The 57,671-nt window shown below is 46.8% G+C and carries 50 protein-coding genes, 6 tRNA genes and 2 riboswitches (1 of these 58 only partly in view); of the genes, 17 read left to right on the plus strand and 39 right to left on the minus strand.

All coding sequences use genetic code 11. The features are described from left to right. Positions 1-70 precede the first annotated feature (70 nt). From BK126_RS07380 to BK126_RS07400, 5 genes are read right to left on the minus strand one after another with little or no spacing between them, the layout of a single operon-like run. Entirely contained in the window at positions 71-3,436 is a 3,366-nt protein-coding gene (locus BK126_RS07380; protein ID WP_076311953.1) for an amylo-alpha-1,6-glucosidase, read from the minus strand. 53 nt (positions 3,437-3,489) lie between these two features. Continuing rightward, complete coding sequence (locus tag BK126_RS07385) at positions 3,490-5,082, minus strand: extracellular solute-binding protein (RefSeq protein ID WP_076311954.1); 1,593 nt, start codon at positions 5,080-5,082, stop codon at positions 3,490-3,492. A 52-nt stretch (positions 5,083-5,134) separates the two neighbouring features. Further along, the gene (locus BK126_RS07390) at positions 5,135-6,037 is read right to left on the minus strand and encodes a carbohydrate ABC transporter permease (protein ID WP_076311955.1); all 903 of its coding nucleotides are present in this window, start codon (positions 6,035-6,037) and stop codon (positions 5,135-5,137) included. Between the two features lie 17 nt (positions 6,038-6,054). Continuing rightward, positions 6,055-7,023: an ABC transporter permease gene (locus BK126_RS07395; protein ID WP_076311956.1), complete on the minus strand. Its 969-nt coding sequence runs from the start codon at positions 7,021-7,023 to the stop codon at positions 6,055-6,057. A 35-nt stretch (positions 7,024-7,058) separates the two neighbouring features. After that, positions 7,059-7,814 carry an alpha/beta hydrolase gene (locus BK126_RS07400; protein ID WP_076311957.1) on the minus strand — a complete coding sequence of 252 codons (756 nt, stop codon included), beginning with the start codon at positions 7,812-7,814 and terminating at the stop codon, positions 7,059-7,061. A 380-nt stretch (positions 7,815-8,194) separates the two neighbouring features. On the opposite strand from BK126_RS07400, the gene BK126_RS07405 reads away from it, so the two are divergent. Beyond that, positions 8,195-9,109, plus strand: a complete 915-nt coding sequence (locus BK126_RS07405) for a serine hydrolase domain-containing protein (protein ID WP_076311958.1) — start codon at positions 8,195-8,197, stop codon at positions 9,107-9,109. Positions 9,110-9,248: 139 nt separating this feature from the next. Here BK126_RS07405 and BK126_RS07410 read toward each other — a convergent pair whose 3' ends face one another. Together BK126_RS07410 and BK126_RS07415 are read right to left on the minus strand one after the other, a co-directional pair. Continuing rightward, positions 9,249-9,902 carry an HAD family hydrolase gene (locus tag BK126_RS07410; RefSeq protein ID WP_179085523.1) on the minus strand — a complete coding sequence of 218 codons (654 nt, stop codon included), beginning with the start codon at positions 9,900-9,902 and terminating at the stop codon, positions 9,249-9,251. Positions 9,903-10,114: 212 nt separating this feature from the next. After that, on the minus strand, positions 10,115-10,528 hold the full coding sequence (locus tag BK126_RS07415) for a hypothetical protein (RefSeq protein ID WP_047912125.1): 414 nt from the start codon (positions 10,526-10,528) through the stop codon (positions 10,115-10,117). A 140-nt stretch (positions 10,529-10,668) separates the two neighbouring features. After that, positions 10,669-10,826: riboswitch (cyclic di-AMP (ydaO/yuaA leader) on the minus strand. A 140-nt stretch (positions 10,827-10,966) separates the two neighbouring features. Then, positions 10,967-11,190: riboswitch (cyclic di-AMP (ydaO/yuaA leader) on the minus strand. A gap of 376 nt (positions 11,191-11,566) precedes the next feature. Between BK126_RS07415 and BK126_RS07420 the strand changes: the two genes are divergently transcribed. After that, a complete protein-coding gene (locus tag BK126_RS07420) occupies positions 11,567-12,046 on the plus strand; it encodes a glutathione peroxidase (protein ID WP_047912298.1) in 480 nt (159 codons plus the stop codon). 84 nt (positions 12,047-12,130) lie between these two features. Here BK126_RS07420 and BK126_RS07425 read toward each other — a convergent pair. After that, positions 12,131-12,213 (minus strand) — tRNA-Leu (locus BK126_RS07425). 318 nt (positions 12,214-12,531) lie between these two features. Here BK126_RS07425 and BK126_RS07430 point away from each other — a divergent pair. Continuing rightward, entirely contained in the window at positions 12,532-13,230 is a 699-nt protein-coding gene (locus BK126_RS07430) for an urease accessory protein UreF (protein ID WP_076311960.1), read from the plus strand. A 273-nt stretch (positions 13,231-13,503) separates the two neighbouring features. After that, positions 13,504-14,133: a nitrogen regulation protein NR(II) gene (locus tag BK126_RS07435; protein WP_076311961.1), complete on the plus strand. Its 630-nt coding sequence runs from the start codon at positions 13,504-13,506 to the stop codon at positions 14,131-14,133. 116 nt (positions 14,134-14,249) lie between these two features. On the opposite strand, the gene urtE is transcribed toward BK126_RS07435, so the two are convergent. The 5 genes from urtE to urtA are packed head-to-tail and all read right to left on the minus strand — an operon-like array spanning position 14,250 to position 19,015. Further along, complete coding sequence (gene urtE, locus BK126_RS07440; protein ID WP_076311962.1) at positions 14,250-14,945, minus strand: urea ABC transporter ATP-binding subunit UrtE; 696 nt, start codon at positions 14,943-14,945, stop codon at positions 14,250-14,252. Next, the gene (urtD, locus tag BK126_RS07445; protein WP_076311963.1) at positions 14,932-15,735 is read right to left on the minus strand and encodes an urea ABC transporter ATP-binding protein UrtD; all 804 of its coding nucleotides are present in this window, start codon (positions 15,733-15,735) and stop codon (positions 14,932-14,934) included. The genes urtE and urtD overlap by 14 nt, the downstream gene beginning before the upstream one ends. Next, entirely contained in the window at positions 15,695-16,789 is a 1,095-nt protein-coding gene (urtC, locus tag BK126_RS07450; RefSeq protein WP_076311964.1) for an urea ABC transporter permease subunit UrtC, read from the minus strand. Before urtC ends, urtD begins: the two co-directional genes overlap by 41 nt. Positions 16,790-16,802: 13 nt before the next feature. Beyond that, positions 16,803-17,708, minus strand: a complete 906-nt coding sequence (gene urtB / locus BK126_RS07455) for an urea ABC transporter permease subunit UrtB (RefSeq protein ID WP_076311965.1) — start codon at positions 17,706-17,708, stop codon at positions 16,803-16,805. Positions 17,709-17,749: 41 nt separating this feature from the next. Next, the gene (gene urtA / locus BK126_RS07460; RefSeq protein WP_076311966.1) at positions 17,750-19,015 is read right to left on the minus strand and encodes an urea ABC transporter substrate-binding protein; all 1,266 of its coding nucleotides are present in this window, start codon (positions 19,013-19,015) and stop codon (positions 17,750-17,752) included. A gap of 405 nt (positions 19,016-19,420) precedes the next feature. On the opposite strand from urtA, the gene BK126_RS07465 reads away from it, so the two are divergent. The 6 genes from BK126_RS07465 to BK126_RS07490 are packed head-to-tail and all read left to right on the plus strand — an operon-like array spanning position 19,421 to position 24,236. After that, complete coding sequence (locus tag BK126_RS07465; RefSeq protein ID WP_047912301.1) at positions 19,421-19,723, plus strand: urease subunit gamma; 303 nt, start codon at positions 19,421-19,423, stop codon at positions 19,721-19,723. A gap of 51 nt (positions 19,724-19,774) precedes the next feature. After that, positions 19,775-20,164, plus strand: a complete 390-nt coding sequence (locus BK126_RS07470) for an urease subunit beta (RefSeq protein ID WP_076311967.1) — start codon at positions 19,775-19,777, stop codon at positions 20,162-20,164. Then, positions 20,161-21,879 (plus strand): urease subunit alpha, encoded by a 1,719-nt coding sequence (gene ureC / locus BK126_RS07475; protein WP_076311968.1) that lies wholly within the window; start codon positions 20,161-20,163, stop codon positions 21,877-21,879. The genes BK126_RS07470 and ureC overlap by 4 nt, the downstream gene beginning before the upstream one ends. A gap of 33 nt (positions 21,880-21,912) precedes the next feature. Further along, positions 21,913-22,611 carry an urease accessory protein UreF gene (locus BK126_RS07480; protein ID WP_076311969.1) on the plus strand — a complete coding sequence of 233 codons (699 nt, stop codon included), beginning with the start codon at positions 21,913-21,915 and terminating at the stop codon, positions 22,609-22,611. Positions 22,612-22,657: 46 nt separating this feature from the next. After that, positions 22,658-23,377, plus strand: a complete 720-nt coding sequence (ureG, locus tag BK126_RS07485) for an urease accessory protein UreG (protein ID WP_076311970.1) — start codon at positions 22,658-22,660, stop codon at positions 23,375-23,377. Continuing rightward, the gene (locus BK126_RS07490; protein WP_076311971.1) at positions 23,337-24,236 is read left to right on the plus strand and encodes an urease accessory protein UreD; all 900 of its coding nucleotides are present in this window, start codon (positions 23,337-23,339) and stop codon (positions 24,234-24,236) included. Before ureG ends, BK126_RS07490 begins: the two co-directional genes overlap by 41 nt. A gap of 75 nt (positions 24,237-24,311) precedes the next feature. Here the strand turns inward: BK126_RS07490 and BK126_RS07495 are convergent, their stop codons facing one another. After that, positions 24,312-24,695: a helix-turn-helix domain-containing protein gene (locus BK126_RS07495; RefSeq protein WP_076311972.1), complete on the minus strand. Its 384-nt coding sequence runs from the start codon at positions 24,693-24,695 to the stop codon at positions 24,312-24,314. 265 nt (positions 24,696-24,960) lie between these two features. On the opposite strand from BK126_RS07495, the gene BK126_RS07500 reads away from it, so the two are divergent. Then, positions 24,961-25,803 (plus strand): DegV family protein, encoded by an 843-nt coding sequence (locus BK126_RS07500; protein WP_076311973.1) that lies wholly within the window; start codon positions 24,961-24,963, stop codon positions 25,801-25,803. Positions 25,804-26,007: 204 nt separating this feature from the next. Here BK126_RS07500 and BK126_RS07505 read toward each other — a convergent pair. From BK126_RS07505 to BK126_RS07515, 3 genes are all read right to left on the minus strand, one after another. Then, positions 26,008-26,090: transfer RNA gene (locus BK126_RS07505), tRNA-Leu, on the minus strand. Positions 26,091-26,099: 9 nt separating this feature from the next. Then, positions 26,100-26,175: transfer RNA gene (locus BK126_RS07510), tRNA-Lys, on the minus strand. Between the two features lie 62 nt (positions 26,176-26,237). Beyond that, positions 26,238-26,309 (minus strand) — tRNA-Glu (locus tag BK126_RS07515). 239 nt (positions 26,310-26,548) lie between these two features. Between BK126_RS07515 and BK126_RS07520 the strand changes: the two genes are divergently transcribed. Beyond that, on the plus strand, positions 26,549-27,325 hold the full coding sequence (locus BK126_RS07520; protein WP_076311974.1) for a DeoR/GlpR family DNA-binding transcription regulator: 777 nt from the start codon (positions 26,549-26,551) through the stop codon (positions 27,323-27,325). Further along, positions 27,325-28,203, plus strand: coding sequence for a Cof-type HAD-IIB family hydrolase (locus BK126_RS07525; RefSeq protein ID WP_076312591.1), 879 nt, complete (start codon positions 27,325-27,327; stop codon positions 28,201-28,203). Before BK126_RS07520 ends, BK126_RS07525 begins: the two co-directional genes overlap by 1 nt. A gap of 234 nt (positions 28,204-28,437) precedes the next feature. Here the strand turns inward: BK126_RS07525 and BK126_RS07530 are convergent. The 3 genes from BK126_RS07530 to BK126_RS07540 all read right to left on the minus strand — a co-directional run bounded on the left by BK126_RS07530 (position 28,438) and on the right by BK126_RS07540 (position 29,117). Then, positions 28,438-28,526: transfer RNA gene (locus BK126_RS07530), tRNA-Ser, on the minus strand. 1 nt (position 28,527) lies between these two features. Then, positions 28,528-28,603 (minus strand) — tRNA-Asn (locus BK126_RS07535). Between the two features lie 43 nt (positions 28,604-28,646). Beyond that, on the minus strand, positions 28,647-29,117 hold the full coding sequence (locus BK126_RS07540) for a SprT family protein (RefSeq protein WP_076311975.1): 471 nt from the start codon (positions 29,115-29,117) through the stop codon (positions 28,647-28,649). Positions 29,118-29,236: 119 nt separating this feature from the next. Here BK126_RS07540 and BK126_RS07545 point away from each other — a divergent pair, with 119 nt between their 5' ends. After that, positions 29,237-29,593 carry a hydrolase/acyltransferase gene (locus BK126_RS07545; RefSeq protein ID WP_076311976.1) on the plus strand — a complete coding sequence of 119 codons (357 nt, stop codon included), beginning with the start codon at positions 29,237-29,239 and terminating at the stop codon, positions 29,591-29,593. Between the two features lie 179 nt (positions 29,594-29,772). After that, positions 29,773-29,919, plus strand: coding sequence for a cortex morphogenetic protein CmpA (gene cmpA, locus BK126_RS29045; RefSeq protein ID WP_090726023.1), 147 nt, complete (start codon positions 29,773-29,775; stop codon positions 29,917-29,919). 72 nt (positions 29,920-29,991) lie between these two features. Here the strand turns inward: cmpA and BK126_RS07550 are convergent, their stop codons facing one another. From BK126_RS07550 to BK126_RS07580, 7 genes are all read right to left on the minus strand, one after another. Further along, positions 29,992-32,181 (minus strand): Tex family protein, encoded by a 2,190-nt coding sequence (locus BK126_RS07550; protein WP_076312592.1) that lies wholly within the window; start codon positions 32,179-32,181, stop codon positions 29,992-29,994. Positions 32,182-32,710: 529 nt separating this feature from the next. Beyond that, positions 32,711-34,900, minus strand: coding sequence for an alpha-galactosidase (locus tag BK126_RS07555; RefSeq protein ID WP_076312593.1), 2,190 nt, complete (start codon positions 34,898-34,900; stop codon positions 32,711-32,713). A gap of 260 nt (positions 34,901-35,160) precedes the next feature. Further along, complete coding sequence (locus tag BK126_RS07560) at positions 35,161-35,511, minus strand: type II toxin-antitoxin system PemK/MazF family toxin (RefSeq protein WP_047912142.1); 351 nt, start codon at positions 35,509-35,511, stop codon at positions 35,161-35,163. A 3-nt stretch (positions 35,512-35,514) separates the two neighbouring features. After that, a complete protein-coding gene (locus tag BK126_RS07565) occupies positions 35,515-35,796 on the minus strand; it encodes a CopG family ribbon-helix-helix protein (protein ID WP_047912143.1) in 282 nt (93 codons plus the stop codon). 227 nt (positions 35,797-36,023) lie between these two features. Next, on the minus strand, positions 36,024-37,220 hold the full coding sequence (gene alr, locus BK126_RS07570; protein ID WP_076311977.1) for an alanine racemase: 1,197 nt from the start codon (positions 37,218-37,220) through the stop codon (positions 36,024-36,026). A gap of 339 nt (positions 37,221-37,559) precedes the next feature. After that, the gene (locus BK126_RS07575; protein ID WP_076311978.1) at positions 37,560-38,798 is read right to left on the minus strand and encodes an outer membrane lipoprotein-sorting protein; all 1,239 of its coding nucleotides are present in this window, start codon (positions 38,796-38,798) and stop codon (positions 37,560-37,562) included. 187 nt (positions 38,799-38,985) lie between these two features. Then, positions 38,986-39,549 (minus strand): GbsR/MarR family transcriptional regulator, encoded by a 564-nt coding sequence (locus BK126_RS07580; RefSeq protein ID WP_076311979.1) that lies wholly within the window; start codon positions 39,547-39,549, stop codon positions 38,986-38,988. Between the two features lie 372 nt (positions 39,550-39,921). Here BK126_RS07580 and BK126_RS07585 point away from each other — a divergent pair, with 372 nt between their 5' ends. Beyond that, a complete protein-coding gene (locus BK126_RS07585; protein ID WP_076311980.1) occupies positions 39,922-41,127 on the plus strand; it encodes a quaternary amine ABC transporter ATP-binding protein in 1,206 nt (401 codons plus the stop codon). Continuing rightward, complete coding sequence (locus tag BK126_RS07590; protein WP_076311981.1) at positions 41,120-42,868, plus strand: glycine betaine ABC transporter substrate-binding protein; 1,749 nt, start codon at positions 41,120-41,122, stop codon at positions 42,866-42,868. Before BK126_RS07585 ends, BK126_RS07590 begins: the two co-directional genes overlap by 8 nt. Positions 42,869-43,011: 143 nt before the next feature. Here the strand turns inward: BK126_RS07590 and BK126_RS07595 are convergent, their stop codons facing one another. The 12 genes from BK126_RS07595 to BK126_RS07650 form a co-directional block, all read right to left on the minus strand. After that, positions 43,012-43,299 (minus strand): phage holin family protein, encoded by a 288-nt coding sequence (locus BK126_RS07595; protein WP_076311982.1) that lies wholly within the window; start codon positions 43,297-43,299, stop codon positions 43,012-43,014. A 236-nt stretch (positions 43,300-43,535) separates the two neighbouring features. After that, positions 43,536-44,519 carry a ring-cleaving dioxygenase gene (locus BK126_RS07600; protein WP_076311983.1) on the minus strand — a complete coding sequence of 328 codons (984 nt, stop codon included), beginning with the start codon at positions 44,517-44,519 and terminating at the stop codon, positions 43,536-43,538. 225 nt (positions 44,520-44,744) lie between these two features. Further along, entirely contained in the window at positions 44,745-45,368 is a 624-nt protein-coding gene (gene cdaS / locus BK126_RS07605; RefSeq protein ID WP_076311984.1) for a sporulation-specific diadenylate cyclase CdaS, read from the minus strand. 156 nt (positions 45,369-45,524) lie between these two features. Next, a complete protein-coding gene (locus BK126_RS07610; RefSeq protein WP_076311985.1) occupies positions 45,525-46,082 on the minus strand; it encodes a YdhK family protein in 558 nt (185 codons plus the stop codon). A 204-nt stretch (positions 46,083-46,286) separates the two neighbouring features. Next, the gene (locus BK126_RS07615) at positions 46,287-47,018 is read right to left on the minus strand and encodes a DUF6081 family protein (protein ID WP_076311986.1); all 732 of its coding nucleotides are present in this window, start codon (positions 47,016-47,018) and stop codon (positions 46,287-46,289) included. A gap of 115 nt (positions 47,019-47,133) precedes the next feature. Further along, positions 47,134-48,957, minus strand: a complete 1,824-nt coding sequence (locus BK126_RS07620) for an APC family permease (RefSeq protein WP_076311987.1) — start codon at positions 48,955-48,957, stop codon at positions 47,134-47,136. Between the two features lie 281 nt (positions 48,958-49,238). Then, positions 49,239-50,792 (minus strand): hydantoinase/oxoprolinase N-terminal domain-containing protein, encoded by a 1,554-nt coding sequence (locus BK126_RS07625; RefSeq protein ID WP_076311988.1) that lies wholly within the window; start codon positions 50,790-50,792, stop codon positions 49,239-49,241. Next, entirely contained in the window at positions 50,785-51,888 is a 1,104-nt protein-coding gene (locus BK126_RS07630; protein ID WP_076311989.1) for an S-methyl thiohydantoin desulfurase family protein, read from the minus strand. Before BK126_RS07630 ends, BK126_RS07625 begins: the two co-directional genes overlap by 8 nt. Positions 51,889-51,892: 4 nt before the next feature. Further along, a complete protein-coding gene (locus BK126_RS07635) occupies positions 51,893-53,155 on the minus strand; it encodes a cytosine permease (RefSeq protein ID WP_076311990.1) in 1,263 nt (420 codons plus the stop codon). Positions 53,156-53,296: 141 nt separating this feature from the next. Then, entirely contained in the window at positions 53,297-54,883 is a 1,587-nt protein-coding gene (locus BK126_RS07640; RefSeq protein ID WP_076311991.1) for a PucR family transcriptional regulator, read from the minus strand. Positions 54,884-55,126: 243 nt separating this feature from the next. After that, the gene (locus BK126_RS07645) at positions 55,127-56,365 is read right to left on the minus strand and encodes an MFS transporter (RefSeq protein ID WP_076311992.1); all 1,239 of its coding nucleotides are present in this window, start codon (positions 56,363-56,365) and stop codon (positions 55,127-55,129) included. Positions 56,366-56,387: 22 nt separating this feature from the next. After that, a protein-coding gene (locus BK126_RS07650; RefSeq protein WP_076311993.1) for a glycoside hydrolase family 43 protein crosses the window boundary here: on the minus strand, positions 56,388-57,671 show its 3' portion. 375 nt of this gene lie beyond the right edge of the window; the window shows 1,284 of its 1,659 coding nt (coding positions 376-1,659); its start codon lies off the right edge, out of view — the gene reads right to left on this strand; it ends in the stop codon at positions 56,388-56,390.

Below are 57,671 nucleotides of genomic sequence, written 5' to 3' on the forward strand. Positions count from 1 at the left end.
GTCCTCGCTCCCTCATTTGTAACCAAGCCTTGTTATTTGCTTATAGCTATCTTTGATAAAGATAAGAAATTTACATATAAACATCTATTACATTCAGCTGCTGATTCAGCTCGCTATCCAGCACATGGCGTTCAATGCGAACCCCGCCATCCCGATAGGGATGATCTTCTCGATTCAATTCAGCGTCCCTGCCATTTATAACAATTCGTGCAGATTGATGATCGCCAAGATGATACACAAAAGTTACTCTTTTGCCCGCTATTTCAAAATCAAACTCCATACCATCCAGGTCAGACGGCAGCACGGGGTCAATTATCAGATCCTGCTCGTCCTGGCGTATACCGAGCGCATTTGAAATGAGCTGGTTCATATAAATTCCCGGACCGCTGGAGTATATTCTCCATCCGCCCTTTACTTTGACTTTTCCAGCTCTAAGCTCATCGAAGCGTTCCTGAGCTTCATATCGGTTGCTGAATTTACCATCAGAGCTGCTAAAATAAGCATTGCTTTGCCGCAGCTCCGCATTTGGAACCACTTTGGTGATACCAATCGGATTAATTAAACCAAGACCGCTCCACACCTCATCCTTATAGCCCAGCTTGGCCATCGCCTCAACGTACCTTATATGGGCATGTACATACTGCAGACCGACTTCACGCCCGAAGTTGGACGCCTGCTCAGCCCGTTTGAAATGTGTGCTCACCCCTCCGGCATACACGGCAGGTCTGTTCATCAGTCTTACGCCATCCGGACAAAATAAACGTGTTTTTATCAATTCGTAATGGGACTTGGCCTGCTCCGGACTGAGCAGTTCAGCAATCATGCTTCTCGTCATCGGAAGCAGACGATACTGAATCCCCGTCTCCTCATCGGAAGGATGGAGCATAGGCTTTATATCCTCTAGATTCTCCATATAGATGAAGCCCGGTATGACATTCGTATTTAGCATGTACTTCTGGAAGTCACGCTTAATACCTTCGGATAGGTTCAGAAGCTCTTGTGCAAGGGTACTCTGAACAGACTTCATCGCCTGTGACAGCTGTCGAAGCGTTTGATAAGTAAGAGCTACTGTCCAGCTGCTGACCATGTATTGCTTGAGCTGGGCATTAGCCGGCTGCAGCGTATCATCCCAATCTCCGTCTCCATAGGACGATAGGTACGTATCATGCAGGAAATGACTCTGGATATAACCGATTTCTTTCTGAACATGCTCCAGAATGGTAGAGGTATCTTCAGTAAAATCAAAGCTGTGCTTTAACGTGTACGGAACCCGTTCATCCAGAATACCGTAATCTTGTGTCGCATTTAGATAATCACTGAGCACTTTGAGCGGCCATACGATTATGTCGCCATGACTTTCTTCCTGCTGGATTTGGTTATATTGGTCAAACATGAACCACTGCGGCCAATTACCGTCATCCTCATATTGATGGGCATATACCATTTTAAGAATGTCACGAACTTGTTCATACTTCTGTGTTGCCATGAAATATTCCACAGGACCTTGGCATACGTCCCTCGTCCCCCATGCGGCACCTCCGTATTGCTCAAGTCCGTGCGGAACCGAATAGTGAACCAGCATATTATGCGTATACCACCAGGCAAGTGAATTCACTTTGAATAACGCTTCAGACCGCTCTGAATCAGGGAATTTTAGATGAAACCCATTCATGACACTGCGGAAAAATTCACGATACTTCTCTTTCTCTTCCATAAAATCAGGAGTAATCGAGGGTAGTGACTTGCCGTCCAGCAATCCCTGCATCGTTAAGGTCCAGCTATGACTAGCCGAAATTTGCAGAACAGTGAGAGAAGCATCACCCCGTACGATTCCTTCAGCCAGACAAGTCTCGTCATGAACCTGAAGCTCCGCCCCATCCATCCACATGGTATAAGACAGCTCAGGATACACTTCATGACTTACCGCAGAGGAATCCGCCTTAATTATCAGCTTGCCTTCCTTCTCTGAATAGTGCACAGGCACTTCATACTCATTTACGTTCATCGTCATCTGATTGGATACCAAATACCGATAGCTGTTCCCGCTCTCAGAACGAACCTGAAGCTGAACCTCTGGACGGTCCACTGATGTAAAATTCGTGATAACGAGCATATCATCCTTCAATTTATAATACCATCGAACGTAGTTAAATCCGATTTCAAACAGTGAAGCCATCGTTAATAAACGATACTCGCCGTCTAACTCTATATATATCCGTTGTCCCGATGTCTTCGGAATATTCAATGCGCTGCGTGAATTGCTCATGAGCTTGTTGAAGTTCGTGTTGCCCACAACAACATGGGAATTGAATATTCCATACATATAAGACGTTGTAGTTAACACTTCTGCTCCAAGCTTCACATTGTTCCCGCTCATCAGAATATGACCGTGAGGGCGCTCGACCAGCATTTCCTTGCTTTTTAGCACCACATGCTCGTAGGTATCTGTGAAGAATGCAAGCAATTGCCCATCCTTATACTCTACCTCATGCCGCCCAGCGGCAGGGAACAGCTGATCTACTTCCTCATCAGTCAAGGAGCGTCCGGCGAGTGTCTTACCAATCTGCGGCTTATAGTAAGTGTCTGGCAGTTTATGAGCTGAAGACTTTTCATTCCTTCTTTTATGAGATTTAAAAGTATTCCAGGCATCATCTACCACTTCTTTGTATTCCAGTTCGGTAATGGCTTGTTCGTGATGAGGCCGGAACAGTCCATAAAATACGAATGAAGCTTCGCCCGCAAGCACCGTCTGCTCGGATTGCAGAGCTGTATATGCGAATTCATACTGATATACTTCATTGGCAAGTGTCTTGTTCTGCAGTGCTTCGGGTATATTCGTCTCTTTATAAGTAAGTCCATAGAACTGGAAACCGTCTGTCGAGTAGCCTGCTGCACCCGTCAAGGATCCTTGCTGAAGATATGGGAAAGTTCCGCCTTGCGGCTGATTTTGCCGGGAGCATACGACATACCCCTTCTCGGCATCTTCAAATACGGTATGGTCAATGTATTGAGACAAGTAGGCCTCATTGCTGCGTACAGCTCCCGTATCGGCAATTCCAACGTCCTGGCCGTAGATCACATCCACCTTCTGCTCTTCACCTTGAAGTGTTACTTCCCAGAACCACACACCTTGATCTGTCGGAGCAAAGGTTACTGTATAAGCGATGCTTCGCACAGTTCCTGTCCATTCTAGACAATTCCCTTTTTGATAAACATGGCTATCCGAGTGGATACCCAATAAAGGGTACGCCTCAATACCATTTTCAGAATGAATACGCAGGTAAATATTGTTCAGTGAACCGTCTAAGGGGCTCAGCATCAGCTGATTGATCATCACCTTGCCGCTTACCGCTTGAAATAAATCTCCGCTATCCCAAAAAGTAAAGGACAAATCGCCGGCCTGCACTCTTCTTCTCGCATTTGTCAATGTCGTCATGTGTAAGTGTGTTCCTCCTGTCCACTCTCTCTATATACTGATGTATTTCCACCCTACAGCGCATTCAGCTCATCCAGCACAGGCTGTACAAGCGACATTTTGCTCTCTACCCATGCTCTCCAGTTCGCTTCCAGGTCGCCTTCCTTAAGGATCAGATTCGTATACTCTGTCGCATAGTCGAAGGAGGCTTGATTCTTCGCTTTGGAATCGTACAGCTGCACAGTCCAGTCATACTCCGCGAGTGCGCCGCCTTCTTCACCAAGCTTCGCCTTGTTCTGGTAATGAGTGAGAGCTCTCTCACGGTAATCTTCTTTAATGGCAGGGTTAATCATGCTGAAGTCGTCGCCGAGCAGATACAACCCTTCAAACCGGCTCGGATATTTATCCTCCAGACTTGTTCCATTCTCCAGCAGGCTCTTCAGATTGCCATTCTCGTCATACTCCCAATCCGTTCCTTCAAATCCCATGTTAAGGATCAGCTGTCCTTCCTCACTGGTCGTATAATCGAGCATATCCATAATGCGTTCAAACTTGGCATCATCAATATCCGGAGAGAAGATCAGTGCGGACCAGAAATTGGCCTGCTCCAGATTGCGGTATTTACCGTCATCACCCAGTACGATTGCGGTATGAACAAGCTCATCACTCTCTACGCCCAGGTTCTTTCTCATAGCGGTGTCGACGTCTTGTCTATAAGAAGCTAGACCGCCAAGACTTGTCACAGCAGCGGTTCCGCTTACTCTGAAGTTGTCGCTGCCTTCACTGTTCTTCCACGTATAGAACTCAGGGTTGAGCAAGCCTTCTTTATATGCCTCCTGCATCAGCTTAAGACCTGTAAGCGTCTCTTCATCAGCAGCTCCCCAGTGATACTTCCCATCCTCGCCTTTGTAGAAAGCAGACTCTACTCGTGAATGCGCACTGTTCGGCATGATCATGTTCGTCAGTGCATCATCCGCATTAAAGGACAAGGGCACCAGATTAGAACCTACATTGCCTGGATCCTGCTCTTTCACAAGTCTTGCGTATTCCATAAGCTCACCCGTAGTGTAAGCATCCTTCAGCTCAAACCCTACTGCATCAGCCCAGTCCTTCCGAAGTGCAATAACGCCGATTTGGTTGACCAGCGGATCTGCCGGCTTGTTCTCGTAGTACACGGGTCGTGGCAGCAAATACGTACCGCCAGTCAGCTCCTCCAGCTGCTCACCAAGGCCGGTCAGCTCATAGGCTGCTGCCACGTTGGGCCAGCGCTCTTTCCAATCTTCTGGGAATTCATACAGCAGTCCTTGATCGATATAATTCATCGCATCCCCATGCACGTAGTTCCATGTCGCTACATCTGGCAGGTCACCGGAGTTGATCCATAGACGAAGCTTCTCCCCCCAGGAATCCCACTCAATAAAGTTGTACTCCCAGTCGATGTTGTACTTATCCATCCAAAACTGATGGAATTCATTGTCCAGCTGCCCTTCCTTCAATTGAATTGTACTGGCTACGGAAACCGTCATTTTGTCCACATAGTTTCCATTCTCATCCTTTTCGTTGCCACCGGATGCGCCTCCGTTAGAACAAGCTGTCATGACAAGCAGAACAAGCGACATGACGGTTACCAGTGCAGATTTCAACAATTTCTTCTGATTTGTTTTCATGTTATACCCCCATGTTTGATATAGAAGCTGAATGAAAAATATCAATGTATGATCAGGTCTTGATTGCCCCTGTTAGTACCCCTTTGGCAAAATGCTTCTGAAGCAGCGGGAAGAAGCACATAATCGGAACCATGGTCACAACGACAGCGGCCATCTTCATTCCCGTAGAGAACGAGTTCTTTCCTACCGCCTCCACACTCGATGCATTCGACGCATTGGTCGAGGATTCCACGATAATGGCCCTCAGCACATTTTGCAGCGGCAGCTGATCCTGTCTCCTCAGGAAGATCATGGCGTCATACCAGCTGTTCCAATACGCTACACCATAGAACAAAGTAATCGTTGCTATGATCGGTGCAGCAAGGGGAAGTACAACCGAGAACAAAATTCTCCATTCACCGGCACCATCGAGCCTGGCTGATTCCATCAGTGATTCCGGCAGGCTATGAAAGTAATTCATCATCAGGATCATATTAAAGGCACTGAAGCTGCCTGCAAGAATGACGGACATTAATGTCCCTGTCAGATGCAGTGATTTCATGACAAGATAGAGAGGTACAATGCCTCCATTAAAAATCATCGTAAAAAGAACAAGGAAGAAGATCAGCTTCTTGCCCGGAAATTTATTGCGGCTAAGGCCATAAGCCATGCTTGTCGTTAAAAACAAGCTGAGTGGCAGCCCAATCACAAGCAGCTTGGTTGTATTCCAATATCCGGTCAGGATACTCCCATCAGCAAAGAGTGCTGTATAAGAATCAAATGTGAACTCTTTAGGAAACATGAGCAGCGGATTCTCCGCATACTCCTTCGGCGTTGCGAACGAGATCATAATGACATTCCAAAAAGGAATTAAGATCAGCAGCGCCATCACACTTAGAACGAAAAGGATAAAATAATCGATAAACGTCATTTTATTGCTCAGGAACTTTGGTTTTTTTCTAGCTATCGTGCTCATCAGTTTATTCTCCTCTCCTATCGGAACAACCCGTCTCCACCCAGCTTCTTAGCTACCCGGTCCGCTGCCAGCAAGAGGAACATGTTCACAAGTGAGCGGAACAGGCTGACTGCAGTCGAGAATGAAAAGTCCGTCGAGGACTGGAAGGTGATCCGATAAATATAGACATCAAGGACTTCGGACACATTCTGTGTCGCTGCATTCGCAAGGTTGAAGATCTGATCAAAACCGGAAGACATCAGCCCGCCGACATTCAAGATGAACATGACTGTAATCGTCGGAAGAATATTCGGCAGCGTAATCCGGAACATCTGCTGCAGTCTTGAGGCACCGTCAATCTGAGCTGACTCGTACTGATCCTGATCAATTCCTGATATGGCCGCCAGATAGATGATGGCCCCCCAGCCTGTTGATTTCCAAATATCTGTGAGCAGGAGCATCGGCACGAAGGTATCCTCTGATCCCAGGAAATTAATCGTTGGCAGGCCGACTAATGCAAGCGCACTGTTCACCAGTCCATCGTAAGCGAGGACATTGATGACAATCCCCGAGACGATAATCCAGGACAGGAAGTGCGGAAACGTAAATACGGTCTGGAATAATTTTTTCGTTCTTCGCATCCGAAGCTCATTCAGCATCAGTGCCAGCAATATCGGAAACGGGAACTGGACGACCAGCTTCAAAATGTTGATATATAACGTTCGCCATACCGCATCAATAAAGGCAGGGTCTCTGAACACGTATTCAAAATTCTCGAAGCCGACCCAAGGACTTCCCCATATGCCCAGGTTCGCTTTATATTCCTTGAATGCGAGCGATAACCCGCCCATCGGCAGATAAGCAAACAGGATGAGCCAGATTAACCCTGGTATGAGCAGAGTATAAGTCATACGGTGTTTCCAGATCTCTGAGAACAGTCTTCGGCTTCTGGTTGGATCTGGCTTTACTTTTTTACCAGACCCAGACTCTAGAGCAGCTGGTTTCAATTTGCATCTCCTCACTCTTCATTGATCTAATCTTCTTAAGCTTCTTCAAAAAGAAATTCAAAAGCAGTACTTAAATGCCTTTCCCAGAAAGACCAGTCATGAGCTCCCGGGCTCTCTACATACTTGAATTTATAAGTTGAATGATTCATAGAAGCGGCAAATTCTCGATTCATGTCTATAAACGGATCGTCACTCCCGCAGCAGCAAAGTATGGATGGAAGACGGGTCCCTTCTTCAGCCCTAGCCCGGGCAAGCGCATACAAATCTTCATGCGGCTGTACCTCCAGATTTGTGCCGAATACCCCTTGCATCTCCTTGATCAAGTCAGTGGTCATGTCACTTCTGTGCAGTCTCTGCTGGATATCCGTCACCCCTGAAAATGAAACGACTTTACGGTAACGTTCTGGATAAGTCAGCCCGCATTTAAGTGCTCCGTATCCTCCCATCGACAATCCTGCGACATAAGTCAGTTCGGGATCCTGGTTCATGTGGATGAGATTGGCACAAGTCCTGGGCAGCTCCTCCGTGATGTAATAAAAATAATCGAGTCCATACGCCATATCGGTGTAGTAGCTTCGATTGGCCTCCGGCATGATGACTGTGCATCCATATTTCTGCGCATACGTCTCCATTGTGGTCATACGATGCCAAGTGCTCGCATTATCTCCTGCACCGTGGAGCAAATAAAGCGTACAACTCGGTCGTTCCCCATATTCTGTTGGAGAGATGACATGGATGCTTGTCGTCATACGGAGCGTCGGCGAACCTGTCTCTACTGCTATATAGGCCATAAAAATCTCCTTTCCGATCCACTTTTTCGAATCGTTTCACCATACTATTCTACGGTTATTCCTCTGTTTTTCGATGATAAAGTCATTTGGAATCGCTTTCTTCGAATCGTTTCGATTCCTATCATAAGCTCTTCTCTTGAAGATTGTCAATGCAGTTTACATGGTTTTTTACCGATCTCTAAAAAGCACAGCTGAAGATATTGACTTTCAAATGAGCCTGTAATACCATATTTCACGATATTCAGAGGACTGGAATCAATCTCCTAATCTCCCTTAAGCTGATTTATGAAATTAATTCCCTGTTCTAAACGTTTCGAAGCTATGACTTGTACTGAAACCTGTGTCAGATCCATGCTGGCGAATTAGGAATGGAGGAAACTATGATACGTACATTGAGCGGCTTTGAGAAGAAGATTAGATTACAAGACTTAAATGTCTTTTCGATTCGTGTGCTGCAGGATGGCGGGCTGGTTGGAGAATGGAACCGTGATCAAGACATGCGTCGTCAGCAGCATTCAATCAGCAAATCATTTACATGCATGGCCGCTGGTCTTGCCATCGAGGAAGGAAAGCTCACACTGGATACAAAGCTCGGTGAATTTTTCAACTACAACACCACTTACCGCTCTCAGGATCCGCAGCTTCCTTCTCCGGATGAGCTCACCCTTTATGATTTGTTACGGATGTCTTCGGGACACGACTCTCCACCGCTATGGCTGCCGGAGCGGCAGTCACTGACGGAGAAGGATTGGGCAAAATACTATTTGTCCCTGCCGCTGAACCGCCCTCCCGGCAAACAGTTTACTTACAGCAGCGGCGATACCTTCATGATCTCGGCGTTGATTCAGGCAGCCGTCGGTGAGACGGTCCACCGTTATTTGAACTCCCGCTTGTTTGATCCTCTGGGTATACATCATGTGGAATGGGAAACCTCGCCTCTCGGGGTCACTTTGGGATGTGCAGGCCTCGTGATCAGCACCGAAGAATTAAGCAGATTCGGCCAAATGCTGCTGGATGAGGGGGCTTACGAGGGCAAGCAGCTGGTGCCTGCAGAATGGATTCAATTTGCGACTCGCAAGCATATTGATTCTGTCGGCGAAGGAGACTGGTCGCTCGGCTATGGCTGTCAGTTTTGGATGTGTTCTCACGGAGCATATCGAGGGGATGGTGCACACGGCCAGCTGCTCGTGATCATACCGGACCGGAGAGCCGTGATTGCTGTTAACAGTGAGGAAGATCGTATACAGTCTATCCTTGACGCAGTGTGGGAGGATGTCCTGCCTATTTTAGAATAAGCCGCCTGTCACTCTTGAACCAACTCCCTTAACGCAGGAAAACTGCGCCCCAGCTGTTAGCTTGCGGCTAACCATCGGAGCGCAGTCCCCCTGCACAGCAGCTACTATCTGCTGTATAAGCCTCAGTTTATTATTAGGTTTATAGAAGCAGGGCCGTCAGTGCGTTCAGATTATTCACAGTATAGTCCGGTGTATCCTTATCATTCGTGGAAGGCTGGTAGCGGCCGTAACCCTGCATAATTCGAATCGTAATCATTCCAAGCGATTTGGCTGGGATAATATCATTATCAATACGATCCCCGATCATGATGGATTCCGAGGGCTCAGCTCCGGCTGTTTTCAGTGCATATTGATATAAGCGCACATCTGGTTTAGACAAGCCTTGTTCGGCCGAACATGCAATAACATCTACATAAGAACGAAGTCCATATTTCTCCAGCCGCTCTTCCGTACCCGGACTTTGGTTAGCCACGATACCGATCCTATAGCGTTCGCCCAGCTGCTCAAGAACAGACCGAGCTTCAGCGTAAGGCTCTTCGAGCTCCTTTTGAAACTTAAGCCTAGGCTTGATATACTCTCTGTCCTCCTCGGAAGGCACGAGCTCCGAAATCGCGTACTGCATGGGAGAAGCGATGTAATTGGAATAGCTCTGAATAAATTTGCTGCGTACGTCCTCCATTGTAATGTTATACCCGAGTCCATTTGCTTCTCTCACAAATTGGCCGATAATGTGATCAACGGGAACCCATTCATTTACGAGTGTATCTCCTATATCAAAAAAGAGCCATTTCACATGATCAAACTTCCCCATAATGCCATTCTCTACCTTTCCATCTGTAAATATAGAAAAAGAGACCCATGCTTATATCACGAGTCTCACATGCTATGTTTCCTTTAACTCCAGTATATCAATCCTGCATCTAATTACGCAAACTGTATAGTAAGCACCTACACTAGCCATTAGCCGCAGTCTCCTGCTTCTATCGCTGTGTGCGTGCAGATCAATTAATTAACAGCAGCCCGTTCTCCATTTAACAGAAATCCTACTTCGCCCTTGATTGTAAAAATAACGTGGTCTGCGCCCATACCGCGGTATACTCCGCGAGGATGATTCAGCTGTGTAATAATAGTAATCGGCTTACGTGTCCAGGGTCTGCATATTTGCAAAAACCGGCAGGTCAGATTCAAGCTGTTCTCAAAAATAAAAATACGTCCTACCGCCGCATTAGGCAGCAGCCATTTACTTGTAAACGCCGTATCCATACGTATAATGTGCTCTACTCCAAGCCGTTTGACCTGCTTCTCTTCCTGTGCACTGTTCGTCAGTACAGCAAAAGAAAGCTTCTTGTACATTAATAATCGAATAAAATTTCTGGCCGCTTCATTTGGTGCCGTAACTAAAATAACTTCATCACTCATTACAATCATTTCCTCCCTGTAATAGAAAAAGACAACAAAAAAAGAACACCGACGATCAAAGGCATGCCCGGTGCTCTCCCACCTATATATCAGAACATGGCAAAACATGACCTGCGATATAGGCGCTACTCGGCTTGCTGCCTCTCCCTTTGTTACGCTTACGAGGTTAGCTGTCGGATTCGGACAAGAGAGATTGCCCTATTCACGGCAATAGCCATGAAATTCACCCCATGGATCGATGCATCCACATCTGGGTCCCCCGCTTTTTGGATCAACAAAAATTCAGCGCATAAATAAAACCACAGAGGATTAAACCTCTGTGGCTGATCGCTCACAAGATTTATCATTCCTCTCTCAAACGTTGGCACAGACGATACCTAGAGAATATTCACGTTAAGCGAAGTGAAGGAAAGAATCATGTATTTCTTCCACATCTCTAGTTCAGCTCTGTACAGCTTACGAGGTTAGCTGTCGGATTCGGACGGTGAGAGTCGTCCTATCTGTTCCTGATGATTCCATATGACATTCCACATGAATCTTCGGTTCAGAATTCACCCCATGCATCGTGTATCATTCGGCTCTCACACCGAATCAAGCACGCTGCCTTACTCTGGTTCCCCCGCTCTCCGCCATATTAGGCAGAAATTAAGCGATCATAGCAATGAGAAACTATTTAAATAAACGGTTGTTCGTTTGCTCAAGATTTACGATATGAATCATACACCCGTTGAAAATCGATGTAAAGCTCCTTCAGCGGCTCATCTTGACGATTTAGCGTTGTTTTTGGATAGAATAAGAGTAAAACATTCATCAATATGCATGCAGCTTATCTGTTCTCAGTTTATCTCGTTATTTCGTTTAATTCTAATGCCTAAGTTTACCTTCGACAATCGTCCCCCTCCATTCTTAAGCTTTGTTTGACTTTCTCCATATATTGTTTAAAATTAAATTGTTATCAATATATATAATAAGATTGATGGGAAACGGCAATACAAGCATCATTTATATTCCAAATTTATAAAAAGGATGGATGAAGGCATGTCGATTTATCAATACCAAGTGAATACACTTAAAGGCCAGAAGTTAAGCATGGAGGAGTACAAAGGAAAAGTACTCTTGATCGTAAATACAGCGAGCAAGTGCGGACTAACCCCTCAATACAAAGGACTGCAGGAGCTATATGACAAATTCAATGACCAATCCTTTGAAATTCTCGGTTTCCCCAGCAACCAATTTGCCGAACAAGAACCGGGCTCAAATGATGAAATCGCAGAGTTCTGCCAAATGAACTATGGTGTGAGCTTCCCGATGTTTGAGAAGATTAAAGTCAATGGAGATGAGGCACATCCGCTGTTCAAGCACTTAAAGGACAGTGCACCAGGTATACTTGGCTCGAAGGCGATTAAGTGGAATTTCACCAAGTTTCTTATCGATCAGAACGGAAATATTGTAAAAAGATACAGTCCACAAACGACACCGGACAAGATTGAAGCGGATATCGCCAAGCTGTTAAAATGAGAATTTTGCATGTAATCCCCGTCGAAACCCACACTGAGCAAAAAAAAGAGCTTGAAGCAAATTGCTTCAAGCTCTTTCGTATGATGCGGTCGAGAGGACTCGAACCTCCACGGGTATACACCCACTACCCCCTCAAGATAGCGTGTCTGCCATTCCACCACGACCGCACATCTTGTATAGCATTTTCGTGCCAACAAAATATATTATACACACTTATCAGCCATAAGTAAAGTCATTATTTTAAAATTTATTTTTTGATTTTAGATAAGACTGTGAAGTTAAGTAAATGTCAATATATCTTACATTAAAAATAGGTATTTAACTGTTTATAGGATATTATTCCGTTTTATTATTGACAGTATAAGGATGTTTATGTAAAAATACATATCAAACATACCGATATTCAAAGATAAATTGACATATACATAACATATGAATTCACCCAAGATGGTTATCGCGTTTAACACAATAAGGGGGCGAATCTGGTGAACAGAGGAAATAAGCTTCTTGATTATGTAAAACTGCTTGATTCCTCACTTCAAGTCGGAGGATTCTCTCATTCCTTCGGACTTAAGTCATACATCGAGGAAGGTACGATCCAAACGACTACCGACCTGGAGACATTCATGCGATGCGAGCTGCATCCAAGTCTCGTGCAGTTGGAAGGCATGGCAATCAAGGCCATCTACACAGCAGTAGAGCAGAAGGATGAGTGGAGAATCGCCCTCATTGATAAGATGCTTCACGTCAAGCGAACCCCTGCTTACAAACGGGAATCCTCCAGAGCCATGGGAAAGCGTCTCATCAAACTGTCTAAAGCGCTGCATCCATGGATGGACTTTGAGCATTTCGAAGCTCTTATCCATCGATATGATGCTGTCGGCTCACTCCCCGTCGTTCATGCCTGGATCAATACTCAGCTTGAGGTTACCGCCGACGACGCAGCTTCCGGTTATCTTCATGCTGCCAAGGATGTATGCCTGATTCACGCAAGACGACTATTAAAAATCGAAACCCGCGATCTCGACGCCTTGTCCAGCGTACTGGACAGTGACCTCGAAGAAGAATGGAACAGAGCCAGAAGCGCAAGCCTCCAGCCCTTCCAGAGCTCAATTCTGTCAATGCAATCCCTCATACCGGGCTTCCCCTTCCACGAATCCGGTATTGAACATACAAGAGCTTAAGCCTAAGGCCCCCCAGCTCACCTCTTCAGGGCCTCCCAAGCCCCTCCCTATCTAAAGCACGCCTGGCCCCCTTCCTCTGCCAGCGTGCTTTTTTTCGTCATAATTCCACTTTACGCTGTCGCAAAAGAACGACGTATGTAAGTGATTAATGATTGTTAGATGACGCAAGAACGTATATAATATGATCAACCTTTTTTTTGGAAGAAACTCAATCTCAACACAACACCTCTGCTCCATTAAAAATGTCAATATAAGTGTAGGGAGAGACTACTATTGTCCGAAGCCGAACCCTTTTTTATAAAGACCTCGTCCGAAGATTTCAAGTCAACCATTGTCATTATTGACGCTTACGGAACGATATGCTCGTACAACCATCCTCTGCCCGAGAAGATGTCCCGTTATGAATGTATTACCAGTACCAATTGGCTGGGTTCTAATTATTTCAATCTAATGGCGTCATTTCCAGGGGCGTGTCCACACAGCATGAATAACATTATCAATCAACTCAAAGAAGTACTAAACAACAACATGGCAGGTTATGTGTGCGAAGTCAGGATACTGCGGGACAACAGTTACATTTGGCTTCGTCTGGAAGCATCTCTATATGAAACCTCCCTCCAATCTGACTTCAAAGGACTTGTCGTTACTCACGTTGATATCACACACCTGAAACACCTTGAACATCATCTCAAGGATGCCTCTTCCCAAATACGAACTCTTCGAGGAATGCTGCCGATCTGTGCTGTATGCAAGCGCATCAGAGATGAAGAAGATGAATGGAATACTGTGGAGAGTTTTGTCGAGAAGCATACACATGCCGAATTCACCCATGATATATGCCCTGAATGCATTCGCAAGCTGTACCCGCAATATGCAAGGATTCTAGATCACCCCTTGAGCTAGTTAACACCAGCGTTCACATAGCTCATGAATCATCAAAAAAAACACTCACCTAGAACGGACTCCTTCCGAATCAGGGCGAGTGTTTTTGTAATACCGTATTTCTTAGTTTAAACCACCTAGACCGTGAGATAATGCTCAAATGCTGCCAGATCCAGATCCTCCGGCTTGCCATGCATCGCAATACTACCCTTATCCATGACATAAATATAGTCTGCCACACTGCGAACAAATTCCTCGCTCTGCTCTACGAGCAGAATGGCCGTATCCTTCTGATTCTTAATCCGAATAATGACATCGCGAATATCATCTACAATCGACGGCTGAATTCCTTCTGTCGGCTCATCCAGCAACAGAAGCTTAGGCCTCGCGGCCAGCGCTCTTGCAAAGGCGAGCTGCTGCTGCTGCCCTCCACTTAGATCTCCACCTTGCCGCTTGTACATCGTAGGCAGCACCGGGAACATAGCAAGCACATCCTCAGGAAACACTTTGCTTCTCTTAGAGGTTGTTTCAAGACCCAGCATCAGGTTCTCTTTTACGGACAGTTGCGGAAAAATATCCCGGCCCTGCGGAACATATCCGATGCCTGCACGGGCTCTCTTCGCAGAATTCCACTCCGAGATATCCGTACCCTCCCAGCTTATTTCACCTTGGCTCGTCTTGAGAACACCCATAAGCGTACGAAGTAGAGTTGATTTACCGACTCCATTTCTGCCCATTAGACACACGACCTGTCCTGGTTCGATATCCAGATGAACACGACGGAGCACCATACTCTCACCATATCCAGATTCAATATTTTTAAGTGACAGCATCCTGCTTCCTCCTTTTGCCCAAATAGACCTCGGCGACAACAGGATTCTGCTGAACCTCAAGCATGGTCCCTTCCGTCAGCAGCTTGCCCTCATGCATCACCGTGACCTTCTCTGCATATTGTCTGACAAACTCCATATCGTGCTCAACAACGACTACAGAGCGTTTCTTGGCAATACTCCGAAGCAGTTCTCCCGTCTTCAACGTTTCATCATCTGTCATCCCGGCCACCGGCTCATCAAGCAGAAGTACATGAGGCTCCTGCAGCAGCAGCATCCCAATCTCAAGCCACTGCTTCTCTCCATGAGACAGCGCTCCCGCCCTTACCAGGATTCGATCGGTTAGACCGATCTGTGTAAGGACTTCTTCCATCGCATGGCTTATCTCGCCTCCACGAAGGCCTCGCAGCGAATGAAAAGCCCCTTTGTTCTGATCATCAGCAAGCTCCAGATTTTCCTTGACCGTTAGACCACCGAACACCGACGGCGCTTGAAATTTCCGTCCGATTCCAAGCCTTGCGATCTGATGCTCTTTTTTACGAGTCAAGTCGGTTCCATCAGGAAGCAGCACCTTACCGGACACAGGCTTCGTTTTACCGCAAATGACATCAAGCATCGTGGTCTTCCCTGCCCCGTTAGGCCCGATCAGAAAGTGAAGCTCATTAGATCTGAGGTTAAGATTCATCCCGTTCACAGCGACGAAGCCTGAAAAAGACACCGTTATGTCCTGAACAGACAGAACCGTTTTTCCTTTAGGATGTAGCTCGTTCGGCTTCAACAACGGACTTGGCATCTCGAGCACCTCCCTTCCGTCTCCACCATCTGGACAGATTATGATATACCCCGACAAGTCCACGAGGCATAAACAAGACAATAGCTACAAATAAACCACCCATAACGAACAGCCAGCCCTCTGGATACGCCTCACTAATCCCTGTCTTCGCTGCATTCAGAATGACGGCACCAATCACAGCACCAATTAATGTCCCTCTGCCTCCAAGCGCTACCCACAGCACCATCTCAATAGAAGGAACGATACCCATCATAGAAGGAGATATAATTCCTACTTGCAGTACATAGAGCATTCCAGCGAGACCAGCAAGCGCCCCTGACAAGGTAAAGGCCAGTGTTTTGTACCAAGCAGGATCATAGCCCAAGAATCGAACACGATTCTCTCCGTCTCGAGCGGCTTCCAGCACCTGACCAAACCGGCTGCGAACGATACGTCTGCACAAAATATAAGCAAGAACCAGAACCACCAGTGTTACATAATACAGCATAATGGTGGTAGTGGGATGGTGCAGCTGCATACCGAAAATTTGGTTATAGCCGGTTAGACCGTTCGTTCCACCTGTCCACTCCTGTTTACCAACAAACAAGGTAACGACAATCATAACAAGCGCTTGGGTCAGAATTGTAAAGTATACTCCGGCGATCCGATTTTTAAAGGTGAAAAAACCGAGTAGAAACGCCAGCAGTGCCGGAAGTAAAATCCCGAGCAGCATCGCGATCGGAAACGATCGAAAGGGCTCCCAGAACCATGGAAGCTTCTCCACACTGTTCCATACCATAAAATCAGGCAGCGAAGCCCCACTTGCCTGCAGCTTCAAATACATCGCCATCGCGTACGCTCCAAGACCGAAGAATACACCATGGCCCAAGCTAAGTACACCACCATACCCCCATATAAGATCCAGTCCTATAGCCAAGATAGCCACGGCCAGAAATTTCGCCAGCAGACTTAGTCGGAACTCCGTGGAAACAAGCGGCGCAAGACTCATTAGAATGAGGACGATCCCCCAGGCGATACGCTGTCCACGAACTCCAAGTTTGTTAACAATCGGCATCGGTATCCCTCCTCTAGTCTAAACTGCGTGAGCGCAGTGCCACGAGTCCCCGCGGTTTCCATTGCAAGAATGCAACAATACAAGCAAATACAAGCACCTTGCCAATCGATGCACTTGTGTATGTTTCAAACAATGTATTGAACACGCCAATACCCAGCGCACCCGCAACGGTACCTACCAGCTTCCCAACACCGCCAAGCACGACAACCATAAATGCATCCACGATATAATAGGTTCCAAGAGACGGACCAATAGGTCCGAGCAGCGTCAATGCACAGCCCGCGATCCCGGCGATACCAGAACCAATAGCAAAGGTAAGTCCATCTACCTGTCTGGTGGAAATCCCGAGACATCCCGCCATGTTGCGGTTTTGCATTACCGCTCGCATACGCCGTCCCTGAGCCGTCTTATAGATGTAGATATACATTAGAAGCAGCACTACAACCACCAACAGGATGATAAACAGTCTTGTATACGGGAGAACAATAGAATCCGTGACTGCGAATCCTCCATTAAGCCAGGAAGGACTGGTTACCCCGACATTCGGGGCACCAAAAATCGTCCTTGCCAGCTGCTGCAATATCATCCCAACGCCCCAGGTAGCCAGAAGGCTATCCAGAGGACGTCCGTATAAATGACGAATGAGCAGTACTTCAAGCAGCCACCCTACTGCTGCAGCAATCAGAAAAGAAACCGGCAGCGCCACTAGGAAATAAGTATTAAACCAAGAAGCCGGCATGTAGGAGATAAACAGATTTTGCGTGACGAATGTCGCGTAAGCTCCAATCATGATCATCTCCCCATGCGCCATATTAATGACGTTCATGAGCCCGAAGGTAACAGCAAGACCCAGTGCAATCAAGAGCAGAATGGAACTTACACTAAGTCCATTAAAGGCTTGCAGTATAAACATATCCATCCGAGTTCTGCCTCCTTCCCTTAGTATAGAAAATATGCGATTTATTCAGCGCTGAGCGATTTACCCCATTCATAGGTTTCAAGATATGGGTCTGGCTTTACAGGCTCGCCTGAATTCCACAGCTCTTTGAATTGTCCATCTGACTGCACTTCACCGATCCGAACGGTTTTGTAAATATGCTGATTATCACCATCAATCGTCACTTTTCCGCTTGGCGCATCAAACTCGATCCCTTTTGCTGCTTCCTTCACCTTCTCCACATCTGTCGATCCCGCCTTCTCAACCGCGGCCTTCCATAAATAAACCGCCGTATATCCTGCTTCAATCGGATCTGCCGTTACACGGTCTTCACCATATTTTGCTTTGTAGGCTTCTGTGAACTTGGTATTCTCCGGAGTTTCTGTCGTTTGATAATAATTCCATGCCGCAAGATGACCTGTCAGCACATCCGCACCAATGCCTCGAATCTCTTCCTCCGCTACACTGACAGAGAGAGTCGTTATATCCTCAGAGGTGATGCCCGCATCCTTTAATTGTTTAAAAAACGCAACGTTACTGTCCCCATTCAGCGTGTTGTATACGACATCAGGGTCAGCTGCTTTGATCTTGCTGATAATCGTACTGTAGTCCGTATGTCCTAATGGTGTATACTCTTCTCCTACGACCTCTCCGCCCTCAGCCTGCAGCTGTGCCGTTATAATCTTGTTCGCTGTCTTAGGGAAAACATAGTCTGAGCCTAGCAGGAAGAACTTCTTACCCCGATTCTCCAGCAGCCAGCTGACCGAAGGTACGATCTGCTGATTCGTCGTCGCGCCGGTATAGAAGATGTTAGGCGAAGCTTCCAAGCCCTCATACTGAACAGGATAGAAGAGAAGTCCTTTGTTCGATTCAACAACAGGCAGCATGGCTTTACGACTTGCGGAAGTCCATCCTCCAAACACCGCCGCCACTTTATCCTGCTGGAGCAGCTTCCCTGCCTTCTCTGCAAAGATCGCTGGATCAGAGGCACCGTCTTCAATGACAGGCTCGATCTGTTTGCCAAGCACGCCGCCGGCTGCATTAATTTCCTCAATCGCCAGCATCTCCGCATCCTTAACCGATACCTCGCTTATGGACATTGTCCCGCTGAGAGAATGCAGTACGCCAACTTTAATCGTATCCCCGTCTGAAGCAGCTGCCGTTTCTGCTCCTTCCGTACCTGTTGTTTGCTGTGTGGCCGTTTCTCCACCGGATGACACACATCCAGACAGCATCAGAACACCAGCGATCATGACAGGAAACCATTTGCCGAACTTTTTCTTTAACATAGACTCCACTCCCCTTTGTTTTTTCCCTCAGACCGAACATTCTCATAAATTTTTCCAACAATGTTTGGTGATCACATTATAGGTGCATCTATTTTGTTATGTCAATATTCCTTACATAATTTTATTTTTCGCCTAACTCGATCATGCATCTTCACAAAATGATATGATTATCATTGACAAAGCATTCTTATCTGTGTGAGTATATTTAACATAAAATGATCTATTTCAATTCTATCGTTTCTAGCAAAGATAGATATTTCCACAGCCTCATCGGCAGTAGGATGGGTTTAATCACACAACGAATAAAATGAACGCTTTTGCTCCACCCATCCGTTGTATTATGATGTTAGATATCAAACTTGAAAAATCTAGAAATAGATTGTAGTGCAGAAAGGTTGGATTCATGTGCACTGGACTGAGGAAGAAAAAGACAAACTGCTTGTTACCGTAGCTGCCAACTTGGCCAGGGAACGCAAGGCGCGCGGACTCAAATTGAATGTACCCGAAGCCATCGCCATCCTGACCTCTGAAGTGCTGGAGCGAGCTCGCGACGGCATGACAGTTGCAGAGCTGATGCGCTATGGAGGAACGGTATTGACGAAGGAGGACTGTATGGAGGGTGTACCGGATATGATTCCGGAGGTACAGGTAGAAGCTACTTTTCCCGACGGGACGAAGCTGGTAACCATTCATGAGCCGATTCGCTGACTCTTACGCAATAGTAACAGAATACACGCATAGAAAGGCAGGGAATTCATCTTGATCCCAGGAGAATACAGGTTAAAGAAGGACGACATCATCTGTCATCCTGATCGTGACACGATTCAGCTCACCGTGATCAACCGGGGAGACCGGCCGGTGCAGATCGGTTCACACGTCCATTTCTACGAGGTGAATGCCCAGCTTGATTTCGATCGCAAGAGTGCCTACGGACGCAGACTGCATATTCCAGCAGGAACTGCTGTACGTTTTGAGCCCGGTGAGGAGAAGCCTGTAGATCTGACTACATTTGGTGGGAAGCAGAGAATTCAGGGCTTTAACAATCTGACCAACGGATCACTGGATCAGCCTGCTGATGAGGTCAAGCTTAAGACATTTATCGAAAGGTTCGGTGCTCCCGCAGCGAATAATGAAGGTGATCCATCATGAAAAAAATGACACGTGAGCAGTATGCATCCATGTTTGGACCCACAACAGGTGATGCCATCCGACTCGCAGATACAGAGCTGTGGGCAGAAATCGAGAAGGATTATGCCGTATATGGTGATGAGAGCAAATTTGGCGGAGGCAAGGTCATCCGAGATGGCATGGGCCAATCAGCTTCTGCCCTGCGAAGCGAAGGAACACCGGATACGGTCATTACGAATGTTGTCATCATAGACCATTGGGGTATTGTAAAGGCGGATATCGGTATTCGGGATGGATTTATTTGCGGCATTGGTAAATCCGGTAACCCGGATACGATGGATGGCGTTGATCCCGCTCTCATTATTGGCGCAGCAACCGAAATTATAGCCGGAGAAGGGCATATCATCACTGCCGGAGGAATAGACACACATATCCACTTTATCGCACCACAGCAGATACGTACTGCCATCAACTCAGGTATTACGACGATGATCGGCGGTGGAACCGGACCTGCTACAGGCACCAAAGCCACAACCTGCACTCCAGGCGAATGGCATATACATACGATGCTGCAGTCCGCGGAAGGCTTTCCGATGAATCTCGGGTTCCTGGGTAAAGGAAACAGCTCAACAACGGAACCACTGATCGAACAGATTAAGGCTGGGGCAATTGGACTGAAGCTGCATGAAGACTGGGGTACAACGCCCGCTGCCATCGACGCTTGTCTTACTGCAGCCGAGCAGCAAGACGTACAGGTAGCCATTCATACAGATACATTGAATGAGACCGGATTCCTGGAGAGCACGCTTGCCGCGATTAACGGCCGCACCATCCATACCTATCATACAGAGGGTGCGGGCGGTGGACACGCCCCTGATATCATTCGTGCTGCAGGAGAGAACTACGTTATCCCGTCCTCTACGAATCCGACCAGACCTTACACTCGAAATACGGTCGAAGAGCATCTGGACATGCTCATGGTGTGCCACCATCTGGATCCATCCATACCAGAGGACGTCGCTTTTGCAGATTCACGGATTCGTCCGGAGACCATTGCAGCTGAAGATATTCTTCATGATCTTGGTGTATTCAGTATTATCAGCTCGGATTCACAGGCTATGGGCCGGGTAGGCGAAGTCATTATCCGCACCTGGCAAACCGCCGACAAGATGAAGAAGCAGCGCGGTAAGCTCTCGATCACCGAGAATTCGCCATCGGACAATGACCGGATTAAACGTTATGTCGCCAAATACACGATCAATCCTGCAATCGCTCACGGAATCAGTCATATTGTCGGATCGGTTGAAGTCGGCAAATGGGCGGATCTTGTGCTGTGGAGCCCGGCGTATTTTGGAGTCAAACCAGAGATGGTGCTGAAGGGCGGCATTATAACCCAGGCACAGATGGGTGACCCGAATGCCTCTATACCGACACCACAGCCCGTATTTAACCGCCCTATGTTCGGTTCGTTCGGTAGAGCGCTGCAAAAAGGCTCCATTACCTTCGTATCCCAAGCTGCTAAAGAAGCCGGCATTGGCGAGCAGCTTGGCTTGACTAAACGAATTGAGGCTGTTAAAGGCTGCCGAAGCGTGACCAAAAAGGACATGATCCACAATAATGTTACGCCAGTCATAGAAGTTGATCCTGAAACTTATGAAGTCAAGGCTGACGGAGAGCCGCTCACTTGCGAGCCTGCCGAGAGTCTTCCTATGACACAGCGATATTTTATGTTCTGATCCGCTCATCAGACTTAAGGAAGTGGTTACACGTTGCAGACCAGCTCTACGATTAAATTACTAAGATACGCACAGCTGCTGGATTCGGCACTTCCCATAGGAGGCTTCTCCCATTCTTCAGGGCTCGAAACCTATACCGCCGAAGGGGTAATCCGGACAAGCGAAGAGCTCGCTTCATTCATTCGCAGCCAGCTGACCGGGAGTCTCACCCGTTTAGATGGACTTGCCATGAAGGGTGTGTACGAGGCAGCAGCGAATAACAACCCTGAGGGAATCGCCTTTTATGACAAGCGTCTGTTTGCCCAGCGCTCCCCTAGAGAACTGCGAGAGAGCTCTCACAAAATGGGAAAACGCCTAGTGAAGCTGGCGCGAAGTATATACACCGACCTAGACCTCGATTTGCTCGATATCTCTGTTCGGGATCATCGCGCTCTATGCTGCCTGCCGACTGTGCATGCCTATATCGCCTTCCAGCTGGAGATTGGTCTAGATGAGGCAGTAACCGGGCATTTGTATACCGCAGTTACAGCTTATGTAAACAGCGCGTTACGGTTAATGCCGATAGGCCAGACTGAAGCGCAGCGATTGATTCAGGAGCTCATTCTTGATATCGAGGCAGCCTGGAACACAGTCAAAGACACCGATCCTATGGGGATGAGCAGCTATAGCTTTGCTCAAGAAATTTATGCCATGAGGCACGAAACACTGCCAGCCAGATTGTTTATGTCTTGAAGTAAAACGAACTATATATTTCTTAAAAATCAGGAGGATGATTCATATGTGTGGAACAGGCTCAAATCATCATCATCACGCAAATTGGGAGAGAATTCCGTTCGATCACAGTCGCCCAATGCGTATCGGTATCGGGGGTCCGGTTGGCTCCGGCAAGACTGCCCTTGTAGAGAAGCTGTCCAAGGCTTTGCGTACACGCTACAGCATAGCAGTCATTACCAACGACATCTATACCAAAGAGGATGCTGAAATCCTTCTTCGCCAGAATGCTCTCGATAGCAGCCGCATTATCGGTGTTGAGACCGGAGGCTGCCCGCATACTGCGATTCGCGAGGATGCTTCTATGAACTTCGAAGCCGTAGAGGAGCTGCAAGAACGCTTTGATGATCTGCAAATGATCTTTATCGAGAGCGGCGGGGATAATCTGTCCGCTGCCTTCAGTCCGGAGCTGGCTGATGTATTTATCTACATCATTGACGTAGCCCAAGGCGAGAAGCTCCCTCGTAAAGGCGGTCCTGGTATCACACGTTCGGACCTCCTGCTCATCAACAAGACCGACCTCGCCCCATTCGTTGGCGCAGACCTCAGCGTCATGGAGTCAGATACGCAAAAAGTGCGCGAAGGCCGCCCTTATGTGATGTCCAATCTGATGAGCGGCGAAGGCGTATCCGAGATTATCCATTGGCTTGAGCACCAGCTCATGGATGATGAGGCAGCTGCTGCCCATGAGCATGCTCATGAACACGGCCATCACCACTCCCACTAATCTCCGGTCAGAAGAGCGGACAGATCTGTATCCGTCCGGTACGAAACGAAGTGAGCTGTATGCCACCTTTGAACGCAAAGGTGGCCTCACTTATATTACGGACCGGTATCATACTGTGCCGCTGAGAATCAGCCGGACCTTTCGCCTTCCCGGCAGTGACGGAGAGCTATGTGTATACACCTCAGATGTATCACCGGGTGTGATGAATGGTGATGCGTATGATTCAAAATGGCTGCTTAAGGAAGGATCTCACGTAGTCCTCACTAGTACTTCGGCTACGAGACTACATCCGACACCGACCCTCCCTTCCTCTGTTAGCCACACCTTTCATTTGGAACAGGGCGCAATACTAGAGTACTTCCCAGAATGCGTTATCCCTTTTGCCGGGAGTCGGTCTGTCTTGACTACAGCATTCCATCTCGGTAACAACGCCACTCTAGTCTATGCGGATGTATGGTCGGCTGGCCGGGTACATCGCGGAGAGCAATTTGACTTTATTCACTTCCAAGGCCACACCGAGGTATGGAAGGAGCAAGAGCTCCTTGTCTGGGATCGATTCTCCCTTGAGCCGGGTCTTGAGGAAGTAAATAACCTGTCAGGGATGCTCGATTATACGCATATGGCCGCTTTATGGATTGCAGGAGAGAATATCAGCGCGAAGGAGCTTACAGTTATACGAGAAGCCCTTCCACAAACCGGCCGTATTCTAGCAGGCGCAACCCTTCTCGCAGGTGGACAAGGGATCGCTGTACGCATGCTCGGGAGAGCAGCCTTTGAGCTCCAGGAGTTTTGTATTGAATTGTGGAATCAGATCAGACCTGAAGTAATAGGTAAGGTCCCTCTGCAATTCAGAAAATAGAGTCAAATAAAGGCCATGATCTGCTGTACAGCAAATCAGGGCCTTTCGTATGTAAAGCGCACTATCAAATCATAGTCAAGACAGTTCATCCGGACCGTTATCTGCTCGCTTCTGCTTCCGATAACGTGTAAATTCGATATATTCCTTAATGAATTCCTGTTCCTTTATCGTCAAACCAGAAATCGTATCATCCGAAAAAGCATGCTCCGAATGCCCCTTAGTCTCATAAGTCGCGCTCTGCTCTTTAATAAGAGTATCGCTTCTACCGACCATAATCCAGTCCAGACTGACATCAAAAAAGGCTGCAATTTCGATCAGCTTAGCCGTACTTGGTATAGATTTTCCCCGTTTCCAATCACCTAGATTTCCGGTGCTAATCTTAAGTTCCTCACAGAAGGCTTTTTTTGTCATCCCACGCTCATTAATTAATTTCTCAATTCGTAAATAAATAGAATGCATATAAGCCCGCCTTCCAGTTATGTCATTATCTAGTCCATTTTGCAAATAAACTTCACAATAATTTCATATTATATCATACACAAGTTCTATCCTCAGCCTACCATTTGAACCTGGTATGCCTACTCGTATATACTAATATAAATGTCCAGATTAATAGAGCAAAAGTGCTAACTGCCCTTCCCTTTTAAGCCTTTACGAATATACGAATATTAGGAGATTATCACTCGTCTTTAACAGTCTGGATTTTGGCATAAGGAGTGAATGAATGAAGAAGATTAAGATCGTGACGGACTCTACAGTGGACATTTCCCAATCCGTCATACAGCGTCATGGAATTGAAGTGGTACCTCTATCCTTTTCTATTAATGGTGTGAATTATGTCGATGGTATTGATATTACTCCAGAACAATTCATCCAGAAAATGAAGCAGAGCAACGAGCTGCCCAAAAGCTCACAGCCTGCAGCTGGTGAATTTTTGGAGCGTTACAACCGGCTTCATGAGGAAGGTTATGAAATTATATCCATTCACATGACAGGCAGTATGAGCGGTACGGTACGTTCAGCAGAAATGGCTGCCGAGATGTCCAGCGCCAAAGTAACTGTCATTGATTCTCAATACATTTCGAAGGGCCTCTCGTTTCAGGTGCTGGAAGCAGCAGCATGGGCAGCAGAAGGTAAGAGCACTTCCGAGATTGTCGATCGATTGACTGAAATTCGTAATCAAACTAAGCTATATGTCGCAGTAGATACCCTTGAGAATCTGGTAAAGGGCGGACGTATCGGTAAGAGCAAGGGCCTCATCGGCTCACTGCTTCATATTAAACCGATTGCTATGTTATCTGACGGTAAGTATACACCTGTCATCAACCTGCGCAGTCACGCCCAAATCGTCAGACATTTGGCCAAACAATTTGCAGAAGACGTGAAGGGCAAGACTATTCATAAAGTAGGAATTGCTCATGCAGAAGGGCATAAGTTAGCAGAGCAGTTGAAGGAAGCAATCATGGAATTAACAGGTCACAGTGATATTGATATCAGCTATACTTCTCCTATTATTAGTACGCATACCGGTGTAGGCGCCATTGGCTTTATGTATTATTATGGTTAAGCTATCAAAACTAAACTATAGATGTGAGACATGATAGATAAGGACTATCTCTTGAGACAGCTACTACTCAAGTATAGTCCTTTTTTTAATGTACAATGCAGAATAAATCATTTTACCAGAATCGTCATACATTACAGCAGTCAGCAGGAGACATAAAAAGAGCCTTACGTTAAGCACGTAAGACTCTTTCACTAGTTATTAGGATGCGGTCGAGAGGACTCGAACCTCCACGGGTATACACCCACTACCCCCTCAAGATAGCGTGTCTGCCATTCCACCACGACCGCATATTAAACTGGTGAGCCATGAAGGACTCGAACCTTCGACACCCTGATTAAAAGTCAGGTGCTCTACCAACTGAGCTAATGGCTCTTGCTGAGTAATCCAATGATGTATGCCACTATGCGAAGTACATAAAACAAGGTTGGATAAAGTGACCCGTAGGGGATTCGAACCCCTGTTACCTCCGTGAAAGGGAGGTGTCTTAACCCCTTGACCAACGGGCCTTATTTTTTTCGATCGCTCATTGGCGACTTTTAGAGTATATCAAATTTAATAAGTATTTGACAAGCCCTTTTTTTAAAAAAATATAAACAAGTTTATAACCCTGATTGACTACCATATTTAACCAAAATAACGTAGATTGATGCACAATTACATGCTGTTCAATCTATTTAGGTTGCATAATTGCTTATTTTGACTTATGATGACTTATATTGATGCATCAACGTAAGGGGGTTTCCGCTTGTATCAGGAAGAACGCATGCAGCTTATCATGGACCATCTGGCCAATTCAGGTCGAATCTCTATAGAAGAAATCTGCTCGATCTTTGAAGTGTCCAGGGATACAGCAAGACGAGATCTGATCAAGCTTGAAGATCAGGATCTCATTGTACGCACCAGAGGCGGCGCACTACTCCCCTCCCCCATTCAGGAATTTAAAAATTATAAAGATCGTTTGACTACCGTCTCGAATGAGAAAAAGGCGATCGGTCGTTTGGCGGCTGCTCTCGTTCGCAAGGGAGATCGCATTATTCTGGACTCTTCAACCACCGTTCAGGCCTGCGCCGAATATTTACACCCGCAAGATTGCACGGTGATTACGAACTCCATTAACTCGGCAGACCTGCTGTCAGATAAAGATTCGATTCAAATCAGGCTCTTGGGAGGAATATTGCACAAGGAGCATCGCTACGTCTATGGCGCTTCCGTCATTGATACCTTATCCAACTATCATGTCGAGAAGGCTTTTATTGGTGTAGGTGGAGTGACGACCGATGGGCTTAGCTCGGATGATGAAGAAGGCAAGGTAAAGTTCAAGATGATGGAACAAGCCGATACCGTCATTGTGCTCGCGGATCACTCGAAGTTCGGGCGTAACTATTTTTACCGATTTGCAGATTGGAGCATGGTCGACATCATGATTACAGATCGTTCTCCAGATAAAGAAATGCTGGATTTCTTGAAAAAGAATCAAGTTGAAGTGTTAATTCCCGACGACGATCAGGAGGTTACCCTATGATTAAGCTCATTGCTATAGATTTGGACGGAACACTGCTAAACAGTGACAGTAAGATTAGTGAAGAAAATGCAAACGCCATCCGCAAAGCCCAAAGCCTGGGCGTACACGTTACGATTGCTACAGGTCGAGCTCATGCTGACGTTAAGGCGATATGTGCAGAAGCCGGAATTAACACGCCGGTGATCGGGGCAAATGGAGCGACAACGCATGATGAGAATTCAAACCGAGTGGAGTCCATTCCAATGGATAGAAATACAGCTATGTCCGTACTGGAATGGCTTGATCAAAACCAATTTTATTATGAGGTCCTTACCGACCGGGCGATTTATTCGCCAAATGAAGGCCATCAGCTCATGTCTATAGAAATTGACCGTGCCTTAAGCGCGAATCCGGAAGAGAGCCTGGACCGCCTGCTTCGTATGGCAGAGAAGCAATATGAACAAACCGGAATTGTGCGAATCCCTTCCTATCGCAGCATTCCGCAGGATGCGGAAATATACAATATCTTGTCTCTATCCTTTGATAAGCAGAAGCTTGAGCTCGGACGCGCGAGATTCCGGAACAATCCGGAGGTAACCATGGTCATTTCTGCAGATCACAATTTTGAAGTTGAGCATCCGGATGCATCTAAAGGAAATGCACTGAGCAAACTGGCTGCAAGGCTCGGCATATCACTCGAGCATACGATGGCGATTGGAGACAGCAATAATGATGTATCCATGCTTACCCTTGCCGGAACCTCTGTCGCGATGGGCAATGCACATCCAGATATTCAGGCTATTGCCAAAGAGGTTACGCTTACCAATATTGAGAATGGCGTTGCGTACGCTATTGAACGTAAGCTGGCAGGCCTGAATTTGGAGCCCTCTTTAACTTAATTTTTGTGAATGCTGTAAGTAGATTCTGCCTTTTATGTCCTATGAAGCAAAAAAAAAGCCCTCGCGGGCTTTTTTTGTTATATCGGACGGAGAGAGGGATACTCTCCTTCGGTCGAGACTGCGATGTAATCCTTCCGAAGCTTATGCTCCGACGAACCCTTATGGGTTCTCATCCCATCTTTTATGTTCCATAAAGCAAAAAAAGCCCTCGCGGGCTTTCTTTGCTTTATGGAACGGAGAGAGAGGGATTCGAACCCTCGCACCGCTTACGCAGTCTAACCCCTTAGCAGAGGGTCCCCTTATAGCCACTTGGGTATCTCTCCATGGCTCCCCGAACAGGACTCGAACCTGTGACAACTCGATTAACAGTCGAGTGCTCTACCAACTGAGCTATCAGGGAACGTCAGCTGTAATTAATAATTTATCAAAAGTTTAGACGAGAGTCAAGCCTTCGTCAGCTCTGTTATTTTGAGTCTGCCGCTGCAGCGTCCACAGCGATATTTGCGCACATCTACTTTACGCTTACGCTTGTACACCTGTGAGCAGCTCTGACAGATCAGCTCATATTTATAGGGGAGTGATCTGCGAGCTTTTCCACCAGGCAAGCCCTGGCAGTACCTGCTCCCTCCTACCTGAGCTAACAGCTGCTTGAATTCCGGATCACGATGCTTATAGCCTCTTCCGCGTATATGCAAATGATAATGGCATAGCTCATGTTTAATGATCTTCTCTACCTCATCCGCTCCGTACACCGCTAACTGATGCGGATTAATCTCAATACGATGGCTACGAAGCATATATCTGCCGCCTGTTGTCGTCAAACGTTTGTTAAAGACAGCCTCATGGCGAAAAGGTACACCGAAGCTATCCATGGATATCCGTTCTATCCAAGCCTGTAATTCTTCGTTTGTCATTAGATTCACACTTCTTCAGCTCACTTCCGTGCATTGTTTCTACTTGATTGTAACTATACCTTGGGATACACTGTCAAGGAACGTTTAAGAACGACGACCAAAAGGGGAGAATCATCGTTATGTCCAAGATGCGCTATATCATTATGCAGCATGCTGCTGGTCAGCTCGAATTTGTTGAAATGCCATCTGATTATGCCTATCAGCTCAGTGCTCTGAATCTGCGTCTCCACAAAGAGATCAGCAAGCTTACAGCAGATGTGGTTCCAACCTTACCAAGGGCCATTGCTGAATGCGATCAGCTGGATTTGCTCGAAGAGCAATACGCCATCACAGGCGGTCTTGATTATATTAACCAGCTGGAACGATCCTTTGCTTCTGTCAAAGAGGAGCACTACCCACTAGTTGCCCTGTTAACAGAGATTCGCGCCCTTCAGGCCCAGCTCGAACAATGGTATGAGGAAGAAGAACTCATCTAATTAACTCCTCCTGAATTAGAAATGACAAAATAACCGTTCTGCAGATCAAACTAAAGAAATGACGAATGTCTTCTTTAGCCGATCTGTCCAGAACGGTTATTTGATGTAGACCTGCACTAATCGGGCGTTTCCCCCATATGCTAACGTACAGATGTTAACGGGTGTTAGGAGGGATTCCCTTGCCACAGTGGCTGAGTAACCAACTTATGCGTGCATTTCACAAAAAGGACAGTCGTCAAATCAAGCTCTTGAACGAATGCTGGTTCTTCTATCGCAATCGTCCGGGCAATACTGGCGGAATAGAGGCCAATGATTCCAGACTATAGTAATCCATCTACAGCCGATTGTGCTTCTCTTTGCTCTCAGCGCATCGGCTGCTTTTTAACTTAAATGTCCATTTAAGCTTTATTCGGGTTCTTCATTGTCAGTGCAACTCGGCCTTTCTTCAGCTCGACACTAAGTACCCACACCGTCACATTATCCCCTACAGAAACGACATCCATCGGGTGCTTCACAAAGCCTTCACTCATCTGCGAGATGTGGACAAGCCCATCACTCTTAATTCCAATATCCACAAAAGCGCCGAAGTCGATAACATTCCGTACGGTTCCCTGCAGCTCCATACCCGCTTCCAGATCCTCAATCTTAAGCACATCGGTACGGAAGATTGGCAGCGGCAGCTCGTCCCGCGGATCGCGGCCCGGACGCTGCAGACTATCGATAATATCACGTAGTGTAGGCACACCCACCTCTAACTTGCCTGCAAGCTCTTCGATCCGCTGCTCATCGAGCATCTGCGCAAGCTCTTGGCTGCCGAGCTTGTCCAGATCCACCTTCAGCTCTTGGAAGAGCCGATCCACAACAGCATAGGATTCCGGATGGATTGCAGTGCGGTCCAGCGGATTCACTCCTTCAGAGATACGCATGAAGCCTGCACATTGCTCGAAGGTCTTCGCTCCTAAACGAGGGACTTTTTGCAGCTCCTTGCGTGTAGTGAATTTGCCGTTCTCCTCACGGTACTTCACAATGTTTTTGGCAATCGTTGCATTAACGCCTGCCACATACGACAGCAAGGAAGGAGAAGCGGTATTCACATCTACCCCTACATGGTTAACCGCGGATTCAACCACGGCCTTCAAGCTGTCCTCCAAATGCTTCTGAGAGACGTCGTGCTGATACTGGCCTACTCCAATGGCTTTGGGATCGATCTTGACGAGCTCTGCAAGCGGATCCTGTACACGGCGGGCAATCGAGGCAGCACTCCGCTCTGCTACATCCAGGTCAGGGAATTCCTCTTGAGCCAGCTTGGAAGCAGAATACACACTGGCACCTGCCTCGTTAACGATCAGATAAGCGAGTGACTTGGCTTCAAGCTCTTGAATGACCTCGGCCACGAACTGTTCTGTCTCGCGCGAAGCCGTTCCGTTACCAATTACAATCAGCTCAATATCATACTTGTGGATCAGCTCGTTAAATTTCTCTTTTGCTGCCTGCTTCTTATTGTTAGGCGGTGTTGGATAAGTCACAGCCACCTCCAGCAATTTACCCGTATCATCCACAACCGCAAGCTTACAGCCTGTACGGTAGGCAGGATCGACTCCCAGCACCCGCTTACCTTTGATCGGCGGCTGCAGTAGCAGACTGCGCAGGTTACCAGAGAAGATCGAGATCGCCTGGTTCTCCCCTTTTTCCGTAAGCTCGGCTCTGACCTCGCGCTCGATGGAAGGAGCAATCAGACGCTTATAGGCATCCTCAATTACGAACCGCATTTGCTCCTCAACGACCGAAGAAGGCTTCAGAATCTGGCGTCCAATATAGTTATGAACCGGTTCTGCATTCACATCGAGCCCGATCTTAAGAATATTTTCCCGCTCTCCCCGATTGATCGCCAGGATGCGGTGTGGCGGCATTTTTTTGGCCAGCTCACGGTAGCTGTAATAGTTCTCATACACGGATTCCACTTCAGCATCCTTCGCCTCGGAAGTGAGCACTCCATGGTCCAGCGTATAACGGCGAACCCATTTGCGAATTTCTGCATCGTCTGCAATATTTTCCGCAAGAATATCCAGGGCTCCTGCTAGTGCAGCTTCTGCACTCTCTACACCCAGCTCCTCATTCACATAGCTTGCTGCCTCTTCAAGCACATTTCCGTTCTTGGGCTGATTCCAGATCCATTCGGACAAGGGCTCAAGGCCTCTCTCCTTGGCAACGCTGGCACGGGTTTTTCTTTTTTGACGATAAGGCCGGTACAGGTCCTCTACCTCTTGAAGCTTCACTGCCTCGGTAATGGCTGCTGTAAGTTCTGGTGTAAGCTTACCCTGCTCATCAATAATCCGGATAACTTCTACCTTGCGATCCTCCAGATTGCGCAGATACAGGGTACGCTCTTCAATAAGACGCAATACGTTCTCATCCAGTTCACCGGTCATTTCCTTACGATATCGTGCGATGAAGGGTATCGTATTTCCTTCGTTCAGGAGGCCGACCGTCGTTCTAACCTGCTTGATTGTAAGCGACAGCTCCTTAGCCACTTGCTTCACAATTCGCTCTTCACGCTCTTGTTTTACTTGTTCTTCGTTAACTTCCATTGTCGTTGATTCCGTCAAAAAAATCCCTCTTTCCTGTAGGAATTACCTGGGGCGATCTTGAGTTGGAGGCGCTAGAGCAAACTACGAAGCTTAATGCTGCGCCTGTGAGTATGGTCTTCCAATCGCTGTTGTTCTTAGAGTTATACGATTTAATAAGACCTGATAAGGTTCAACTCTAAGAACAAAGGCGAACGCATTCGCTTCTCCAGTCCATTCTCACCTGCTCCGCAGCGCTCCGTTAATGCTGATGCATCCTCCAAAAAAATATCGCACCCTCCAATTTTTCTTTTTTATATACTGCACATATTTTTTAGGTTAGTAGAAGTCGGTTTGTGCTCCGCTTCATTCTCTTTATTTTTCGGTTTAAAATGATTATTTTATCATCCGTTAATGAATGATGATACTTTATTATCACAGAACTTGACCTTAATTTCCACATCTGACCTGCTTTCCACCCCTTTTCAGGACAAAAAAAGACCGTTTCGGCCCACTTCAGTTATGGCCAAAACGGTCTGACTTTATATTAAATTTACACTCTCTTGAACCGATGAAGCTCGCTGTGGAAGTCTCCCTTTTTGCTTCCCACCGAAATTCCTGCATACATCAGTGCATCACCACTGTATACGCCATCTCCATTAACAAGGGCATAATCACGATCCGGGTCCAATCCGGTCAGCTTGAGGCGGGCCAGCGGAGCATTAGGCTCTGCAAGAACACGGAAGTAGAATACAGCAACATCCACGCCGTCTGGTGATACGAACATCCAAGCGGTTTCATTGCCTTCAAACGGACTTAAGAGCCGGTAGAATACACCGAATTGCACAAGCTCACGGATTTCCTTATAGAGTTCAACTTGCGCAGCTACAACGGACTTCTCCTCATCTGTGAACTTGGTCAGATCCAGCTCATAACCAAAATTACCGGACATTGCGACATTACCGCGAGTCTCAAGGGAAGTTGTACGTTCTACCTGGTGGTTAGGTACTGCTGAGATGTGCGAAGCCATCGCACTGACCGGATAAACAAGGCTTGTACCATATTGAATGCGAAGGCGGGATACCGCATCCGTATTATCGCTCGTCCAGGTCTGAGGCATGTAGTACAGCATCCCTGGATCGAAACGTCCACCGCCGCCGGAGCAGCTCTCGAACAGAATGTCAGGGAAAGCAGTGGTGATGCGTTCCATCACATCATATAGACCTAGCATATAACGATGTGCCGTCTCCTTCTGTCTCTCCGCAGGCAGCTGTGCAGAACCAATCTCCGTCATATTCCGGTTCATATCCCACTTCACATAAGTAATCGGTGCACTTGATAAAATATCTGTAATCATACGAACGATTTCATCCTGTACATCCTTGCGTGACATATCGAGCACGAGCTGCTGTCTGCCCTCTGTCCGGCGTCTGTCCGGGACATGCAGACACCAGTCCGGATGTGCCTTATACAATTCGCTGTCCGGTGAGATCATCTCCGGCTCGAACCACAGACCAAATTGCATTCCGGTATCGGTCACACGTTTCACAAGATGATCAAGTCCATCCGGCAGCTTCTTCTTGTCGACAACCCAATCTCCCAGCGAAGAGTTGTCGCTGTCACGATGACCGAACCAGCCGTCATCGAGAACAAATAGTTCGATGCCAAGCTCTTTGCCGGCTGCCGCAATACTCTCGATCTTGTCTGCATTGAAATTGAAATACGTCGCTTCCCAGTTGTTAACCAGAATTGGACGCTGCTGATCTCTGAATTTCCCGCGGGCTAATCTCTCCCGATACAAGGCATGGTAGCTGCGTGACATCCCGCCAAGACCTTGATCGGAATATACCATGACGACTTCTGGTGTTTGGAATGACTCTCCTGGTGTGAGCTGCCACCCAAACTCAAATGGATTAATACCAAGGGACATTCTCGTCGTCTTGAACTGATCCACTTCTGCCGCTGCTACGAAGCTTCCACTGTACACAAGGCTGAAGCCAAACACTTCACCGGACACTTCCGTTGCTCCAGGGGTAAGAAGCGCTGCAAATGGGTTCTGCTGATGTGAGCTGGATCCGCGGCGGCTTTCGACACTTTGCGTGCCCACTGTCAGCGGCTTGCGGATAATTTCCCGCTCCCTGACCCAAGCACCTGATAACTGAAGCCACTCGTAATCCGCATGTGGAAAATCAATACTTGCGCTCAGTGCACGCAAAATTTCACTGGTCGCATCGCCTGTATTCGTGATCCGGGCAGAGCGGGTAATCGCATTATACTGATGGTAGGCAGTATAGCTAAGTTCAAGCTTGATTCCCGCAATCGCATCCTCAAGCTGAATGATCAACGTATCTGCTTCTTCCTCTTGCTCTACATAAGTCTGCGGAAGACCTTCTAGCTGCGGCTTCCCGCGCACAATGCTGTGGCCTGTATATAAGAACTCGGTTACCGTGGAACCGTTTGCTTGTTTCAATTGAAGTGCCGGATTTCTAAAATCACTCGTACCGTATACCGGGTATTCCTGCGGCAGTGTATCAAAGGATATTGTCCGGTCCTCAGGCACGGGATTGGGGCTAAAGGAGGAGCGCTCCTGACGCACCTGAAGCCAGCTTAAGTCACCGTGTCTTAATTTTTTTCCATAATAGAGATGAGTCAAATGTCCTGTAGGCATGACTTGAAATACATAACTTGCTTCTACGGTTTGCAGATGGAATAATCGCTTTTCCTCGGTATAGAAAATCCCCATATTTCCCTCCATGGTCTCCACTGTTTCCAGCTTATCGGCTATCATTCGTAAGATGAATAACAGCGCTTTCAACAACATGAGACATCTTTTTATTTTTTTCTCTCATCAGTATAGATTTCTCTAGAGCGGAATGCAATGAATTATCTTCGTCTCTTGTTAGCGGTTTCAACTAAAAAAAGTACCAATCCCGTTAATATCCTGAAAAAAAAGAGAGTGCACGGCCTATATAAGACCATGCCCTCTCTTCACTCGAACAGTAATTAGAAATCAATTAATCCCAGACTGATCTGTAGAGCTTCACCCACAAGCTTCATCGTATCATCATCCAGATGCGTAATCTTGTCAGTTAGGCGCTGTTTGTCAATCGTTCTAATCTGTTCGAGCAACACAACAGAATCCCGATCAAAACCGTGCAGTTCTGCATCAATTTCCACGTGGGTCGGCAGCTTCGCCTTCTGAATCTGAGCCGTAATGGCCGCAACGATACAAGTAGGACTAAAGCGGTTGCCAATATCATTCTGGATCACAAGCACCGGTCTGACTCCCCCTTGCTCGGAACCGACAACGGGTGAAAGATCCGCAAAAAAAACGTCGCCGCGTTTAACGATCAATGTTTACACCCCGCTCACTAAGCGGCCCAGAGTGCTGTCTGCATCATCCTCCGCGTGAAAAGCTTCAGAAGCCATGGTCAAATTAATCTTGGCCATTTCCATATAGCCGCGCTGCATCGACTCCCGGATATAACGCTTCTTCCGTTCGTTTAAATACAGCTTCATGGCTTGCCTGATGAATTCACTGCGGTTCGAATTCTCCATTGCTACAATACCATCTACTTCCTGTAAGAGATGATCCGGCAAACTAATCATAATCCGTTTGGTGTTCTGTACATTGGTCAAGTTCTCTTCCACCCCCACACAAAACCTTACGCCACTGTGAACCAGTATAACGTTATTTAAGGAAATTTATACAAGAGGATATATATGCCCCGCGTATATCAACTATGCATTACTCATTATAAACGGTATGATATGATACGTACATCATCCATTTTGCGAATAACTACACTTTTCGCGGACATTAGACGAAAATCCTCTTTTCAAAAGCGAAAAATTTCCGGAAAATTTTAGGATAAGAGAGAGTTTACTCGAGATATGACTTGACCGGACCTCATGTACACACGCGGAATTCGATTCGCCAGCATACAGATCACTTCATAGTTAATGGTACCCAGCTTGGAGGCCAGTTCGTCGGCACTAATGGTACTGCCCATCTGCTGACCGATGATAACAACCTCTTCACCTGCTTTAATATCTTCCTGTTCTTCATTTAACGATTGTAATGACACCATACACTGATCCATGCAGATCGTACCAACGACTGGAACGCGGCGTCCGCGTACTAATACTTCTACCTTACCGCCGAGCATACGTGAGAAACCGTCTGCATATCCGATAGGCAAGGTTCCAATCTTCTCGTCCTTGGACGAGTAGTATCTTGTTCCATAACTTATACCCCAGTGTTCAGGAACCTCTTTTACGTATACAATCTTCGTCGTAAGTGTCAGCACTGGGAGCAAGTGAACCGCATTATGATCAACCTCGGCTGACGGATATAATCCGTACAGGCTGATGCCTATCCGAACCATGTCCAGACTCAGCGTCGGTGTATCAATTGCAGCTGCACTATTCCCCGTATGTATGATTGGGATGCTGTAGCCCTGATTTCGCAGTGCACTCACCACATCCATAAATCGTTGGTACTGTATAAGTGTATAGGCTTTATCCTCTTCGTCCGCCTTGGCAAAATGGGTATATGCCCCTTCAAGCATGACATAAGATAATCGTTTCAAGCGCTGAGCATAATGCTCGGCATCTTCCGCTGTGATGACACCTAATCGTCCCATTCCACTATCAATCTTGAGATGGACCTTCAATAGGTTATCCTGATGATCATCCAATGCGAAAGGTTCGAGAGCTTCAATACTCTGCAGCACCTCTTCACTAAACACTGTAACCGTAATTTGGTGCTTGTAAGCAACCTCAATACCTTCCGGCGGTGTATATCCCATTACCAGAATCGGCGAGCGAATACCTGCCTGTCTGAGTTCAAGCGCTTCATCCAGAAAGGCAACGTTCAGATAGTCCACATCCAGCCGTTCCAGCTCTTTTGCAATTTCCACTGCTCCATGGCCATAGGCGTTAGCCTTCACACATGCACTGAAGAGCACACCTTCTGGCAATACGTTACGAAAACGATCCACATTATGTCTTAAATGATCCAAGTTGATTTCAGCTTGGGTCGGGCGATACTGTCCTTGCACCCGCAGTCACCTTCCCTGATTTACATTTCCACTACAGCAATAAGTCTTATCGTATAAAACAGGGAGACCGCTGTCAAATACAGGTGTTTCTAATTATGGAACCTTTAAAAAAGAGGATACACTCATAACATACCCAATACCTTCACAGATAAAAATCCTGGAGTTATTTTCGCACAATTAAAAGTATTTCCATTACTCATTCTTCCAGCAGACCGATGGAGCGTTCCACAAAGAGGCGAACAGCCGTTATTTTACGGAAGACATCCATAAATAACGGCTTGATTTATTATATTACATATAAAATGATTTGGTTCTTAGTAATAAGCAGACGCTGCCTAATTATTTACCCGTTTGATCCTGCATTGAAGCAGCGATTTTCACCATTTCGGATTCCGGCAGATCATCGCTCGTAATTCTATATTCCATTCCCTCATCAAACCAGGTCAGCGTTCTCGGCAGTTCCGTTGTAATCATCCCAATTGTGAATCCGAGATCGACTGGGCTCGTTACCGCATAGGAGGATGCACGGTCCTGAGGTCTTGCTTCTATAATGGTATAATTATATGTTCCTTCGAATCGAAGCATAACTGCGTAATCATCCTCTGTCTCCATAATGGTCGGCTCGCCTTTGAAATCGACACCTTCCGGCAGATAGGTAGGCTCGATCACGCCGAAGTCTCCAAGCTCAGGAATATCGATAGCACCCGTTGTTTCATCTGTAGCTTCAGGTGACTCAGCTGCATCATTCGCAGGAGCTTGTTCGTTGTTCACCTCAGCACCCGGGGCATTCGCCTCTGGAGTTCCTGATTCGGTTCCTGGGTCTGTCTCCCCTGCATTGTCTTCCGGAGTTGTAACCTCCTCGTTGACTTGCGGAACGGCTTCACCGCTCTCGCTGTCGCTAGGCTCGGTAATCGTACCTTCGGCAGGTGCTTGACTTTGACCTGCATTTGCAGACATATTCTTCTGCATATCAAAGGCTTCTTTCTCGAATTTCGTACCAAACTCAAATTTGTCAAACTTCACATCCACTACGACCTTCGCATTGGCATCCGATACAGATACCTGCTTCGGAGCATAGTCCGCTTTGTTCAGCCAAATTTTTTGGCGTACAAGGGAATGCGTATTGTAGTTGGCAGCGACATCAAAAACATAGCTTTCTTCCTCATCGACAAACTGACGCGTGTTGTCTCCAATAATGCTGCGAACCAGTGTTTCATACAGATACACTTGACCCTGGTTATCCGGCCAGTCGCTTTGGAAGCGGAAGCTCTTGTTCAGACTAGGTGTGAGAACGAATACTCCATCATCATTACGCAGGACGATCTGAGTGATGTCCTTCTTGGCATTTGTCAGCGCAATACGGTAATACGAAGGCTTTTGGTGCCATACTTCAACTTTGTACTCCTGAGGCGCCTCTCCTGAATAGAGGGTCATTACACCTGATCCCTGATAACTCTCAAGACCACCCACGACTTCGTTCAAATCCTTTACTACTGAATCTGCATCCTTTGGTCCACAAGCCGCAAGCAGACCCGAAAAGCACAGAACCATGGCTAGAACCCATGATATCCGGCGCATGACATCATCCCCTTTAACACTGATTTCAACTGATTGATACATGTTTATGAGGGACTTGTTCGATTTATGCAGACTGGCCTGACAAGCATGACAAACATATTTTTAAAGCAATGAAATCCTTGGTTAGAGGGGAAAGAATCCATCAAAAAAAAGAGCCCCTGAGGGCTCTGCGTATGCTGTGCTGCTGCTACTTAAGATCTTCTTCCTTAGGAACCAGTTCAAAGATTTTTTCCGATTCCATCGTATCAATGAGACGATTCAGCCACTTGTAATAAGCCACAGCTGCCTTCATCTTCTCCATATCCTGAATAAGGACCTCCTTCAGAGGTTCGTCATCCTGATGCGCTCTGAGCATACGCTCAATCTCTTCAATGGCCTTCTTGAAAGAAAGCAGATTACTCTCCGCCGCTTTTCTCCATTTGATCGCAAAATAGTCCGTAAACGTCTGATGCCAGTCGTATTCAACCTCATATTGATCTTTACGGGACCCCTTGCTCCATACCTTATTCACCATCTTCATATCAAGGAGATTACGTACGCCTGTACTCATGCTGGTCTTGCTCATTTCCATCTCTCGTCCCATATCATCCAGCGTCATCGGCTTATCGGCAAAAAAAAGCAGTCCATATAAATGTCCGGAAGAGGAGCTGAGTCCATACAAGTCCATATTTTTACCAACGGTTTGGATTACGCGCTTGCGAATATTCATTAGTTTGTCTTGCTGCTGTTCATTTAATTGGTCCAAGCTCATGCTTGCAACCTCCCATTCTAAATCGTCAGGTATTAAAAAGAGTCAAGATAAGAGGTCTTATTCTCTCACCGACATAAACTGAATCCATTCAGGACAAAATATAGGCACCTAAACATAACATGATCTATTTTAGAAAAAGCATCACTAAAAGTAAAGAAACGACAGCCCTAGATTGACATCAAAAAACAACATTAAACCTTGATGTGACAGCACTTCTAACATCGTACAGTTTTTTCTGTACATACTTTACGTTCTGAATGTTCGTTTGAAATTATACATTTTATTTGTTACACTGGCAAAGGCTTATGTTCAGAAAACAAGCTTCACAGCGTGTATATCCGCTCTGCAAGCTAAAAATAAAGGAGTGTACCTATGACCATTCTGGAAGTCAGAAACGTCAGCAAGCTGTTTGGTCCCGGCGCAAGCGAGGGCGCAAAGCTGCTCAGTCAAGGCTGGGACAAGAAACGGCTGGCCACAGAAAAAGGAATCACTGTTGGTGTGAACCAAGTCAATATGGAAATTAAGCAGGGAGAAATCTTTGTGATTATGGGCTTGTCCGGAAGCGGAAAGTCTACTCTAGTGCGAATGCTAAATCGCTTGATTGAACCCACCTCCGGTGAAATTCTTGTTCATGGCAAGGATCTTCGCAAGATGAACAAAGAACAGCTCCGTGAAGTGAGAAGAAAAACAATCAGCATGGTGTTCCAGAGCTTTGCGCTTCTGCCGCACCGTACCGTGCTGGATAACGTAGAATATGGACTTGAAATTCAAAAAGTGGATAAATCCGTTCGTACCGAAAAAGCCAAAGAAGCTTTGGCGCTTGTCGGCCTCAAAGGCTGGGAAGACAAGCTGCCAAGTGAGCTGAGTGGTGGTATGCAGCAGCGTGTGGGTCTCGCCAGAGCACTGGCCAATGATCCTGAAGTCATGCTCATGGATGAAGCCTTCAGTGCGCTTGACCCTCTGATCCGCCGTGATATGCAGGACGAGCTGCTCGAGCTGCAGGATCGGATGAAGAAAACCATTGTCTTCATTACACATGATCTGGATGAAGCGCTCCGTATCGGGGACCGAATTGCACTGATGAAAGACGGTGCAGTAGAACAGATTGGAACACCGGAAGAAATCATGATTCAGCCAGCGAACTCGTTCGTCGCACGATTTGTGGAGGATGTGGATCTGTCGAAGGTTCTGACTGCTGCTCATGTTATGCGCAGACCAGAGACCATTACTCTGGATCGTGGACCTCGTGTTGCTCTTGAGCTCATGCGTGAAAGAGGGATCTCGAACTTATTCGTTATTGACCGTTCGAAGAAGCTGCTCGGCGTTATTACTGCTGAAGACGCTGCACGTGCTTCTAAGGATGGACAAACCATTCAGGATATTCTAATCACCGATGGTCCTCAAGTACCGCCGGAAACGCTTATGAATGAACTGTTCGAAATTACGAGCTCTGCGAAGGTTCCCCTTGCCGTCGTTAATGAGAATGGAAGACTGGAAGGCGTTATTGTGAGAGGAGCACTCCTCGGAGCGCTTGGTGGAGAAGTATCTGCAACGAAGGAGGAATCTATAAATGCCTAAGTTACCTATTGCGGAATGGATTGATGCCATTGTTGATTGGCTGAATGTATCCATTGCCGGATTCTTCCGTCTCATTTCAACCGTGATTGAGAGCGTCGTTGGATTTTTCTCAGGGCTGTTTATGCTTCCACACCCTATTCTTTTTATCATCATCATAGGAGTCATTGCTTACTTGCTAGGTAAATGGAAGCTCGCCCTGTTTACAGTACTCGGCTTCCTGCTTATTTATAACTTGGGATACTGGCCTCAGTCCATGGATACACTTGGGCTTGTTGTCACCTCGGGTATTATATCTATTGTAATCGGTGTACCCCTTGGGATTTTGTCTGCATACAGCCGTTCTATAGAGCGTATCGTCACACCGATTCTTGACCTGATGCAGACGATGCCTGCCTTTGTATACCTGCTTCCGGCAGTAACCTTCTTCAGTCTAGGCGTTGTACCGGGTGTTATTGCTTCTGTTATCTTCTCTATACCGCCTACCATTCGGATGACCCATCTCGGGATTCGTCAGGTATCAAAAGAGCTGGTTGAGGCTGCAGATGCATTCGGATCTACATCTAGCCAGAAGCTGTTCAAGGTACAGCTCCCGCTTGCCATGCCTACGCTGATGAGCGGTGTGAACCAGACCATTATGCTGTCACTGTCCATGGTCGTTATTGCTTCCATGATCGGTGCGCAAGGGATTGGTGCAGAAGTATACCGTGCAGTAGGACAGCTTCAAATCGGTAAGGGCTTTGAGGCTGGACTTGTTGTCGTCGTTCTTGCTATTGTGCTTGACCGATTTACACAGAACCTCGTCGGCAAGCCGGGACAAAAGAAGAAGAGCCGCCTTACTTCCAAGCAGCGGATCTGGATCGGTTCGGCTGCAGCAGCTATTGTACTGATTGCAGGATTCTCTCAATATTTTGTGGGCGGATCGAATACAGGCGGAACTGCCGCCAGCGGCAGTGTTGGTGAAGAAGTAAATTATGAGATTATCGGAATTGACCCTGGTGCCGGCATTATGGCATCCACTAATAAAGCCATTGAAGATTATGAGCTGACCGATTGGACCCTTGTCGAAGGCTCTGGTTCCGCTATGACTGCCATGCTGGAGAGAGCAATCCAGAATGAACAGCCGATTATTATAACTGGCTGGACACCTCACTGGATGTTTAATAAATATGATCTGAAGTACTTGGAAGATCCGAAGAAGTCTTACGGTGAAGCCGAAGAAATTCATACTGTTGCACGTAAAGGTCTTCAAGAAGACCATCCGACCGCCTATGAGTTTCTGGATCGGTTCCAATGGACTCCTGAGGATATGGGTGAAATCATGATTGCCATTCAAGATGGTGCTTCTGCGGAGGAGGCTGCAGCGGAATGGGCTGAAGCTCATCCAGATAAAGTAGACGAATGGATCAGCGGGCTATCACCGGTCAGCGGTGATTCCATCAAGCTCAGTTATGTAGCTTGGGATTCTGAAATTGCGAGTACCAACCTCGCCGATTACATTCTGTCCGAGAAGCTCGGATATAATGTCACTTCACTTCAGGTGGAAATGGGACCCATGTGGCAGGGTGTAGCCAGCGGAGATGTAGATGCATCCCTTGCCGCTTGGCTGCCGGTAACATCCGCTGCTTATGTGGAGAAATACAAGGATCAAATTGATGATCTGGGTGTCAACCTGGAAGGTGCCAAGACAGGTCTTACCGTACCTGCTTACATGGATATCGATTCCATCGAAGATTTGAAGTAGGCTAACAGCATAAAGCCGCAGTGAACTAGGTCTTCCTAGATCACTGCGGCTTTTTCTATCGATGTCCAGCTGGAGCAAGATTACATATTTATATATAGTCCCTTGTTTGCTGCTTGCGTAGACATTCGCCATCCTGCTATTTGCTACTCGTTCTCACCAGAGCCAGAGCCACTTCTGGCACTTCTTGTCTGCTTCACCACCTGGTGTCCGTATACCGAAAATGCGCCTGCAAGAATACCTTGTATGACAGAATCAGGCGAAAGACCGAGTATCCATACACTCAAACCGACGGCTACGACGACAACGACATACACAATCGTCCAATCTGGAAAGGATGGTGTTGACTTCAGAATATATCCTACCACCCAGCATGCCGCCACGACGCCGACAAGTCTCGGGTCAATCAATTCCCATATTGCGCTCCATTCCACTAAGGGCCGCCCCCTATCTCGCTGAAGGATATGAATCAATGAAATAACACTCAAGGATTCCTCTACTCGTTATATATGCAAATGGATAGAAAATAAGTACATGCTGTATCAGGGAACCCTTACGGGACGATTATTAGTGAATATAAACAAGAAGAAAGCCCCCTTCCTTTGATAAAGGAAAGAGGCATCTATAGAAAGGCATCATTATTTATATAGCTAGTATCCGTTAACGATCGTTACTCATATTCCTTGTCAATTACACGGTCGCTTCGCATCGTGTTAATCGGACGTACATCTTGCTCAATTTGTTCACGGTGCGGCTCAAGGAATGGTGGCAAGGACAGCTTCTCTCCCAATGTCTCGTAAGGTTCATCTCCCATGAAGCCAGGACCGTCTGTTGCAAATTCAAATAGAATCTGCGGTGTTACTCTTGCATATAACGATTCGAAGAAATGCCGATCCACATAACCTGAGGTTGTAAATCCAAAGCTCGACATCCGCTCAATCCATTCTTCAAGCACGGCACGGTTCTCTACGCGGAATGCAGCATGATGAACGGTTCCGTACCCTTGGCGTGCGGGCGGAAGTATCGTATTATGTTCAACGACAACCTGTGCTCCGTTGCCTCCTTCACCCACCTCGAATAAATGTAGTGAGCCTTCAGCAGCAATTTCCTTGAATAAGAGTACCCGCTCCATCAATTCTTTAATGTAATCGAACTGGGCATGACGAATATAGATCGGTCCGAGACCCGTAATGGCATACTCAAGAGGAATGGGTCCATTCTGCCAAGGTGTTCCCGATGCCACTCCCTTATTATACTCATCCGAAATCAGCTGGTACTGCTGATCATCAAAATCAACAAAAGACAATGTTTTCTTACCGAATTGTTCTTTCACCCCGGTATGCTTGACACCAAGGCGGTCAAACCGCTTGACCCAATAATCAATCGCTGCATCGCTCGGCACCCGGAATGAAGACTTGTAAATTTCATCATTACCATGCTTGCCTTGCGGAATGCCGGGAAAATCGAAGAATGTCATGTCCGTTCCCGCACTCCCCTTGTCATCTGCGAAGAACAAATGATAGGTCTGGATATCGTCCTGGTTAACCGTCTTCTTGACGAGACGCATGCCGAGAACATAAGTGAAGAACTCATAGTTCTTCTCCGCATTGCTGGTGATTGCCGTTACGTGATGGATTCCTTTTAAATGATTCATCATGTCATCTCCTTAGTTAAATATGTTAAACAGGGATCAAATTCCTCACTCAATAAATGAGATTTTTGAAAATAATCTAAATAAAGTATTTTAAAATTAAGATAATTTCTTATGAAGCAAGGTTTTGTTTCTCTGCTACTATGTTTATTAGTTTATAACTAAACTGATATGTTGTCAAGCCCATTATGGCAAAACCAATCGCACAGCATACAGCAGTTTCTCCTGCTACAGCAAGCCGTTCGGCTGAACCGGATAGAGCTTACCCTGAATAGCAAAGGACACACGCCCTGTCTCCTCGGAAACGACCAGTACAAGACAGTCCGTTCGTTCGGTCAGTCCAATGGCCGCGCGATGACGTGTGCCCAGCATCTCCTCGCCTTCATAAAACTGTGCGGTAGGATAAATATTGCCTGCGGAGAGAATCACATTCTTATCCACAACCACCCCGCCGTCATGCAGTGGATTCCCCGGGTAAAATATAGACTCCATCAGTGAGAAGGAAAGAATCGCATTGATCGGAATGCCAGAATGGACAAACGGTTTGATCTCGTCCTTTCTTCGAATGGCAATGAGCGCTCCATGTCTTCGCTCTGATAAATGCTGCACAGTTGTTGCCAGCGTCGCATAATGATCAGTAAACGGCTCAAGATAAGTTCGTAAGTAGTAAGAGGCAGCAATGGTATGAATAGCCCGGAACTGCTGGTTCATCTGCTCGAATTGATTCAGAATACAGCACTGATTCTCCTCTATGGTGCCAAGCACACGATGGATGCCATCCATCAGCAGATGCAGCTGATTATTTAATTGATTTTTCATCGCTTCTGGCAGTGCCGGTTCGAGTGTATCCATTATTGCTTCATGGCTCCTTCATTAGATATATTTGTCCCTAATAGATTTCCCCGTGTAACTGTGAAGTTATTCAGGTGAGAATATTAGAAATGCCTGCGCATCAGGAGTATGTCCTGTATCGCAGGCATTTGTCGGAACATCATTAAACCGGTAAATTTACATTGCAGCCAGTTCTTCTTCCGTGACCCATTTATGGTTTGTGACAGGCTCACCGCCCGTAGTTGGAGTAAAATCAACCATATATACGGTGGTTTGCTTAGCCGTATCGATCGTGGCCTCTGCCCCTTTCATCCCTTCCATATGATCGGCGAGCAGCACGACCTCGCTGCCTGGTGTAAACGGTTCGCTGCCCGCATCCTGGATTTCTTCATGGATGACCCACTTATGATCCGTTACTTGCTCTCCACCGTTAACAGGTGTATATGAAACCGTATAAACGGTCGTGTCAAACGCTCCGGTTATGGTAGCTTCTGCTCCCTTCATGCCTGACATGTGGTCTGTAGTGATCTGTGCCGTTTCCCCTACTTTATATTTCGGATTTGACGCTTCCTTTAAACCTTCAGGAACGTCACCTGACGAAGAATGATTCATGGCCGAATGATCTTGGTGCGCCGCTGTGTCTGCAGCATCGTTTGAATTGCTGTCGCCAGTATTGCCGCATCCGCTCATGATGAGCATGGCTGTAATTCCGATTAGTGCCAGTTGTTTTTTCATATTTCATTCACCTCGTCTAATGTCTTTGATGCATTTATAATATACCCTATAGGGGTATAATTCAAACATTATATTATCCTTGCTTATTTTGCCTGGGGTCAGATCGTACAACCTGTACTACATATGCCCGCTAAAAATAAAACAGCCTTTCGTTCCAAAGGAACAAAGGCTGTTAAAGAGGTTACGATATGGAACTCACGCTGTCTATTCCTTAATCGTTACGGTCACTGGAGAATACTCGGCGATAACAGTCTGTCCATGAACAGATACGCTGCCTTCCGGAGACAAATCCTTCTCTGTCATAATGCCGAGCGCAATCGTAAATTTGTTCATTTTGACCGGAATGCCCGTTTCGCGGCGAACCTCGTGACCATTGACCAGGAATACAGCTTCATCATTAGCACGGTTATACGTAATGGTATACGTGTTGAACTCTTGAGGCTTAAAGTGAGCGTCATCCTCTTTAAAAATGCTGAAGTAACGGGTCTTGTCCGATTCAGGCACCTTCACGCCCGGGAACGGAAGAATCGCATATACACTGCAGAACTGCTCATTGTTCGCAAAAAAGTCGAGTGCTGCACCAGTGCTGAAATCGAGCAGATTCAAGGATACATAGCCATCATAAAAGTCTCCCGGAACCGTTCCTCTTGTACGCGCACGAATCTGCAGCTCAAATGTGACTTCACCGGATTCCGGCACTTCAACTTCCTCAGCAGAATAATACATATGCTTCGCATTATCGAGGATCTGAACCTGGTCATGCTGGCGGCTCAGTGGTGCCCGTACATATAATATTCCGTTCCGTACGATGACCACCGCATCCGGCTCCCTGTACTCCCAGAACGTTCCGTCCGGAAGGGCGAATCCTCCAATCTTCCACACTTTACCTTCATCTAAAATGGAGTGAAAATCTCCAAAAACGCGCTGCTGCTCCATTGATTGATCCTTCTTTCTATATATCTGAATTGGGTCTCAAATGCCCATACCCTTCTAGTATAAAGGATTATCGAGATTAATTCCTGCCCAATACACGAATGCATTCTAACCCTCTTTATTTTTTCAGATGATAAGGAACCGTTGCAACAACGACATTCTTCCGATACAGCAGATAAGTGCGGATCATGAGACTCGATTGATTGTGCAGCGCATGCTGCCATCCTTTTTTCGGAATAAATTGCGGTATAATAACAGTGACCTCGTAGTTTGTTTCTTTTGCCTTGTGCTGAATGATATCAATAAACTTCGAGAGCGGATTGATAATACTTCGATATGGAGAGTACAGTGTAACCAGCCGAATGTCAGGCTGCCACTCCTTCCACTTTTTCTCAAACGCCGCCTCATCTTCTCTGTCAAACGATACATACACAGCAATAATCTGATGAGCTGACAATGCCTTGGCATAATTAAGCGAATTCTCTACGACATGGGTAATGCCTGCAACTGGCAGAATAATGACATTCCCTTCCACGTGCATAGCGGGCTCACAGGTAGACAGTCTCAGCTGCTCTGCAGTCACATCATAGTGCTTCCGGATTTGATAAAATATAAACAGCATGACCGGCAAAAAGATCAGAACAGGCCATACCTGAGAAAATTTCGTCATAAAGAATACCAGCACTACGACAAAACTGATGAGAGCACCAATGGTGTTGATCGTCAGCTTGCCTCCCCAGCCCGGCGGCTTCTCCCGGATCCATTTGACCATCATGCCGGTCTGAGACAAGGTGAAGGGAATGAATACACCAACAGCATAGAGCGGGATGAGCCCCTCTGTATTTGCCCCAAATACGATAATTAATACGATAGACAGCAGTCCAAGGATAATGATACCGTTCGAATACCCTAATCGATCTCCCCTGACGGTAAACATCCGGGGAATAAATTTGTCCTTTGCCAAATTGACCGCAAGCAGCGGAAACGCGGAATAGCCGGTGTTGGCCGCCAATATCAAAATTAAAGCCGTCGTTCCCTGAATGAAGTAATAGATCAGATTACGCCCGAAGGTATGCTCCGCAATCTGGGACACCACCGTTACCTCTGCCAAGGGACGAATGCCGTAATAATAAGCAAGAATTATAATTCCCGAGAACAGAATAGCCAGCAGCGTTCCCATTGCCATTAGGGTCTTGGCCGCATTAGAGGGTGCCGGATCTTTGAAATTCGGTATCGCGTTCGAAATTGCTTCAACCCCGGTCAATGCAGAACATCCTGATGAGAACGCCCTTAGCAGCAAGAACAAGCTGATCCCCGCTACAGGGGTTCCGATTGGCGTATGCAGCTCAGGTGAGACTTTTCCGGTTACGATGTTAAACAACCCAACCCCAATCAGAATGAAGAGGGCGATGACAAACAGGTACACCGGATAAGCAAGCACGGAGGCTGATTCTGTAACACCTCTCAAATTCAGCACGGTCAAGATCAGGACGAACAGCACGGCGATCCATACTTTATAAGCATGCAGCGCCGGGACAGCAGAGGTGATCGCATCCGTACCTGCTGACACACTTACCGCGACAGTCAAGATGTAATCAACAAGCAGCGATCCGCCCGCAATAAGACCGGGATACGTGCCCAGATTGCTCTTGGACACGACATAAGCCCCGCCGCCGTGCGGATAAGCAAAAATAATCTGACGATACGACAAAATAAGTGCAGCGAGCAGAATCAAGACCCCTACCGCAATCGGGATGGAATACCAGAAAGCCAGCGTACTGACGGTAACGAGAACTAATAAGATCTGCTCCGGGCCGTAAGCTACAGAAGATAACGCATCAGAGGACAATATGGCGAGAGCCTTCTTCTTATTGAGCTTCTGCTCTCCGGCTTCATGCGATTTCAATGGACGACCGATTAATATCCGTTTCAAGTTATACAATGGTGTTCACCGCCATTTTTATGTAATAGATTGCCCAGCAGTTTGCGAATTCATAAATGATATTCGCTTGATAAGAATAAATCCTCCGTGCAATCGCTGTAAAATTCAATTCTCTCAACTTAATGCCGTATAGATTCATTTATGACCAATGACGGCGATGAAAGCGTTATGAATCAGCTCTATTTAATGAAATCTCACACTCACTACCTTATGCATATAATTACATAAAAAAGAGGCTTCTACGGAAAGTCATACCCTTCCACATAGAAACCTCTCTTATCTTATCTCATCTGACCTACGACTTTCACTCGGAGTCTTGTTGCATTCTCAGGGTGATAAGCCAGCGGCGTTTCCTCCACTTCAACCAATTCAATCGTATCCTCTGCAGCTCCTGCAAGCACCGCCTGCTTCACTGCTTTCTCCCGGGCATCCTGAAGCGAAGACTCGCGCGGCTCTCTTGAATAAATATAGATCTGCTCGTACTGACCGCTGATCTGGGCAATCGATGCTCCAATCGCATTGGCAACACCGCCATTCGGCACCTTGATCATGCTTGCTACACCGCGGATGCTGTCCGGGACAATAATACTGCCGCCGCCGACAAGCACAAGTCTTACATCGTCAGAGGAGGTCTTCATCTTATCAATTGCCTGCTCCAGAATGAGGGAGATTTCGGCTTGAACCGATCTCGCAAAGCCCTCATCAAGGTGAGCGACAAGCGATGGATCGCCAACGTCGGCCAGCCCCAGCCGTACAGCAATATCTGTCGTCGTCAGCGTCTTGCCGCCAAAGACAAGCGCTTCTTCTCCAATCCGGTAACCGACACTGTCGGGTCCCACCGTAATCTTGCCGCTCTCATTGACACGAACAATGCTTCCGCCGCCGAGCCCAACAGAGATGATGTCCGGCATCCGGAAGTTCGTCCGAATATCGCCAACTTCTACCGCTACGGAGGATTCTCTTGGGAATCCGTCCTGCAATACTCCGATATCCGAAGTTGTTCCTCCCACATCCAGCACCATCGTGTCCTTGATCTGCGCCAGATAGGAAGCGCCTCGTATGCTGTTCGTCGGTCCGCAGGCAATCGTAAGGATAGGGAACTGCTTCGCATAGTCTATGGACATGAGAGTTCCGTCATTTTGACACAAGAACACTTGTGCAGAAGTAATCCCCTCCTCCGCCAGAGCATGGACAAATCCTTCTGTGGTCGTCTTAATAACCTTACACAAGGCAGCGTTCAGAATCGCTGCATTCTCACGCTCAATGAGTCCTACGGAGCCGATCAAGGAAGAACAGGATACCGGGAAGGCGTCTCCATAAGCCTTGTGAATGAGGTCCCGCACCTGCAGCTCCTGATCATTCTTAATAGAAGAAAATACGCCAATAACCGCAATCGCTTCAACTTTATCCTGCCATTCCCTTAGAAGTGCTGCAATTTCTGCTTCGTCAACCTCTCCCAGCACCTGTCCGTCATACTCATAACCGCCGTGAGCGAGAGCATACAGGCCGGACAGCTCCTCCATCATATCCTGCGGCCAGGCCGTATAAGGAGGAACGGAGGCAGTCGCTGGATAACCCAAGCGGATGACACCAACCTTGGCCAGTTTCTTGCGCTCTACAATTGCATTGGTACACTGCGTCGTACCCAGCATTGCATGAGTAATTTGGGTCTTGTCGATCCCCGCCTCTGCAAGCAGGCTTCTGAGTGACGCTTCGATCCCTGATCCGATATCGAGGCTTGTCGGAGATTTCACCGCATGAAGAAGCTGATTATGCTCATCCAGCAAAATGGCATCCGTATTCGTTCCACCCACATCAATTCCGATTCTATACATGGTCCTTCACCGCCTTGTTCACTAGTTCCTCAATTGGGACATAATCGTAGTCATAGCCAAAGTATCTTGGTCCTGCTGTTTCGATCCCCTTCTTCGTTCTCCATTTATGATCACATGGAAGTCCAATTACCCGCACACGCTTCCCATATTTCAGGCTTTCTGTGGTTACTGGAGACAGCGTCTCATAGTCCACCAGGCACAGGAGATCCGGTGTCATCGCGATGACCTCATCATCCTTCTCGGCAATAAGATTCTCATTCTGGAAATGGATCTTCATCATTCCATCTTTATGCGCTTCAATCCCCTCCAGATTTATTCGTCCGAGGTTGAAGCCTCCCTTGGTTTCCCGAATGACGTCAACAATCTTACCCTGGAACAGCTCATATCCCGATACTAAAGTCAGCAGCTCGCTGAGCTTGTCCTTGGCATCCTTGTGTTTGGACGCTATAATCTGGCCGATCTTCTCAGAGAGCGTCACGATATGATGAACCCCGCTTTGCTTCATCTGCAAGCCCGTCGTCGGGTAGAGGCTCACGAGTGAGCTTGCCCCCATCTCGACTGTGGCCGTCCGCGCAAGACGCTCGGTCCAGCGATTGTTGATTGTTTCAAAAATACCGATGTTTCCCTTCTCATCCGTAATCGCCATTGGCGTCGCTGAAATTCCGTCCAGGTTGAAGGTCACCATCTGCAGCTCGGGGAAGGCTCTGCCCATTCCGTCACAATCGACCAGAGGCAGACCCAGCTGGGCTGCAACGACAATCGGAATCATCGAGTTAACGCCGCCCGCTTCCATCGGATAAGTACCTGCAATCTTGTCCTTGCCCAGGTACTGGGAGAGCTTCTGAAAGACTTTAACGAATTCCTCTCCATTGGGGAACTTTTCAGACGAGACCGATGGCGCTCCCATCATTGCCGTAGGAATAAAGAAGTCTTCATCCTCTATTTCATCAACCGTAACCAGTTGAACAGGTCCATTCTTCTCAATTGCTGATATGGCCATAAGTTTGCCGATATAAGGGTCACCCCCGCCGCCTGTTCCAAGAAACGCAGCGCCAATCGCAATATGTTCAATCGCAGCTTTATCTAAATATCTCATTTTATTAATCCTCCAGTACGACAGACTTTGAAGCGGTTAGACGATATCCAATGACATAGATAACAAATGAAATCACGATGCCGATCAGCGGCTGATTAGATACCTGCGGCAAGCTCGGGAAGAGTGACAACAGGACCGGAATACAGGCAATTACCGAGCCAATGAGCCAGGAGTATACGCCGAGGAGATTGACTCCCTCGGTCTCCTTCCAGCTGTTCTTATCCCCTCGGTTCATCACCCAGTAGGAAGCAATCATCACCCCGGCTACAGGCGGTACCATCGCGGACAAGACCGACATGACAGGCGTAAAATAATCCAGGATGCCGATAACCGCGAGCAGTGTTCCAATCAATCCGGCCAGTCCAACCGCCCACTTTTCTTTTTCTTTCGAAACATTAAAGACATTAGTTAGTGCAAATCCGCCGGAAATGGCATTGACCATATTGGTCTTCCAGGCAGCCAGAATTAGGACAACTCCGCCGATAAACGGAGTAGCGATGCTGAGAAATACCGCCGTGACATCATTGGTCTGATAAGCCAGCGTCAATACAGCTCCTACACCGATCATGAGCAGACCCGCCGGAATGATGCCGAAGATCGCTGCTTTCCATACATCAGAACGCTTCTTCGAGAACTGTGAATAATCCCCTGCAATTACCGCCCCGAGGGCGAAGGAGCCAATCGTTACAGCCAGTCCATCCATAAAGCCCATATTTTGCTCAGGTCTGTAATCGGCAATCAGCTGCATTGTATCCCCATTCAGTGCTTCAATGAGGCCATATACGCACAGCACGACCAGCAGAGGAACAGCAATATAGCTTAGTACACGCAGCACCTTAATTCCATACATCGCGGATACGACCATCACGAGGCCGCTGATCAAGGAGGCGACAGGAACCGGCATATTCACATCAAATTCCGTCAGCAGATTGGCTAGCGCCGCCCCACACACATTAGCCTGAATACCAAACCAGCCGAGACAGGCAATGGTGAGAAGAATGGAGAGAACGGTCCGTGACCCTTTTTTGCCAAATACCTGGCTTGCCACCTGAACCGTTGATTTACCTAAATCCGTGCTCTGAATGCCCTGCAGAATCATAATGGCGACAATAATTGAATATCCCACCAGAGTAACCAGTAAAGTCTTTGACATGCTCATCCCTGTAATCAGGGTGTTGCCGACGAGAAGTCCCGGAATGCTGATCATGGCACCCGCCCACACGATGCCAAGCGTGAACCAGGACTGATTTGCTTTTTCGTTCTTCATCGCTTCCCCCTCCGTTCTTTGTTTCAAATTGATTTTTCTCATTGTAAAAGAAGAAGGGGTGCGCCGTCTTTTTCAGAAATAAAAAGAAAAATCCGAATTTTTGTCTAATTCGACAAAAACCCGGATTCATTGGATTGAAGTTCAGCTGTTGATTAACCGATAAATCATGCACGCAAGATACACATCATAAAATTCAGAGTTCATCGTAATGTCGTAACCGATGTGCTCACTGATCTTCTTGATTCGATACTTCACCGTATTTTTATGCACATAGAGCAGCTTGGCACAGTCATCAAGATTCCCCTTCGCATCCAGCAGATAAGTCGTCAGTGTCCTGATTGATTCGGAATCCTCCAGTACAGGAGCAATGACGGACAGCCACTCCTCGATTACCTCTTCTCCCTGCACGCTGAGGTCAATCGCCCGCTTCATCGAGCGGATCTCCGCAGCCGTATACAGCTTGCGATGATTGTAGATCAGGTGTACCTTCTTGCCGACCTGATTCACGAGCTGATACATCCGGCGCACATCGGTCGTGTTCTTCATTCTCGGTGCGTAGATGATCTTGGAGATCGAAGAGGAATAACGTGCTGCCTCCATATATTCCGCTGCAATTTCGTATTCATTGTATTTATATGAGCAATTTCCAAGGAGAACGACAATACCATGCTCCATCGTCTGGATCACAGCCGTCTTATAATATTGGGCGAGATATTCCTCAAGCTCCTCGCGGATCTTTTTTTCCTCCGATAAATCCTGTACCGATACGAGCCACATCATTTGAATAGCAGACACATCAATATGCAGCTGATGCGCCAGTCTGCGCATCTTCTCGCTCTCATCATTAATGATCGCTTTGACGAGCGCGTATTCGCTGACCTCGTTATGCTTGTCCCCCCACAGATTGATCGCCACCTGCACGACCTCACCAATTTTGTCTGTCGTCTTGGGCGGTAATTTGGCATTTTCCTTGATCACAAAAAGAAACAGTGTCTCTCCGTTCTTCTGATGAACACTTCGATGCTCAATATAGCCGGCAGATTCCACTTCTTCTGCCTTCATTCTGCCATGGGTCAGCTGAGGTGCGTATTCCCGAATCATTCGCGAGACGTCAAGGGTTGAGTTACGGGGCCACATGACCCGGTTGATCATATCCAAACTACTGCTCGTCAGTACCAGGTTGGCCTTCAGCCGGTCAGATAACAGCTTGAGCGTCATTTCCACACTGCGGGAATGCTCTGGCAGCAGCGATACCTTCTCTAGCGACTCATTCACAAAATTATCGTTGATCGTCTGCTGGCTTAGTACAACCGCTTCCATCACTTCATAGATGACTTCGTTATACCGCAATGTATAATCGTTCTCCGGCATACAGATAATCATGAAATTTCGGGATTCCGCGAACTCCAGCAGCTCATCTGATATCTCCGGCATAACAATGCCCACATAATATAGAATCAGGCCGACCTCTCCAAGGTCATGCAGATACTGAATCGTTTCACACTGTTTTTCAATACTGTCTTTAATTGAAAATAAGGAGCTAATTACGAGCTCCTCTGCATACCATTCCTTCTGAACGGAATTTACGATCTGTGAGGAGAAGTCGGCATTCGACACCTCCAGTACAGACAAGGAGGAAACGGTCCGTTCCACATTACTGTGTCCGGTCAGCACCTTCGCCCCTCGGAAGGAGGGCAATTGCAATATTTCTTTAACGGTTACCCCCATTAGCCTCACCACACTTATGCATTTGCTTGATCTGAATTAATTCGATGATAACATGATTACGATAAGAGTGACCACAAGCCCACAGAAATCCAGCACCACCCTCTCTCTCCAATTCATTTTTAACATAAAACATAATAAATATATCTTTGCTTGGTTGGTTATAGATATTACTGAGAGCTATTCAACAGCAAAAAAACCACTCCTTATACGATCATAAGAAGTGGTTATAGGTTCATTTATATTTTATCTAGACACAGATTTAATAGAGAGAATCAAGATTCCTCCCAAAATGGAGAATACAAATGACATGATAAAAATGGATGAGAACCCTACGGATGAGATCAACACCGCAGCAATGACTGGAGCAATCGCTTGAGTTACCGTATTCCCCAGATTATAAAATCCTAAGAAAAATCCAACCCGGTTCTTGTCCGGAATGACTTCTAGATTCAATAGGTTATCCAGCGAGTTCCAGATGCCCATTCCCAGGCCAGCCATAAAGGCATAGATAATGATACCGGTCTCATTTTGTAAGAAGAAAATGCTTAATGCACCGATCCCTAACAAGATAGTAGATAAGCCTACAGGCAATTTCAATATTTTGAACTTATCTGCTACGGGTCCGGCTATAAATCCCATCGCAATCCCGAAGATCAGCATGATCGTGTTAATTAATTGAACAGACTGTTGTGTAGCTATTGTGTCCTTATGCAGGAAATCTGACATGATATATAACAGGTAACCTGTAATCGCGAAGTTTCCAATCCCCTGAAACAGCTTACCGGTTAGAGCCAAGTAATAATCACGACCTACGGACCAGGATGGAAAAATAGTTTTGAGCTCTTTTATAGAAAACTTCACCTTTTTTGTTGATTCTGATGAATCCACTTTCTCCCCCAGATTGGATGGTTCTCGGACGATCCATGCAGCAATCAAAGTACCGACAAAAGTTATGATACCAAATATAATAAAGCCTAAACGAAACTGTCCTAAGAAGAGAGCTCCTATAATGGAAAAACCGTTGTTGCCAAGCGCCATCCCCAATCCGCCATAAGCAGATGAGGCCGTTCCTCTGCCACTTTCAGGAGCCAAATCCAGCCAAGCAATCATCGGTGCAACAATGAAGTTCAGTGCAATCTGTCCCAGCATCCAGCTTAGCAGCAAGAAGGGAATCGTCGTACTCATTGAGGCAAGAATCATGGCCAGCATAAATACAAAGGCACCGGAGACAACCCATGGTGTGCGTTTACCAAAACGAGATCTAGTCCGATCCGAGAGATATCCGGCAACCATATTAGACAGAGCCGCGGTGACCATTCCTAAGGACGAAAATAAAGCGACTAATTCAATTTTGTTACCGGCGTCCAAATGCTGAATCATAGCTGGGAGGAACAAGCTCGAAGCTACAATATAGGGGCCAAGCCAGGAAGCCGGCCCAATAATTAATCCGGGTATTAGTCGTTTCAATGATATGGTATTCATGATCGAGCTTCCTCTCTAATGGCTAGTCATTTTTCACTGAGTAGTAATCAAAATCTGCAAAGGAGTCATGCTGATGGGAATCGACTGTGCCAATAAAATTAAACAAGCCTGTAAATCCGCCGATCTCACCCGGTTCCCCGTTGACACCTTCATCAGACAAATAAGCAGCATCTAACCCATCCGCCAACACTTTCCAATCCATATCATCACTGAGTCGATAATAGAAATCTACTATACCTGAACGGTAAACAGCCTTCAGCTCAACAACACCTTCAGGTACCGAAATATGGTGATGTACAAACTCGATGCGTTTTCCTAATTTCGCTTGCAGTAACTGCAGAACAGTGCAATTGGATGCTTCAGAATAGGTCAAATGGGCATAAATCCAATTGTTGGAGTCATAGTAAAGCCCCATACCCGCTGTTTCGGAGTAATGATCGGGATGAAATTCAAGCTTGGTTTGAAATTTATAATGAAATGATGTTGCTCGAGTGGCCATAATCGCCGGATTTACTTGGGAGAAGAAAGAGTTCTCGCCATGGATCCGTAAATGACCTGCCCGCTCCGTGGTATTGACCCAAGCAGCCCCTTGATCGCGATAAGGCGTCATAAAGTGGATGTCATAGGTGTTGTCGTCAAAATGATCAAATACATCGTGCGTTATTTTAGTCGATAACGGAACACCCTGCATGCCTTGAACTTCCATCTTGGCTACATTCGTTCCATCCTCCATTTCCAGCCAGCCGTCCTCTGTCCACTTCATTTTTTGAATGGACGTTTCACGTCCTAATGGATTTAAAAGTGTTCCTTCGAGTGGACGCGACATGAGATGCGCAATATACCATTCCCCTGTTTGGGTTTGAACCAACGAGCCGTGACCCGCTTTTTGCATGATCGATTGGTGATTATACATTTCAAAATGTCCCGCATCCGGATCACCTAATGAGAACAGATGACGTGGTGAAGACGTAATAATCGGTTCAGCAGATGGATGCGGCTCATAAGGGCCAAATATGCTCTTCGATCGCCCAATCTCTACCCCATGTGCATAGCCGGTTCCACCCGCAGCCTGGATCAGATAATAATATCCGTTGTGCTTATATACTTGCGGGGCTTCTACACAGCCGCGACTGGTAAACCCTTGCGTTACCCGATGCCATTTACCGATTATTCCCCCTTGCTTCAGATCAGCCTCGGCGATGACAATATGTCCGGGTGCTTGATACCCTTGGCGTGTTTCCCATTCGAGTGTAGAGATATAATGTCTTCCATCCTCATCATGAAAAATAGCAGGGTCAAAGCCGAT

It is taken from the genome of Paenibacillus sp. FSL H7-0326, from assembly GCF_001955535.1.
Classification (GTDB): Bacteria; Bacillota; Bacilli; order Paenibacillales; family Paenibacillaceae; genus Paenibacillus; species Paenibacillus shunpengii.

Bases quoted from the DNA above. Each gene is read 5' to 3' on its own strand.
- BK126_RS07400 (WP_076311957.1), bottom strand. From the start codon at position 7,814: ATGGCCTATATAGCAGTAGAGACAGGTTCGCCGACGCTCCGTATGACG.
- BK126_RS07640 (WP_076311991.1), bottom strand. From the start codon at position 54,883: ATGGGGGTAACCGTTAAAGAAATATTGCAATTGCCCTCCTTCCGAGGG.
- BK126_RS07600 (WP_076311983.1), bottom strand. From the start codon at position 44,519: ATGAATCATTTAAAAGGAATCCATCACGTAACGGCAATCACCAGCAAT.
- BK126_RS07420 (WP_047912298.1), top strand. From the start codon at position 11,567: ATGTCGATTTATCAATACCAAGTGAATACACTTAAAGGCCAGAAGTTA.
- BK126_RS07630 (WP_076311989.1), bottom strand. From the start codon at position 51,888: ATGAGATATTTAGATAAAGCTGCGATTGAACATATTGCGATTGGCGCT.
- urtA (WP_076311966.1), bottom strand. From the start codon at position 19,015: ATGTTAAAGAAAAAGTTCGGCAAATGGTTTCCTGTCATGATCGCTGGT.
- BK126_RS07495 (WP_076311972.1), bottom strand. From the start codon at position 24,695: ATGCATTCTATTTATTTACGAATTGAGAAATTAATTAATGAGCGTGGG.
- cdaS (WP_076311984.1), bottom strand. From the start codon at position 45,368: ATGGATACACTCGAACCGGCACTGCCAGAAGCGATGAAAAATCAATTA.
- ureG (WP_076311970.1), top strand. From the start codon at position 22,658: ATGTGTGGAACAGGCTCAAATCATCATCATCACGCAAATTGGGAGAGA.
- BK126_RS07490 (WP_076311971.1), top strand. From the start codon at position 23,337: ATGAGCATGCTCATGAACACGGCCATCACCACTCCCACTAATCTCCGG.
- urtD (WP_076311963.1), bottom strand. From the start codon at position 15,735: ATGCCAAGTCCGTTGTTGAAGCCGAACGAGCTACATCCTAAAGGAAAA.
- urtC (WP_076311964.1), bottom strand. From the start codon at position 16,789: ATGCCGATTGTTAACAAACTTGGAGTTCGTGGACAGCGTATCGCCTGG.
- BK126_RS07635 (WP_076311990.1), bottom strand. From the start codon at position 53,155: ATGAAGAACGAAAAAGCAAATCAGTCCTGGTTCACGCTTGGCATCGTG.
- BK126_RS07500 (WP_076311973.1), top strand. From the start codon at position 24,961: ATGAAGAAGATTAAGATCGTGACGGACTCTACAGTGGACATTTCCCAA.
- BK126_RS07585 (WP_076311980.1), top strand. From the start codon at position 39,922: ATGACCATTCTGGAAGTCAGAAACGTCAGCAAGCTGTTTGGTCCCGGC.
- BK126_RS07390 (WP_076311955.1), bottom strand. From the start codon at position 6,037: ATGAGCACGATAGCTAGAAAAAAACCAAAGTTCCTGAGCAATAAAATG.
- BK126_RS07590 (WP_076311981.1), top strand. From the start codon at position 41,120: ATGCCTAAGTTACCTATTGCGGAATGGATTGATGCCATTGTTGATTGG.
- BK126_RS07625 (WP_076311988.1), bottom strand. From the start codon at position 50,792: ATGTATAGAATCGGAATTGATGTGGGTGGAACGAATACGGATGCCATT.
- BK126_RS07645 (WP_076311992.1), bottom strand. From the start codon at position 56,365: ATGAATACCATATCATTGAAACGACTAATACCCGGATTAATTATTGGG.
- BK126_RS07380 (WP_076311953.1), bottom strand. From the start codon at position 3,436: ATGACGACATTGACAAATGCGAGAAGAAGAGTGCAGGCCGGCGATTTG.
- ureC (WP_076311968.1), top strand. From the start codon at position 20,161: ATGAAAAAAATGACACGTGAGCAGTATGCATCCATGTTTGGACCCACA.
- urtB (WP_076311965.1), bottom strand. From the start codon at position 17,708: ATGGATATGTTTATACTGCAAGCCTTTAATGGACTTAGTGTAAGTTCC.
- BK126_RS07545 (WP_076311976.1), top strand. From the start codon at position 29,237: ATGTCCAAGATGCGCTATATCATTATGCAGCATGCTGCTGGTCAGCTC.
- BK126_RS07415 (WP_047912125.1), bottom strand. From the start codon at position 10,528: ATGAGTGATGAAGTTATTTTAGTTACGGCACCAAATGAAGCGGCCAGA.
- BK126_RS07385 (WP_076311954.1), bottom strand. From the start codon at position 5,082: ATGAAAACAAATCAGAAGAAATTGTTGAAATCTGCACTGGTAACCGTC.
- urtE (WP_076311962.1), bottom strand. From the start codon at position 14,945: ATGCTGTCACTTAAAAATATTGAATCTGGATATGGTGAGAGTATGGTG.
- BK126_RS07580 (WP_076311979.1), bottom strand. From the start codon at position 39,549: ATGAGCTTGGACCAATTAAATGAACAGCAGCAAGACAAACTAATGAAT.
- BK126_RS07610 (WP_076311985.1), bottom strand. From the start codon at position 46,082: ATGAAAAAACAACTGGCACTAATCGGAATTACAGCCATGCTCATCATG.
- BK126_RS07550 (WP_076312592.1), bottom strand. From the start codon at position 32,181: ATGGAAGTTAACGAAGAACAAGTAAAACAAGAGCGTGAAGAGCGAATT.
- BK126_RS07405 (WP_076311958.1), top strand. From the start codon at position 8,195: ATGATACGTACATTGAGCGGCTTTGAGAAGAAGATTAGATTACAAGAC.
- BK126_RS07575 (WP_076311978.1), bottom strand. From the start codon at position 38,798: ATGCGCCGGATATCATGGGTTCTAGCCATGGTTCTGTGCTTTTCGGGT.
- BK126_RS07540 (WP_076311975.1), bottom strand. From the start codon at position 29,117: ATGACAAACGAAGAATTACAGGCTTGGATAGAACGGATATCCATGGAT.
- BK126_RS07555 (WP_076312593.1), bottom strand. From the start codon at position 34,900: ATGGGGATTTTCTATACCGAGGAAAAGCGATTATTCCATCTGCAAACC.
- BK126_RS07615 (WP_076311986.1), bottom strand. From the start codon at position 47,018: ATGGAGCAGCAGCGCGTTTTTGGAGATTTTCACTCCATTTTAGATGAA.